Origin of the sequence: Helcococcus ovis (assembly GCF_004524775.2) — a bacterium.
In the GTDB taxonomy this organism is placed as follows: Bacteria; Bacillota; Clostridia; order Tissierellales; family Peptoniphilaceae; genus Helcococcus; species Helcococcus ovis.
On record NZ_CP119081.1, the window covers coordinates 1,268,770 to 1,326,440 of the forward strand.

39 protein-coding genes, 1 pseudogene and 1 riboswitch (1 of these 41 running past the window's edge) are annotated in these 57,671 nt (G+C 28.4%); of the genes and pseudogenes, 16 read left to right on the forward strand and 24 right to left on the reverse strand.

Annotated features, from left to right (window positions below; genetic code table 11):
- The 5 genes from EQF90_RS05920 to EQF90_RS05940 all read right to left on the reverse strand — a co-directional run.
- Positions 1-2,844 carry the 5' portion of a beta-N-acetylglucosaminidase domain-containing protein gene (locus tag EQF90_RS05920; RefSeq protein ID WP_134711983.1) on the reverse strand. Its footprint begins 2,136 nt before the window's first position, so only the first 2,844 of its 4,980 coding nucleotides appear in the window; it begins with the start codon at positions 2,842-2,844; its stop codon lies off the left edge, out of view.
- Positions 2,837-6,691 (reverse strand): glycoside hydrolase family 2 TIM barrel-domain containing protein, encoded by a 3,855-nt coding sequence (locus EQF90_RS05925; protein ID WP_134711984.1) that lies wholly within the window; start codon positions 6,689-6,691, stop codon positions 2,837-2,839. Before EQF90_RS05925 ends, EQF90_RS05920 begins: the two co-directional genes overlap by 8 nt.
- A gap of 205 nt (positions 6,692-6,896) precedes the next feature.
- A complete protein-coding gene (locus EQF90_RS05930; RefSeq protein WP_134711985.1) occupies positions 6,897-7,463 on the reverse strand; it encodes a redoxin domain-containing protein in 567 nt (188 codons plus the stop codon).
- Positions 7,464-7,659: 196 nt separating this feature from the next.
- Positions 7,660-7,872, reverse strand: coding sequence for a hypothetical protein (locus tag EQF90_RS05935; protein ID WP_134711986.1), 213 nt, complete (start codon positions 7,870-7,872; stop codon positions 7,660-7,662).
- 2,133 nt (positions 7,873-10,005) lie between these two features.
- On the reverse strand, positions 10,006-12,273 hold the full coding sequence (locus EQF90_RS05940; RefSeq protein ID WP_134711987.1) for an N-acetylmuramoyl-L-alanine amidase family protein: 2,268 nt from the start codon (positions 12,271-12,273) through the stop codon (positions 10,006-10,008).
- Positions 12,274-12,436: 163 nt separating this feature from the next.
- Here EQF90_RS05940 and EQF90_RS05945 point away from each other — a divergent pair, with 163 nt between their 5' ends.
- Positions 12,437-12,817, forward strand: a complete 381-nt coding sequence (locus EQF90_RS05945) for a DUF1622 domain-containing protein (RefSeq protein ID WP_245152902.1) — start codon at positions 12,437-12,439, stop codon at positions 12,815-12,817.
- A gap of 83 nt (positions 12,818-12,900) precedes the next feature.
- A complete protein-coding gene (locus tag EQF90_RS05950) occupies positions 12,901-13,707 on the forward strand; it encodes a PrsW family glutamic-type intramembrane protease (protein ID WP_134711988.1) in 807 nt (268 codons plus the stop codon).
- Positions 13,708-13,808: 101 nt separating this feature from the next.
- On the opposite strand, the gene EQF90_RS05955 is transcribed toward EQF90_RS05950, so the two are convergent.
- Entirely contained in the window at positions 13,809-18,986 is a 5,178-nt protein-coding gene (locus EQF90_RS05955; RefSeq protein ID WP_134711989.1) for a S8 family serine peptidase, read from the reverse strand.
- 3 nt (positions 18,987-18,989) lie between these two features.
- Positions 18,990-19,688, reverse strand: a complete 699-nt coding sequence (locus EQF90_RS05960) for a hypothetical protein (RefSeq protein ID WP_134711990.1) — start codon at positions 19,686-19,688, stop codon at positions 18,990-18,992.
- A gap of 226 nt (positions 19,689-19,914) precedes the next feature.
- On the opposite strand from EQF90_RS05960, the gene EQF90_RS05965 reads away from it, so the two are divergent.
- Complete coding sequence (locus tag EQF90_RS05965) at positions 19,915-21,129, forward strand: IS256 family transposase (protein WP_330167155.1); 1,215 nt, start codon at positions 19,915-19,917, stop codon at positions 21,127-21,129.
- A gap of 290 nt (positions 21,130-21,419) precedes the next feature.
- Here the strand turns inward: EQF90_RS05965 and EQF90_RS05970 are convergent, their stop codons facing one another.
- Complete coding sequence (locus EQF90_RS05970; protein ID WP_330167156.1) at positions 21,420-23,795, reverse strand: YSIRK-type signal peptide-containing protein; 2,376 nt, start codon at positions 23,793-23,795, stop codon at positions 21,420-21,422.
- Positions 23,796-23,948: 153 nt separating this feature from the next.
- The gene (locus EQF90_RS08380) at positions 23,949-24,038 is read right to left on the reverse strand and encodes a hypothetical protein (protein WP_209021437.1); all 90 of its coding nucleotides are present in this window, start codon (positions 24,036-24,038) and stop codon (positions 23,949-23,951) included.
- Between the two features lie 118 nt (positions 24,039-24,156).
- On the opposite strand from EQF90_RS08380, the pseudogene EQF90_RS05975 reads away from it, so the two are divergent.
- Positions 24,157-25,622 (forward strand): annotated as a pseudogene (locus EQF90_RS05975) (IS1634 family transposase); the annotation flags it as partial.
- A 222-nt stretch (positions 25,623-25,844) separates the two neighbouring features.
- Here EQF90_RS05975 and EQF90_RS05980 read toward each other — a convergent pair.
- The 3 genes from EQF90_RS05980 to EQF90_RS05990 form a co-directional block, all read right to left on the reverse strand.
- Positions 25,845-27,059, reverse strand: coding sequence for an IS256 family transposase (locus EQF90_RS05980; protein ID WP_330167155.1), 1,215 nt, complete (start codon positions 27,057-27,059; stop codon positions 25,845-25,847).
- Positions 27,060-27,160: 101 nt separating this feature from the next.
- Positions 27,161-29,242, reverse strand: coding sequence for a YSIRK-type signal peptide-containing protein (locus EQF90_RS05985; RefSeq protein WP_134712051.1), 2,082 nt, complete (start codon positions 29,240-29,242; stop codon positions 27,161-27,163).
- Positions 29,243-29,499: 257 nt separating this feature from the next.
- On the reverse strand, positions 29,500-30,726 hold the full coding sequence (locus EQF90_RS05990) for a diphosphate--fructose-6-phosphate 1-phosphotransferase (protein ID WP_134712052.1): 1,227 nt from the start codon (positions 30,724-30,726) through the stop codon (positions 29,500-29,502).
- Positions 30,727-30,902: 176 nt separating this feature from the next.
- On the opposite strand from EQF90_RS05990, the gene EQF90_RS05995 reads away from it, so the two are divergent.
- From EQF90_RS05995 to EQF90_RS06010, 4 genes are all read left to right on the forward strand, one after another.
- A complete protein-coding gene (locus EQF90_RS05995) occupies positions 30,903-31,544 on the forward strand; it encodes a deoxynucleoside kinase (RefSeq protein WP_134712053.1) in 642 nt (213 codons plus the stop codon).
- 33 nt (positions 31,545-31,577) lie between these two features.
- The gene (trhA, locus tag EQF90_RS06000; RefSeq protein WP_209021435.1) at positions 31,578-32,393 is read left to right on the forward strand and encodes a PAQR family membrane homeostasis protein TrhA; all 816 of its coding nucleotides are present in this window, start codon (positions 31,578-31,580) and stop codon (positions 32,391-32,393) included.
- Between the two features lie 65 nt (positions 32,394-32,458).
- Complete coding sequence (locus EQF90_RS06005) at positions 32,459-34,498, forward strand: hypothetical protein (RefSeq protein ID WP_134712054.1); 2,040 nt, start codon at positions 32,459-32,461, stop codon at positions 34,496-34,498.
- Between the two features lie 140 nt (positions 34,499-34,638).
- Positions 34,639-34,788 carry a hypothetical protein gene (locus EQF90_RS06010; RefSeq protein WP_209021436.1) on the forward strand — a complete coding sequence of 50 codons (150 nt, stop codon included), beginning with the start codon at positions 34,639-34,641 and terminating at the stop codon, positions 34,786-34,788.
- Between the two features lie 1,024 nt (positions 34,789-35,812).
- On the opposite strand, the gene EQF90_RS06015 is transcribed toward EQF90_RS06010, so the two are convergent.
- The 3 genes from EQF90_RS06015 to EQF90_RS06025 form a co-directional block, all read right to left on the reverse strand.
- The gene (locus tag EQF90_RS06015; RefSeq protein WP_134711820.1) at positions 35,813-36,088 is read right to left on the reverse strand and encodes a GNAT family N-acetyltransferase; all 276 of its coding nucleotides are present in this window, start codon (positions 36,086-36,088) and stop codon (positions 35,813-35,815) included.
- A gap of 149 nt (positions 36,089-36,237) precedes the next feature.
- Complete coding sequence (locus EQF90_RS06020) at positions 36,238-37,320, reverse strand: S66 family peptidase (RefSeq protein WP_134711821.1); 1,083 nt, start codon at positions 37,318-37,320, stop codon at positions 36,238-36,240.
- Positions 37,321-37,439: 119 nt separating this feature from the next.
- Positions 37,440-38,129: a CPBP family intramembrane glutamic endopeptidase gene (locus EQF90_RS06025; RefSeq protein ID WP_134711822.1), complete on the reverse strand. Its 690-nt coding sequence runs from the start codon at positions 38,127-38,129 to the stop codon at positions 37,440-37,442.
- Positions 38,130-38,330: 201 nt separating this feature from the next.
- Between EQF90_RS06025 and nrdI the strand changes: the two genes are divergently transcribed.
- The 3 genes from nrdI to nrdF are packed head-to-tail and all read left to right on the forward strand — an operon-like array spanning position 38,331 to position 41,851.
- Entirely contained in the window at positions 38,331-38,705 is a 375-nt protein-coding gene (gene nrdI, locus EQF90_RS06030; RefSeq protein WP_134711823.1) for a class Ib ribonucleoside-diphosphate reductase assembly flavoprotein NrdI, read from the forward strand.
- Complete coding sequence (gene nrdE / locus EQF90_RS06035; RefSeq protein ID WP_134711824.1) at positions 38,698-40,803, forward strand: class 1b ribonucleoside-diphosphate reductase subunit alpha; 2,106 nt, start codon at positions 38,698-38,700, stop codon at positions 40,801-40,803. The genes nrdI and nrdE overlap by 8 nt, the downstream gene beginning before the upstream one ends.
- A 10-nt stretch (positions 40,804-40,813) precedes the next feature.
- Positions 40,814-41,851 (forward strand): class 1b ribonucleoside-diphosphate reductase subunit beta, encoded by a 1,038-nt coding sequence (nrdF, locus tag EQF90_RS06040; protein ID WP_134711825.1) that lies wholly within the window; start codon positions 40,814-40,816, stop codon positions 41,849-41,851.
- 100 nt (positions 41,852-41,951) lie between these two features.
- Here nrdF and EQF90_RS06045 read toward each other — a convergent pair whose 3' ends face one another.
- Positions 41,952-42,125 (reverse strand): hypothetical protein, encoded by a 174-nt coding sequence (locus tag EQF90_RS06045; protein ID WP_167554154.1) that lies wholly within the window; start codon positions 42,123-42,125, stop codon positions 41,952-41,954.
- Positions 42,126-42,290: 165 nt separating this feature from the next.
- Here EQF90_RS06045 and EQF90_RS06050 point away from each other — a divergent pair, with 165 nt between their 5' ends.
- The 4 genes from EQF90_RS06050 to EQF90_RS06065 all read left to right on the forward strand — a co-directional run bounded on the left by EQF90_RS06050 (position 42,291) and on the right by EQF90_RS06065 (position 44,535).
- Positions 42,291-42,785 carry a DDE-type integrase/transposase/recombinase gene (locus tag EQF90_RS06050; RefSeq protein ID WP_134711826.1) on the forward strand — a complete coding sequence of 165 codons (495 nt, stop codon included), beginning with the start codon at positions 42,291-42,293 and terminating at the stop codon, positions 42,783-42,785.
- The gene (locus EQF90_RS06055) at positions 42,785-43,369 is read left to right on the forward strand and encodes a type IV toxin-antitoxin system AbiEi family antitoxin domain-containing protein (RefSeq protein WP_134711858.1); all 585 of its coding nucleotides are present in this window, start codon (positions 42,785-42,787) and stop codon (positions 43,367-43,369) included. The genes EQF90_RS06050 and EQF90_RS06055 overlap by 1 nt, the downstream gene beginning before the upstream one ends.
- A 1-nt stretch (position 43,370) precedes the next feature.
- Positions 43,371-44,210 (forward strand): nucleotidyl transferase AbiEii/AbiGii toxin family protein, encoded by an 840-nt coding sequence (locus EQF90_RS06060; protein ID WP_134711827.1) that lies wholly within the window; start codon positions 43,371-43,373, stop codon positions 44,208-44,210.
- 178 nt (positions 44,211-44,388) lie between these two features.
- Positions 44,389-44,535 carry a hypothetical protein gene (locus tag EQF90_RS06065; protein WP_167554155.1) on the forward strand — a complete coding sequence of 49 codons (147 nt, stop codon included), beginning with the start codon at positions 44,389-44,391 and terminating at the stop codon, positions 44,533-44,535.
- 214 nt (positions 44,536-44,749) lie between these two features.
- Here EQF90_RS06065 and EQF90_RS06070 read toward each other — a convergent pair whose 3' ends face one another.
- Positions 44,750-46,504, reverse strand: a complete 1,755-nt coding sequence (locus EQF90_RS06070; RefSeq protein WP_134711828.1) for a YSIRK-type signal peptide-containing protein — start codon at positions 46,502-46,504, stop codon at positions 44,750-44,752.
- Between the two features lie 344 nt (positions 46,505-46,848).
- On the opposite strand from EQF90_RS06070, the gene EQF90_RS06075 reads away from it, so the two are divergent.
- Positions 46,849-47,703: a DegV family protein gene (locus tag EQF90_RS06075; RefSeq protein WP_134711829.1), complete on the forward strand. Its 855-nt coding sequence runs from the start codon at positions 46,849-46,851 to the stop codon at positions 47,701-47,703.
- Between the two features lie 324 nt (positions 47,704-48,027).
- Here EQF90_RS06075 and EQF90_RS06080 read toward each other — a convergent pair whose 3' ends face one another.
- From EQF90_RS06080 to EQF90_RS06110, 7 genes are all read right to left on the reverse strand, one after another.
- A complete protein-coding gene (locus tag EQF90_RS06080; RefSeq protein WP_134711830.1) occupies positions 48,028-48,600 on the reverse strand; it encodes a xanthine phosphoribosyltransferase in 573 nt (190 codons plus the stop codon).
- Positions 48,601-48,602: 2 nt separating this feature from the next.
- A complete protein-coding gene (locus EQF90_RS06085) occupies positions 48,603-49,919 on the reverse strand; it encodes a uracil-xanthine permease family protein (RefSeq protein WP_134711831.1) in 1,317 nt (438 codons plus the stop codon).
- A 66-nt stretch (positions 49,920-49,985) separates the two neighbouring features.
- A riboswitch (purine riboswitch) is annotated at positions 49,986-50,083 on the reverse strand.
- A gap of 1,256 nt (positions 50,084-51,339) precedes the next feature.
- Positions 51,340-52,023 carry a YoaK family protein gene (locus EQF90_RS06090; protein WP_134711832.1) on the reverse strand — a complete coding sequence of 228 codons (684 nt, stop codon included), beginning with the start codon at positions 52,021-52,023 and terminating at the stop codon, positions 51,340-51,342.
- A 61-nt stretch (positions 52,024-52,084) separates the two neighbouring features.
- Positions 52,085-52,882 (reverse strand): formate/nitrite transporter family protein, encoded by a 798-nt coding sequence (locus tag EQF90_RS06095; protein ID WP_134711833.1) that lies wholly within the window; start codon positions 52,880-52,882, stop codon positions 52,085-52,087.
- Between the two features lie 139 nt (positions 52,883-53,021).
- Positions 53,022-54,146, reverse strand: coding sequence for a YSIRK-type signal peptide-containing protein (locus tag EQF90_RS06100; RefSeq protein WP_134711834.1), 1,125 nt, complete (start codon positions 54,144-54,146; stop codon positions 53,022-53,024).
- Positions 54,147-54,345: 199 nt separating this feature from the next.
- Positions 54,346-55,755, reverse strand: a complete 1,410-nt coding sequence (locus EQF90_RS06105) for an N-acetylmuramoyl-L-alanine amidase family protein (RefSeq protein ID WP_167604101.1) — start codon at positions 55,753-55,755, stop codon at positions 54,346-54,348.
- 67 nt (positions 55,756-55,822) lie between these two features.
- Positions 55,823-57,559 carry a YSIRK-type signal peptide-containing protein gene (locus tag EQF90_RS06110; RefSeq protein WP_330167157.1) on the reverse strand — a complete coding sequence of 579 codons (1,737 nt, stop codon included), beginning with the start codon at positions 57,557-57,559 and terminating at the stop codon, positions 55,823-55,825.
- Positions 57,560-57,671: the final 112 nt, after the last annotated feature.

Sequence of the window (57,671 nt, forward strand, 5' to 3'; positions counted from 1 at the left end):
TTCAAATGTTTCACCATTATCCTTACTTGTTGCAATTTGAATGTGTACAGGTTTTCCATGAAATTGATTTCTAACAAATACTTTGATATCTCCATTATCTAACTGTACAAGTTGTGATTCGCTGGTTTGATAAAAATAATTATATTCTTCTTTATCATTTAATATTTCATCTTCAATTTTTCTATTTTCATTAACTGATTGACTTCTATGCCATGTTTTACCGTCATCATCAGAATAAACTAAACACGTATTTTGTCTTGTATACTCATTTGTAAAATATGCAGGAAATATAATCCTACCAGATTTTAATGTTATTCCTCTTCCGGGTGCCACCCCCATAAATTTCATCCATGATTCTTTAACTTGCGGATTTAAATCAATAGGATATGACCATGTTTTTCCATCATCTTCAGAACAGGTCATCAAAATATGTGATGTTTGCTGTATAAATAATTCACTATTCATCAAAAATATATTTCCAACTTTTACACTACCCTTATATAAATCTCCGTTCTCATGAAATGGCTGAATTTCATCTTTTTTAACTGTAAATTCTGTTAGTTCTCCTTTAAGTGTATAAACTTTAGAATCTTTTACATAATATCTGTTTTCTTCTTTATCAAATAATTCTAGATATTTATTGCCTTCAACTTCTACATAACCGTTTCCGGATTCTCTAATCGAGAAAAATCCTTTTGATTGTGGAAATGCAGTTACAAATGCAAATATTTTACCGGAATTTGACTGCAATACAACCGGATCAATTGTAAATGCAGATTTATCCCCTATATCCAAATCTACAGGCCATGTTACATATGGTGGCATTTCTCCACCATCCTGATCTACAGGATCTATAATAACTAAATTTTTTGAAAATACTTTTTGTCCCTTTTCTTTTCTTCTTACCACAAGGTCTATATTTCCCCAATCATATTGGTGTTCATTTCTCTTATCCGCAAATGCAAGCAATGTACCTTCTTTAGTTTCCAACAACGCAGGAATTCTATATGATTTCGAATTATCTAAACCTCTATAAAATATTTTTTCTGCATGCGAAAGATTACTTCTTTTTGCAAAAATCTTATCCAAATACTCTTTTAATCTTGTGATAATAGGATTGATTCTAAGTGTTGATGTTTCTGATTTTTTCATAAATCTATTTGATTTAGGGTCAGCATCAATTGAATGATATGCGTATTTTTCATTATAATATCGTGCATTATCATACAATTTTAATCCAATTTCTTTTTGACCTTCTTCTAATGCACCAAACGAATCAATATAGTAAACACCTGATAATAACAATTCTCTAAACGCATCAAAATACGGTTTTACTTCTTTAATTAATTTTACTTCTTTTGATTTTGCAAAATATCTATCTACCGTTTTAACTAAAAACTCAAATTTAGGTTTTATTTTTCCTAATACATCTTTAACCTCTGAAACTAGAGCATTATCCATTGCCTTATTAAATTCAAATTGCAACTCTTTAAAATCTTCCGACTCTTCTAACTCTTGTATACCTTTTTCATTTTGATTTGCCATATGTGCTGCAATCGTCTTTAATTCTTCAAAGGCAAATTTATCTATATATTTAAATGAATCATTCCATGACTTTTCACAATCAAAAGATTTAATATTCCATGAATAATCAGAAACTGCAAAAATTGCCACTTTTGAAGCATTTGCTTCTTGCATTGGATTTGTTACAAGCCCAACTATATTGTCAACGTCTTTATAAAGCAATTCACCTTTACCCATGTATAATTTTCTATAATTTATATCAATGTCATTTACAGGCCAATTTAGCCAGAAAAATGGATCTCTTCTTTCTTTGCCTGTGCCTCCATGTGCTTCATCAATTTCTTTGGTTTTTAATTTGTCAACATCAGCTTTATTTACAGGTGAACATGTTTCTTTTCCTGTAAAGAAAATGTGTACATCTTCAGGAAATCCTTCTGTATACGCATTTAATTCTTGAGCATCCCATGCCCATGTCAATACGTATGAAGCAGGACAATACAAGAAGTCTTTTACATCTCCTTTTTCTTTTGACCAAGCTGATAATCTATTCATAACATCTACAACAACTGAATTAGGAAGCTTTCCAACATCATCACCCAATACTCCAAATTGTTTTACTCCTACTGAATATAATTGTTCAAATTTTTCAATAAGAATACTTACTGATTCTTCAAAATTTTCTTTGCTAATCGGATTTGATTCTTTCTTAAATGGAGAAATTGTATAAACAAATCTATTTTTATACTCATTTCCTAATTTTGCCATTTCTCCCAATAAATTTAATTCTTTTTCAGGATATAATTCATACCATTTTTCTCTATGATACGGATCATCTTTTGGAGCAAAAATGAATAAATTATTTTTAAATTTAGAGCCGAATCTTAATAATTCTTTTTTATTTTCCCATGACCATGGAATCCCATAAAACCCCTCAATTATCCCTCTGTACTTAATTGAAGCATAATCTGAAATTTTTAATTTATTTATATCATTTTTTGATTGTTCAAATATAGCTTCTAATGTTTGAATTCCATAGAATAAAGCATCGTTATCTTTAGCGATAATTTTAATTTCATTTGTAGAAATTTCTAATTGATATTCATCGTGATTTATTAAATTATCTGAAAATTCCAATATTATTAATTTATTTGCATTGTCAGATAAATTTATTTTCTTCGAACTTAAAAGTTTTTCAATTTTATTTTTATTAACTTCATCAACTTTTTCGTTTAATATTAAATTAAATTCAACATTTAAGCTAAGCTGTCCTTCAAAATATTCTATTTCTTGAGGAATAGGATATATTTCGTATTTAATCATTTTTTCTCCTTAAAATATATTTGTTTTCCATTAATTTATTTTCTGATTTAACTATATATGTTATATCATCATTTTCCGTAATTCCCGGTATTTTAGTAATTGCCGCATTATTTGTAGCTTCTACAATTATTTCCTTTATATCTTTAGAAATCTCATAAATTATCTTCTCTTTCTCAAATTGTAGGATTTTACCATCGACTAAAATTTTTAACTCATAATCATCCAATTCTTTTACTTCTTTACCATATGCTTTAATTTCTGTAATTCCAATCGCTTTATCATCTTGAGCAATCATTTTTACTCTTATAGCATGTGTAAGCACATCTTCAAATTCAAAAATCTTGAATTTTTCTCTTTCGCCAATAGTTTCAGTATAATTTGAAATTTCCCTCCAATTATTATCATCTGCCAGTTCATGTTCTAATGATTGAATATTTTGATAATCCTTAGGAAATGAAATTTTTTCAGGAACATAATATTCTAATTTATATTCTTTTGGTACGGACACTTCATTATCTTCAAAGAAAAACACTTCTACTTTATTAATTTGATGTTGTTCAAATTCTCCTGCAAGTCCAAATAATATCCCTGCCCAATCTTCACTTCTCTTTTCTTTAGAAATATTTGTCCATCTGTCAATATATGTGTCATCATATGAAACTATTTCATTATTTAATGCTTTTGTTGTTGATAATGTATAATCTAAATCTGATGTAAATGATGCGATTCCTGCCGGTATTTCCGAACCATTCCATGATCTGGCATAATTATAACTGGAAATTACACTAGCATCATTGTTTTCAACAAATCTAATATTTAATTTTGAAATAAAATCTGAATTTTCCAAAATTCCATGTAATAATAAATTATCTGTATTTTCTAAACTATTAAAATCTACTTCTTCATTTGTATTTTCATCAATCCACTTAATTACACGTAATTTTCTCATATCTCCGGAAGTATTATAAACTGTAGCATATTTTGGCAATCTTGGTTTTTTTGTCCCTTTTCTAAATGCAAAGCTAAAGTTTTCAACAGAAACAAAATCATTTACATTTATATTTGCAATTACATTTTCGCCACTTTGAGTTTTACCATTTACTTGATATTTACCTAGGTCTTTAATATTTGACAAATCTTCAAAATTCCACTCTACATTTTCATAACAATTAAATTTATTTTCTAATATAACTCTAACTTTTTCAGGTAAATGCAATTCTTGACCTTTTTGCATTGACAATACAATATCCTTAGTTTCTATAACTTTTCCATCAGCAATATTAAAAATTTTGCTTCCTAACTGTGAAATTTCATTTTCAATAAATGTTATATTTTTAGGATTTAATGATAATTCTATTTCTGCACTTTCAAGATTTTCAGATTTTGCTTTTAAAATAGCCATACCTTCTGATTTCATTTGAATTATTACCATACCGGAGCCACTAAATGCTTTTCTGATCCATCTACCATCATTTTGTGATTTATATCTTTCCTGAGATGCTGCATCTCCATTGTCAACACCTAATATTTCTGCATTGCCTGTTACTTCAAATTCAACTAAATTATTTGCATATGGTACAATATTTTCATTTTCGTCAATAATATCAAATCTCACATATACTAAATCGCATTTTTGTAAATTTTCATCTACTGATAATTTCACTTTTTTAGGTTTTTCAGATGTCATCACTTCATCTCTGGCAATTTCGTTTCCATATTCATCTTTTGCAATTGCTTCTAATTTCCCTTTTTCAAATGGAACAAGCCACTGTAAATATAAATCTCTTTTTGTTTCTCCTTCTAGATATTCAAATCCATAATCTGTAGTTTTTTTATTGAATTCTTTTTCTCCTAATGATTTTCCATTTAAGAAAAGCTCTATTTTTTCAATATTTGAATATACTCTTACCGGAATCAAATTATCATCTCTTTTAAGGTCCGTACCTTGTTTTTTTAATAGACATTTGTCTTCAAAATTCCAATGAGGAAAAATCTTAACTACTTTTTTATCATTTTTACTGAACCATTGAGATTGATAGAAATAATAGTCCATCTTTGGCAATCCTGCCGTATCAACAATGCCAAAAAATGATGATTTAACCGGTGCACCCAAATCTTCCTCATTGTGCCATGGTGTTGGCTCTCCTATATAATCAAATCCCGTCCATATAAATTGTCCCGCATAATATTTTCTATCTCTATCATGAATCCATGAATCAATAGCAGTTTTCCCCCATCCTACTCTGTCATTTCCGTAGTCTGACATTTGATACATTCTATCCGGTTTATTTGAATTTCCGGTAGCAATTGAATCTCTAATTTGCGGATTATAATATATTCCCCTACTTTTTACTGCGGATGATGTTTCCGCTCCATACAAAATCCAATCCGTATATCTTTCAAATAATTCATCAGAGCCATCTTCGTTATAATTTAATCCAACCGTATCAAGCATTCCTGCAATTTTAACATGATGGGCTTCTTCATTTCTATTCCATATCAAAGAATTTTCTCCGATTGTAACGTATCTACTTTCATCAATTTCTTTTATCCATTTAATTAAGTTTCGAGCTTGACTAACACCATAAGGTTGCTCAGTTTCAAAAATTTCATTTCCAATCGACCACATTATAATCGACGGACTGTTAATATCTCTTCTAACCATGTTTTTAATATCAAATTCCGCCCAAATTTCTCCATCATTTGCATCCGGATGTGTCGATAATTTATTAAAAAACCTATTGTAGTCATATTCTTTTTTTCTATTTCCAAACCATGTATCAAAAGCTTCCTCTTGTACTAAAAATCCCATTTCATTACATAGTTTAATAAATTGTTCAGATTGCGGATTGTGAGAAGTACGTATCGCATTCACTCCCATATCTTTCATGATTTGAAGTTTTCTTCTATCTGCCTGCTCATACAATTCCGCTCCCAACGCTCCATTGTCATGATGCAAACAAACTCCATGAAACTTTAAATATTTCCCATTAAGTGAAAAACCATCTTCTCTTGTCCACGAATAGTATCTATAACCAAATCTTGTAAACTCCTCATCAATTAACTCTTCATTTATATAAATTTGAGTTTTTAGGTAATATAAATTAGGATTATCTATATCCCATAGTTTAGGTTTTTCAACTACCATAGTTTCATTAATCATTAATACTGACTTATTTCCTATTTTTTTTGAAACTTCTAAATTTTTAACCTCTTTTCCATTTGCATCAAATAGGTTAAATTTAATCTTTATATTTTCTTCATAATTTGAGGAATTAAATAGTTTTACTTCAATTTTTGTTTCAACGTTTTCTTGATTATATTTTAAATTTGGCGTTGAAATTACAATTCCATTATTTTTAATATATATTTTTTCTCTTAATATCAAATCTACATTTCTATAAATTCCCGAGCCTGAATACCATCTTGATGAAGGTTGCATATTTGTAACTTTTACAGCTATAGTATTTTCTCCATAATACAAATATTCTGTTAAATCATATGTAAATGTGTTATATCCAAATGGATAATTTCCAACTAAACTCCCATTTACATAAATATATGAGTCCATATAAACTCCGCCAAATTTTATGAAAATATTTTTATTTGCAAATGACTCATCAATATTTATTTTTTTTACATACCATGCAGTGCCGCCATCAAGTAATCCCCCTTCATTTCTTGATAATGACTTTTGGTTAAAATCTTTATATATGCTCCAATCATGTGGCAAGTCCACTTCCGTAAAATCAGAAATTTCTTTTTCTGTTAAATCTTCAATTTCTAATATATCACTTTCCTTAAATTTCCAATTTCGATTAATATTCAAGTATTTTTTATTTAGCATAATCCCTCCACTTAGTATAGACTATGTATTTTATTTAAGATATAAAAACATAAACTTTCTTTTTTATATTACCATAAAAATATATGAAAACCTATTCTGAATATTGAACATTTTTTATTCAAAATTAAAAATAATATCAAAAAAAAGAGCCGTTACAAAATAATGCTTTCATTATTTTGCAACAAGCTCTATTAAAATTTATTTATTAAATTTTACCTACTAAATCTTTTCCAGGTGTTAATGTATCATCTCCCGGATGCCATGCTGCCGGACATACTTTATCTCCATATGTTGCAACAAATTGAGCTGCTTCAACTTTTCTCACCAATTCGCTAGCATCTCTACCGATACCATCAGAGTGAATTTCATAAGCTACAATTTCATTTTCAGGATTAATTACAAATGAACCTCTTAATGATTGTCCGTCTTTTTCCTTTAACACTCCTAACATTCTTGATAAAACAAATGCTCTATCTGATAGCATTGGATATTGTACTCCCTTAACTGCTACTGACTCGTCTTTCCATGCTTTATGAACAAATTCGCTATCTGTTGAAACACTGTATACTTCAACTCCCAATGATTTTAATTTTTCATAATGGTTTTGTAAATCTTGTAATTCTGTTGGGCACACAAATGTAAAGTCTCCCGGATAGAAGAACAAAATTGACCATTTTCCTTCTAAATCTTTATCTGTAACTGTTGTAAAATCTTCGTTCGCATATGCTGGAACTTCAAATTCTTCTAATTTTTTTCCTATTAAATTTTCCATAAATTGTCCCCTTTCATCAATTTATTTTTAGTAGGAGTAGACTCCTACATATACATGTTACTATAAAAAAACATTTATTACAATTAAAATATTTTTATAACAAATTTATTAATTAAAATTCAAAGTAAATACACTAGTAATTACTTATTTTTTTCTATTTCTAGAATTTCAGAAGCCAAATGGTTACCATTAGCCTTTACCCTAACTTGATATTTATCCCATCTCGTGTTGTTATTTTTGCCAATATTTCTTTAATTTTTCTACTACTTATTGTTTCAAGAATAACAACTTCAAAATATGCGAATCCAAACAGTTTTGTTAGAGCATCTTCAAATTGAAAGTTAAATATATTCCAATCTCGATTCATCTTTTGCCACAATACCACTGTTTTTATAACTGTGTAAAACATATTATTCTCGCAGATTATTAAAATAAGAATATTTTCTATATACCTTCTTCTAAAAAAACTTATCTATTATCAAAAAAAATGATTTACAACTATATTAATTATTAGAGTTTTCAATGTATAATCCCACATACATCTACATTCATTTACCGGCTGTATATAGTAAATTCCAAAAATGCATTTTACTTCTTACATAACATAATTTCAATTCTAAAGATACCCCTAATTTATCCATAAAGTAGTAAAATTCTTTTTTTATAACCACCACGAACTGCTTTATCTTATAATATGATTTTTACTTAATACTCTTTACTCTTCATCAAAGTTAACTAGACTTTTACTCTTAACTATTGAACCTGAAAAAATTTCAGACGATCAACTAACAATTTTATCAAATGAAATTGCATTACAAATTGAAAATGAATTAGAATACCTAAAATATTGTTTTATACAATTTCCCCCTTATAATAAACCTTCCTTGAATCACATTTTCATTTTATTTATCTGGATAATATCTCCTATTACCCATCCACTTTTCATATCTCCTTTTTTTAGATCAAGATAATACCCTTTATCTTTTTCTTTCAATCAGTATTTTTTATTTGATCATTATATTTATAATATCACTTACCATTTTGTTGTATCCAAAATTCTTTAGAAACAGCTATATCATTCATATTTAATGTTGTAAATGTTTCAAAAGCAATTAACATTATAGTTAAATATATTTTTTGAATTTACAGCTACTGGCGGAGGCGGAATTTCATTTATATCAAATATTCCTTCGATTTACAGGTAATGGCAGGGCGGTGCTCATGTATAACAAAATTTTCTTTCATTTACAGGTATTGCCTGTGCCGCAATTTCATGTATCTCAAATATTCTTTCGATTTACAGGTAATGTTAGTTCGGCTGCCCTCGACAATTCATGTACTGCAATTATTTTTCAATATTACAGGTAATGGCTGAGGCGGAATTTCATTTATATCAAATATTCCTTCGATTTACAGGTAATGTTAGTCCGGATGCCCTCGACAATTCATGTACTGCAATTATTTTTCAATATTACAGGTAATGGCGGAGCCGCAATTTCATGTATCTCAAATATTTCCTCGATTTACAGGTAATGGCAGGGCGGTGCTCATGTATAACAAAATTTTCTTTCATTTACAGGTATTGCCTGTGCCGCAATTTCATGTATCTCAAATATTCCTTCGATTTACAGGTAATGTGAGCTCGGCTACCCTCGACAATTCATGTACTGCAATTATTTTTCAATATTACAGGTAATGGCGGAGGCGAAATTTCATGTATCTCAAATATTTCTTCGATTTACAGGTAATGGCAGGGCGGTGCTCATGTATAACAAAATTTTCTTTCATTTACAGGTATTGCCTGTGCCGCAATTTCATGTATCTCAAATATTTCCTCGATTTACAAGTAATGCGAGCTCGGCTACCCTCGACAATTCATGTACTGCAATTATTTTTCAATATTACAGGTAATGGCGGAGGCGAAATTTCATGTATCTCAAATATTCTTTCGATTTACAGGTAATGGCAGGGCGGTTCTCATGTATAACAAAATTTTCTTTCATTTACAGGTATTGCCTGTGCCGCAATTTCATGTATCTCAAATATTTCCTCGATTTACAGGTAATGTGAGCTCGGCTACCCTCGACAATTCATGTACTGCAATTATTTTTCAATATTACAGGTAATGGCGGAGCCGAAATTTCATGTATCTCAAATATTTCTTCGATTTACAGGTAATGGCAGGGCGGTGCTCATGTATAACAAAATTTTCTTTCATTTACAGGTATTGCCTGTGCCGAAATTTCATGTATCTCAAATATTTCTTCGATTTACAGGTAATGGCAGGGCGGTGCTCATGTATAACAAAATTTTCTTTCATTTACAGGTATTGCCTGTGCCGCAATTTCATGTATCTCAAATATTTCTTCGATTTACAGGTAATGCGAGCTCGGCTTCCCTCGACAATTCATGTAAAATATATTTAAATTTATTTACTAAACTATATATTAAATCTCCATAATATAATTATGAATTTTAAAATAAAAATTATCCATCTATACAATAAATCAAATATTGCTTAAATGGATAATCAAAATTTAAATTACTTTGTTTTATCCCACTTTCCAAAATTATCTACATGATATTTTCCAATCCACTCGGATTTCACCATCTTTCCATCACTTTTTAAATAATAATTTCCTTGCCATTTATTTTTTGCATATTTTCCGTCATTCAATAAATAATAGTAAGAATCATAATCCTTGTCAAATATCCACTCGGATTTCGCCATCTTTCCATCACTTTTTAAATAATAATTTCCTTGCCATTTATTTTTTGCATATTTTCCGTCATTCAATAAATAATAGTAAGAATCATAATCTTTATCAAATATCCACTCAGATTTTGCCATTTTTCCATTATTTTTCAAATAATAATTTCCTTGCCATTTATTTTTTGCATATTTTCCGTCATTCAATAAATAATAGTAAGAATCATAATCTTTATCAAATATCCACTCAGATTTTGCCATTTTTCCATTATTTTTCAAATAATAATTTCCTTGCCATTTATTTTTTGCATATTTTCCGTCATTCAATAAATAATAGTAAGAATCATACTCTTTATCAAATATCCACTCGGATTTCGCCATCTTTCCATCACTTTTTAAATAATAATTTCCTCGCCATTTATTTTTTAACTTTTTACCGTAATTATCTATATAATAGTAATCTCCATTTTTATAAATCCACTTGTTTTTTAATAATTTATCTTCATTTTCAGAGTTAAAATCTTTATTCAAATTACCCTTTTCTATATTTTCTTTATTTCCTTGATATGGCATTTTAGTATTTTCCTTAAATACTTCAGGCAAATGAACTTTTAGTTTCTCGCATTCAATTCTAAAATAGTCTTTTGTGTAATTTAAGGCATTTACAAGTTTCTTATAATGATCCAATTCAACTTTACCGTTTTTTTGATTTTTTAATAATTTTTCATAATATGATTTAGGTGTAAGTAATACCTTCGATGCTAAATCATGTTTTTTAAACCATTCTTCATTTTCGATTTTAATTACTTCTTCATATTCTGCAACTAATTTATCTACATGTTCTTTACTATACCATGTTAAATCATTTGCCGGTATCCTTGATCTTAAGGCTGCGTCTTTATTTAATAATAAAATGTCCTTAGAGTTATAATTAATAATCCAATCTTCAAATTCTTTATTTACATGCATAAACTTATTTTCATAATATTCCGTTTTATTATTAGAATCAACTACCGCATATAGGTCTTCATCATCAGAAAACATATCTCTCGTATAACTTGGAAGTGAGCCTATTGAAGCTGTTAAATCAAGAACATGCCATTTTTTATTATAAAAAGCTCTTGTAGTGGCATGAGCTTCTCCATTATAGTTTCTACCTTCTATAACATAAGCGGGTATACCCATTAAATTCAATCCTCTTGCTGCAAAAGTAGAGAATCCTAAACACATCGCCTTGTGTCTTTCTGTAACAGAAAAAAGATCAGAAGCGGAATAATATAATAATCTATCATCATTATAATATGCTTCTCTATCATAAACAGTACTTTTACCTGCTTGAAGTATAAATCTTATTATTTTTTCTCTATCGTCTATACCCTCTTCATTGGAACCTGCTTCGAGAATTATCTTCTTTATAGCTTCATCATTTTGCTTTATTCTATCCAAATTCAAATTAATATTTTTAAGATATTGCTCTTTATTATTTATATTTAAATCAAAGGCAAATTTATTATCAATATTCAAATTTCTGGTATATATATTAACACCGTTTATTCCAATGTGTTTTATACCCCTTCCCATAGAAAGTCCAGCAGCATTTAATCTAACTTCTATAAAATCTTTATCTTTAATAGGAAAGGTTGTATGTATAACTATATCTTTAAATTCTGATATATTTTTTAATCTTTCATCCATTATTTTATTATATTCATCTATATTTTTTACAAGCCTATCTTCTTTTTTCATTATAAACAAAGCCATGCCGTGAATTGCTTTTCCATTTAGTTTAACAAATTTATATTTGTCCTCTAAAATGCTTGAAATCTGATCTTTCGGCAAATTTTCTTTATATATAACTGAGGCATTTCCCAATATATACACATTTACATTTTCAAAATTTGAAGATTTCATCTCACTTTGTACATCTTCTATAAATTTATTTTTATCATTATCTTCTATCACAATTGATTCCTGATTACTAATTCTTTGCAAACTTTCTGCATATACAGGCCTATTAAGATTTACAAATCCTTGGTTAAATGGTGTAACCAGCCCAGCCATAAGGACTAATAACACTTTAGACTTATTTTTAATTTTCATAATTATACCTCTTTCAATTATTTCTAAAATCGTAGAACCTAATATATTTTACGAAAAAATTATAGCACAAAAATATTTCGTGAAAAACTTTTTAACAATAAAGTTATATGTTAAAATTAGTGTATTATATATTAGTTAGTGTATTATATATTAGGGGGAAAAAATGGAACAAATACTACATAATATTTTATCAACTGTTGCTCCAATTATAATTACAGCTTTAGAACTTATCGGAATCGCCATAATCGCATTTGGAAGTTTGGCGGCTCTTTATAATTTTGCAAAACACAAATTTGATTTAAGAGAAAATAGAACCAAGATAATCTTAGGCGAAGCTTTAGCTCTCGGACTTGAGTTTAAACTGGGTTCAGAAATTATAAAAACCGTCATAGTTAGAGATTTAAATGAATTGATTATATTAGGTATAATTGTAGTTTTAAGAGTTGTACTAACATTTGTAATTCATTGGGAAGTAAAACAAGCAAATCTTCCCCATGATTTTAAAAATGCAAATCCTATAAAAAAGTCTAATCATGCAATATAGAAAAGTCGCTATATCAAACATAATTTAAACATATTTTTTCAATATATTTATTTTATAATCATTATAAATATATTGGAGGATATATGATAAGAAAAATTTTATTGTTAATTATAAGTGTTTTGTCTTTTATTCGAATCAAAGAAGAATATTTAATATTTGATACTCTTATAAAATCAAATACTAATTTGTCTAGTTTTTTTCTAGCAATTTTAAGTTTTGGTATTTACATAGCACCACTGGCAATCATGTCATACATAGCTGCAAAAAAATATAAATTAAAATTTAGTTATTTCCTAATAAGTATTTTCTTTGGCTTTTTTGTAATTTCTCACTGGTCCGGAATTGCAAACATAAAATTTCATGATATACTTTCAGGAATAATAAAAAATAAACAGTTTATGGATACATGGGGGCCAAGTATTGTACCTGTAATTGTAGAAGAAGGTTTTAAGCTTACATTAGCATTAATTATAATATACATATTTAATATAAAAGATATATTTAATATTTTACTTGTTGGTATCGGTGTCGGATTAGGCTATCAATTTTCAGAAGACTATGCATATATATTGGGAGCAATGATCGAGGGTAAAAATATTTTTTCAGAAGTACTTTCAAGATTTAGTTCAGCATTTGCCGGTCACTGGATATTTAATGCATTTTTAACTACAGGTGTAGGTTATTTAATTTTTTATAAAGAAAAAAGAAAAGAATATCTATCATATTTTTGGATAATATTGCCATTTTTACTTCACGCAATATGGAACAGCCCTTATGTAGAAAAATATCCAATGTTAATTTATATAATTATTCCAATAAGTTGGGCATTTTTATTTAAGCTTGTAAAAGATATTATAAATACTCAAAAAAACAATTATGGAAATATTTAAAAATAAAGAGCCGTTACTAAATAAAAAATTATTTAGTAACGGCTCTTTATTTTTTTAATTCCTTTTGATTTTTCACTTTTGGAATTGTCTTCTTCTACTTTTTAATGTTCGTGATCATGGTCATGATCATCTTTATGGTCGCCATCTGTTATTTCATCAAATCTGGTTGCTTTCTTTTGATTAAATTTCATTTCTTTTAATTCTTTATTAAGCAGTTCTTCCTGAGCAGTGGCATCATCTTTTTTTAATTTAAGGTCTTTTGATTTAACAATATTACTTTCTTGATTTTTATTTTCTTCTTCAAATGTTCTGAAAATAAAAATTGATTTTTGTGTAGTATAATTTGCTAAGTCTTTGGCAAATAATTTAATTTCGTTTTGACCCGGTTTTAATTTAAATGTATATTCTTTTTCAATTTTAACTCCAGGCTTGTCAAAGGTTAAAGTAGTTTTATCTACCTTATCAAGTAGAGAGTCATTATGATAAAGACTAAGTTTTAATGAATTATCTTCTGAAACTACCTTTATAGTTACTTCGTCGCTTTCAAGGTTTCTACTAATTACTTGATATGAAAGGTTTGGTGTAAGATTATCAAATAATACTCTTCTAACTATGCTTGATTCTAAATTTTTAGTAGTTACAGCTTTTACTTGTATATTAGTATTAAATCTGTCAACTTCTATAGCGGATTCAAATCTATAACCGGACCCATTATAAAGATTTTTATTACCGTTTGAATATAGTATTTGTTCATCTTTCTTTAATTTGTCCTTAGTTATAATTGCAGGTTTTCCGATTTCATTTCCATCATTGTCAAGTTTACTAATGATAACTAATTCTACACTATCATCAGAATTTACATAACCTACAAAGCCTTTTATGAATATATGATTATCTTCTATAGTTTTTGCGTTACTTATCACATCTAGTAATCTTTGAGTTTCAAGAAATACAGCAGGATATTTTTTCTTTGAATTGTCATTATTTATCAATTGAGTATCATCATCAAAATGACGATGTCCATGTCCATTGATATTTGGAGATACTGATGGTATATCTTCATATTTATCTCCGTATTCAAATTTAATTTCTCCATCTGATTTAAGATTTAGGCTTAATTGGATAGAATATTCAGAAATAGAGTATTTATCTATAAGTTTACCACTCTCAACATCAAAACTAAAACTTGTTCTTTCCAATTTATTTTCTTCATTTCCCTGCTTCAATATAACCTTATTGATTTTCTTAGTTTGATCTTTACTTTTATCAAATATCATCTCAACATAAACTGTACCGGCAGTTACATCACTAGAAACTCCACTGTCTTTATTTGTAATTTCTTTATTATTGATTTTTATCTTACTAAACCTAGATAAATCTGAATTTTCAAAACTCAATTTTACTTTTTTATTTGAGTTATATTCAGGAATTTTCCCTTCTTTTACAAATGTATAAATATCTAGCTTTAAATCACTACTTTGTATTGTAAATTCGATAGTTTTTTTATTTCTATCAAATGCAATTTTATAATTTTCTGCATATTTTCCATTAACACTACCTTCTCTAATAACCTCTTCAATATTTTTTCCTTGTTTAATTTTTAATGTATCTAAATGTTTGTTACTATCATTAAATACAATTTTTACTTTTAATTCTTTTTCTAAAGAGCTGTATATAGGGCTATTTACTTCTTTATCTCCTATATATAACTTAGCATTTGGTTTTATATGATTTTCATAATTTAGAAAGTTAAGTGTATTGTAACTACTATTTTCTCCGGTTTCTTTTATTGATTCTACTGAATTTCCCAGATAGTCATTAACAAGTAATTTAACATGAGTCCTATCGGCATAAAATGGAACTTCAAAGTGCAATTCTTTTGCAGTTGAACCATTTCTATAAACTTTAATTATAGAGTCAACATCAGGTTTATCGCTAACTTTTTCAAGTGGTATCTTTATCTTATTTCCATCTTCGATTTTTAATAAGTTTTCTCCACTATTTAAGTCTTTTTCATAGTCAACTATTTCTATACTTATATTTTTACCGTATTTTACAGTTTTTAGATTTTTGTCGCCTATAAACCCTTCTGCTAGTTTCTTTATATTTTCAATAGTAAAGCTTGAAAATAAATTATTTTTATTTTCTTTATTTTTCTTATTTTTACCCGGTGCTTGATTTAATTTATCTAAATCCAATCCACTCTTTTTATCTATATTTTCAACCTTATTAGAGTATTTTAGGGACATAATTGAAACTTTTCCTATACCTGACTCATTGTCTTTAGCGGAGAATTTTAATGTCTTCATTCTATCTTTGTTATGAATATTTTCAATAACAAAATATTTTATCATTTCCGGTTTTAAATTATCGATTACTATTGGATATTGGTAAACTTGAGTGTTTGTTTTTCCATATTGTTTATTATTTAATTTTGCCTTAATTTGATATAAATATTTTTTACCTGCTTGTGCTTCTTTTCCATCTATTTTACCATCCCAAATAGAATCAATCATAGGGATAAAGCTATTTTTGATTTTTAATCTGCTTAACTTTCTTACATCATAGGTTTTACCTAAAACTCTTAAAACCTCTTTTGTATCAGCGTCTAAAATAGAAAATTCTATTTCTTCCATATTTCTTAAAGGAGCTATTCTTGCAATTACATCCTTAAAATATTCACTATTTGGAGATAAATAAACTGTATTATCTATTATAGGTAATGGTCCCCCATTTGATGTTAAAAATGCGGACGAATTGATATTATTTTTCTCGTTAACAACAAATTGAGCTTTTTCCTTTTCTTTTTGATATTCAGGAATTGCAAAAGCATCTATAGCTCTTTGATTAGACCAATCTCCATAAAATCCTAAAAATGGTATAACCAAATTTTCTTTATCACTGTCAACTTTTATAAATCCTTCTAAAAAGTTATTTTCTTCTAAATTAGAATCACTATAATCCGCTACAAAACTTACTTTTTTAGTACTGTTTGCAGGTATTGTTTCACTTAATTTTTTTTCTGAATTACTGCTATTTAATTTCTCAGGTTTTTGTGTTCTGCTTCCATCTGATATTGGTTCATAAATAGCACTATGTGAAATTGTAACATTTTTTTCAGAATTGGAAAAGTTTTGAATTTCCAATTCTACATTAAAGCTTTTTTTATCAATTTGTCTTAATTCAAGTTTACCATCAGCTACTTTATCATTTTCTCCTGTAGCTTTAACAGTTAATTGTGTACTAATTGCTTTCTCTAAATTTATTTTACCGGCTCCCTGTTGTCTTACAAAATAATAATTGTTTTTTTCGTCAGATATAGGAGTAGCGGTATTCATAAGTAAAAGCTTTATAAAATCAGGATCGTTCGGCATATCATTTCTGGTTTTTAAATATTGTTTAACTATAGCAGAAGCACCGGCTACTTGAGGAGCCGCCATTGATGTACCGCTCATATTTTTATATGCTTCATCCTCAGCAAGTGAATAGATATTTCCACCTACAGCTGTAATTTCGGGTTTTATCCTTAAATCAGGTGTTGGCCCCCATGATGAAAAGCTTGAAACTTTTCCTTTATTTTCATTATCAATTTCTGAAGGTTGAGTTTTAATTATCAAATTAAACGGAAGTTTTTTAGCCTCATTTTGATTCTTAGTGCTAATTAAATCTTTATAAGTTTCTTGTTTTATAATACCGACTGTAAGATTTCCCGCTTTCCCTGTCAGCGTTATCCTTCCACCCAGATAATCTGTTTGTTTTTCAGTTTTATACATTATAATTGCTTTTGGGGATTTTCCCGCAATATTTTCTAAAACTTGGTTAAATGTTTTAGCCTCTTCCGAACCGGGATATTCGACAAGTGCTATTTTATCTTTTATTCGATTATCATTTAAATCTTTACCTTTTTTTAAATCTACTATATCTGATGATATCTCTCTGTTATAATCTTTTGAAGCTACAGCTAAATTGATTATTGCTTCTTTACTTAAATTTCTATTTCTTCCGTTATTTAAATCAAACCATTGTATCTTATAAACATATTTTTTGTCATTTTCCATAGATGCTACAGCAAAAGAGTTTTCATCAACAGCAGGGTTTGCAATTTCAGAAGTATCATAAACCGACTCTAAAGGTTTAATTCCAACACCATAAAATCCGTCAGTAATAGTGCCGTCATTTCCGGATGCTACGGATATTAAAATCCCTGCATCTTTTGCTTTTTTCATCATTTCAGCTTCAGGATAATATTTTTTATCTACATAGCTAAATCCTGCCGCAGTCCCCAAACTCATATTAATTACGTCAGCTTTCAATTTTATCGCATCATCTAATGCCTTTAACCATATATCCGTAAAGGTGGTAGGATATTGTATATCATCCGAAAAAACTTTCAATGATAATATTTGAGCATTTGGAGCCACCCCATATTTGTTATTTTTAGTATCATTTGCCCCTATTATCCCTGACACATGCATTCCGTGCATTGCACCATAGGAATCAAATAAATTTTTGTTGTTATCATAATAGTTATATCCATAAGGAATTTTTTCAGAATAAAAACTACCCTTTAAATTTTTTTCATTTATTATTTTTTTTATATCTTCTTCTTTAAATCTTGCTTGACTCTTAGCATTTTCATCAAGTTTTAATGCACTATGATTGTAATCAATACCCGTATCGATTACAGCAACTACAGTCCCCTCACCTTTATATTTAACACTATCCCAAACTTGATTTGCTCCAATTATTTGTTGTGCATTTTTTAATAAAGGTCTATTGAATTCTTGAGAAATGTAAACTTTTTTTACATTAGAATTTTTTTCAATCTTACTAATATCATTTCCCTTTACCTTAAATGACACACCATTCATAACAGTATCGTAATTTAAAACTTTATCTTTAATATCTACGTTTTTTTTCAACTCATTTATCAAATTATTTTGAGAATCTTTTATCTTCTCCTTATTTTCTTTTATTTTCGTTTCAGAAATATCTGCAAGATTTTTATGCATTTTATTAGCATAATCTAAAATTGAATCTTCTTTAAGCTCGACTATAACCCTTACATCACCGCTATTAAATTTTTCCCTCTGTGCCTTTAACTTATCAATCTCTTGTTTTGTATCATTATATTCGGTTAAATTTTTTTCGGTATTTTTTTCTGTACTTTTTACTATAGCATCACTTTTATTACTTTGAGCATAAATTTTTGGCAAATTTACAGATGAAAGTAACAAAGAAAATGCCAATAAAAACGACAATATTCTTCTTTTTTTCATATTCTATTTTACCCTAACCTTCACTTTTATAATTACTTTTCCATAATCATGTCCATTAATTTCCAAATCATCTTTAATCTTTGCGATTACTTCATAGTCTCCAGTTTTACCGCTTTTAACATCTTCAAGACTATCTCCGGACCACTCCAACTCGTGTAATTTATTTTCAAACTCTCCAGTATTTGCAAGTCCCACAAGACTCTTTTTAGGCAATTCAACCTTATTTTTATCAAAAACTAAATACTTATCTTTTCTCAAATTTGAATTTAACAATATATACTTATCAGATGGTTCTACATTTATATTTTTTTCTTCCGAATTAGGTGATTTTTGTTTTCTTTGTTCAGAATTTTCATCGGAATTAACATCGGAATGTTCACTATGATTTTCTTCTATTACATCTCGAGGTATAGAAACATCATTATCTCTAACTAAATCATCGTCATTATATTGCTCAATATCACTATTTTTTACTGAATCTTTTTTAGCAATGTCTTTTTTTTCTTTTTTCAATTTACCCTTTTTATTATCAACCTTAATTTTCTTATTATCATTATCAATTACCACTTTTTTATTTTCCTTAATATTTTTATCTTCACTTTTTGATTCAAAATTGCTTAAAGCCACTCTAAAAATATAGTAAGAAAATATTAAAAATATCAGTATAAATGATATAAATAAAATTTTTTTCTTTTTCTCCATACCGCCTCCGTTAATTGAGAATAATTCTCATTACTATTATTATACAAATATCAAATATATATTTCAAGTAAAATATACTAAAATTCACACTCTAATTTATAATATTCCAATCACAACGAATATTTAATTAGACATAAAAAAATTGTTGCAAAGAGACTGTAATAAATTTTGTGTATGAAAATCTTTCTGATTAAGGTAATATAAACTTAATCAGGAGGATTTTTTTATGGGAAGAAAAAGACCAGAAACAGCAAAAAGTAGATTAGCAAAACAATTAATAGAGTCATATGATATAAAAACTGCTCAAGATATACAAGAAGCATTAAAAGACTTGCTAGGAGAAACGATAGAAAGCATGTTAAAAGCAGAACTTGATGAGCATTTGGATTATGAATATGGACAAACACCACTTTCAATAAATACAAGAAATGGAAGTAGTAAAAAAACAGTTAAATCTAGCATTGGAGAACTAGAAATAAATATACCAAGAGATAGAGATGCAAGTTTTGAGCCACAAATATTGAAAAAATACGATAAAGATATTTCAAATGTTGAAGCACAAATAATATCAATGTATTCTAAAGGTATGACAACAAGAGATATTTCATCACACATTAAAGATATATATGGTTTTGGAGTATCAGCAGGACTTGTAAGCAGCATTACAAATAAAATATTACCAACTATTGATGAGTGGCAAAATAGACCTTTAGATAAGGTTTATCCTTTTGTATTCATAGATGCAATACACTATCATGTAAGAGAAAATGGTCTAATAGTAAAAAAAGCTGTATACATAGCTTTAGGATATAACATAAATGGTTTTAAGGAAATATTAGGAATGTGGATTGGAGAAAATGAAACATCTAAATATTGGCTAATGGTTCTAAATCAAATGAAAGATAGAGGTTTGGAAGATATTTTAATAATATCAAGTGATAATTTACCAGGAATAAGTCAAGCAATAGAAGCAGTATTTCCAAAAACAGAAATACAAAAATGTATAATTCATCAAATAAGAAATTCAACAAAATTTGTATCATATAAAGATTTAAAAGACTTAATGAAAGACTTAAAAATGGTATACCAAGCAAAAAATGAGAAAACAGCATTACAAAATTTGGAAAACTTTGAAGAAAAATGGGCAAAGAAATATCCCGGATGTGTAAAAAGTTGGAAGAATAATTGGGCTGAACTTTCAACATATTTTAAGTATCCAAAAGATATAAGAAGATTAATATATACAACAAACTCAATAGAAAATTTTAATAGACAGTTAAGAGAAGTAACTAAAAATAAAGCAATATTTACAAATGATTATGCACTAGCTAAAAGTCTGTATTTAGCAATGGTAGATGCATCAAATAAATGGACAAGTAGAATGAATCAATGGGATTTAATAATATCTCAATTATCTATTTATTTTGAAGGTAGAATTTAATTTTCTTTGTTGAAGAATAAACAAAACCAAAGGCAAAGTCAAGGGTTCGCTTCGCCGAAAATTCGCCCTCGACTGTGTCTTTGGTTTTGTATACCTAAAATTAGGAAAATTAAATTTGATAAATTTAAAATTTTATGTAACAATCAAATTGAAAAATAAAATATCTGATCAGAATTAATTTTTCAAAAATATCAATATATCTTAATCAGTAATAGACTGATACACAAAATTATTTACATAACCGTTGCAAAACAACTTAATAGTCATTTCGCAACAAATTATTTTATATATTATTCATCTTTTTTTCTTGTTGCAACTAATGCTGCTCCTGCTGCTAATGCAGTCACTACACTTGTCACCACACCTAAATCTCCTGTTTCAGGATTTTGGTTATTTTCAGATGGTTTTTGTTGTGGTTGTGGTTTTTCTACTTGTGGTTGTTCCACTTCTGGTTTTTCTACTTGTGGCTTGTCATCTGAAACCTTATCTTCAACAACTGTTAATGTTGTCTTTAAGATTGCTGAATAGTATTTATCTGTTTCTTTTGATACCACTTCTATCACATATTTTCCTAATGGCAATTTTTCCAAGTAGGAATTTTTCAATGTAACCATTGTGCTTCCATCTTTTACTTCGTAATTTGAAGGATCTAATACTTTTCCACCAACTCTAACTTCTACAAATGATGAAATTTCCGCATCTGTCTTGATTACAATGTCTTTCATTGAACCTTTTACATATTTTACTGATTCTTCAGTTAATAGATGTGGGTTTACCTTTGTAATTGGTTTAATTGGTTTAATTGGTGTTGCAGGTGTTAATGGTGTCCATGGCACACTTGGTTTTTCAGGTTGTATTGGTTTTATTCTATCTAATTGAGATTTTCTACCATCCAAATCTTCTTTCTTCCAAGCATCTGATAGACCTTCTAAATCTTTATTTATCTTAGCTCTCTTTTCTTTTTCCTTTGCTTCTTTTAGTAATCTTTCTCTTTCTTTTAATTTTCTATCTTCTAATCTTTTAGCTTCTGCTACTATTTTATCTACATCTTCCTTATTTGAAGCTTCATCTATTAATTTCTTTGCTAAATTCTTTGAGTGTTCTGTTATTGTTTTTAATCCATCTATCTCTTTTTTAGCTTTTTCTTTCATTTTTCTATTTTCTAAAATTTTAGCTTCTGCTACTATTTTATCTACATCTTCTTTATTTGAAGCTTCGTCTATTAATTTCTTTGCTAAATTCTTTGAGTGTTCTGTTATTGTTTTTAATCCATCTATCTCTTTTTTAGCTTTTTCTTTATATTCAATGATTTCTAGTTGACGTGCTCTTTCTGTTTCATCTTCTTTATTCCATGCTTCAGAAAAATTATTTGTTCCTAACTCAATCTTACTTGCTACATCTATTAATTTTTCATTTAAATCAGGATACTTTCCACTTGTTAAATCATAAGCATCATTGAAATTGGATTGTGTTGGTTTTCGTGCATAATCTTTCACAGCCTTAGCCGCTGTATTTTTTTCATTCGCTAACTCTAAAGCAACATTAGCAGAATCAACTCCATTTGCTGTTTTTACATTATTTATATAAAAAGACTTATCACTTTCACTTATGTATTTTAAATCACTAATTTTTTCAGCTATTTTCTTCTTATCTGAATTTCTTTCTATAGCATTGTCTAGCAAAACCTTCATGCCTTTTATAGCTTCTTCTTGTGTACTTTTTATTATCTCTTTTCTTAGCAACTCCCTGTAATGATTCATATCATCATCACTTAGATATTCTAATTTCTCTAATCCTATTATTAAATCAACTTCTGTTTCATACTTCTTAAGTTCTTCTAAGTTTTGAGCCCTTTTTATTCTTAAATTTAGTCTATCAATATCTTCTATGTTTTTCATTTTATTTACTTCAGACTTTAATTTATTTATAGCTTCATTTTCTTTTTCCATTTTAGATATTAACAACGGAGTTTCTCTAACAAGTGAATCCACTTCAATATTTCTGAAATCTTTATCATTAATTAATTCTTTTATTTTCGCAGTTTTTGCTTCTAAAATATTTTCAGATTTACTAAAATAATTTCCATCTTTGTCTAATAAAACTTTTGAAGCATTATCAAAAATAGATTTTAAAATTCTAGCATTTTTAGCATTTTTTGAAATAATTGAGCTTAATATATTTTTAATAATACCTTTTTTTAAAAAATTTTCATTTCTACTATTAAACAAAACTTGTTCAATTATTTTTTTTTCCTCAGATTTAGTTAAATATATAGTATTATCAAAAAATGCATTTATTAAATCATGAGGAGGAGTACTTAATGCAGTTTTATGTATACTATCAAATACTACATCAATCAAATCATCCAAATTTTTAGCACTATTAATTCTACTATAAATTCCATCAATCACTGAACTAAATCTCGCATCATCAATTTTATCAATTTTACTCTTTATATTCTCTTTAATCTTATTAAGCTCTTCTCTAGTTAATCCATCCTCTGAATTTTCCTCAGCAGCATACACTACCCCCCCCCTAGAAAAATCAGCACCATAGATGTTCGATACGCCAAGTATAGTAAATGCCCCTACTACAACAGACACTACTCCTATGGATAATTTTCTTATAGAATATCTTATTATTCTATTTTTATTTTGTCCTTTCATATTTACTTCTCCTCCAAATTTTATTTGTTAATTATAATTATAATAAATATTAACAATATTTCAAGCATTTTTTGTAAAAAAATGATATTTTGATGAATAAAATTTACATCTGTTAAAAATTTCTTAATTATGACAAAAATAACATCTAAATATTTATAAATCAAAAAGCTCTGTTGGGTCTATTTTAAATTGCAACATATTGGAAGTTAATCTTCCGTTATCTCCTCCCCGGGAGTTTGACAGTTAAATATTAAAAAATCTTTTGTAGACATTGAAATGTCTATATATTTCGTCAAATTTTTTTAAAATAATTATAGTATTGTTTAGTATTGTATCATATAATGTTACATAGGAGGATTTTATGAGACTTAATATTATGAAATCAAAAAATGCTGAACAACTGTATATCATTAAATCCATCAGAAAAGATGGTAAATCTACAACTCGAATTATGAAAAAACTTGGCACTATGCTTCTCTTTTACCAAAATTTGGTAATGATAGAGATAGTCTAATTGCTTGGGCTAAAAATGAAGATAAGATTCTTACTGAATTAGAAGATGAAGGAAAAGTTTCTTTTGATGTTTCTTTTAATGAATTAAACCAAATAGAAATTGGTAAAAAGAAAAATTTTAATATTGGATATCTTTTTGTAAATTTTTTGTATCATCAACTTAGTCTTGATAAAATTTGCGAAGATATTTCTAAGAAACATAAAATTGAATACAACTTATCAGATGTACTTAATATGTTAATCTCAACACGTATTATTGCACCATCTTCTAAATTATCTTCATATGATTATGCTTTTAATTTTTTAGAACAACCTTCTTTTGAATTACAGCATGTTTACAGAAGCCTAGATATTCTTTCAAAGCATTCTGATGAAATTCAATCATTAGTTTATGCTAACAGTGATAATTTAATAGATAGAAACAAAGAAGTTCTTTATTATGACTGTACAAACTATTTTTTTGAAATTGAACAACCACGTGGATGTGCACAATATGGAAAAAGTAAAGAACATAGACCAAACCCAATTGTACAAATGGGATTATTTTTAGATGGAAATGGTCTACCTCTGTGCTTTTCAATATTTGATGGTAACAAAAATGAACAGCCAAGTCTTAAACCTTTAGAAAAGAAAATATTAAAAGATTTTGGATTATCTAAGTTTATTGTATGCACAGACGCTGGACTTGGAAGTTATGAAAACAGAAAATTTAATTCAAAGCTAGAGAGATCATTTATTGTTACTCAATCATTAAAAACCGTAAAGGATCATATTCAAAAGTGGGCTTTAGATCCCAATGGATGGAAAATATCCGGTTCTAAAAAAACGTACAACATTGACAATATTAATGGAAAAGAATTTGAAGAAACAATATTTTTTAAAGAAAGATGGATAAATGAAAAAGGACTTGAACAACGTCTAATCGTCTCATATTCAATTAAACAAAGAAATTATCAACAATACATTAGACAAAAACAAATTGATAGAGCAAAAAAGATAATTTATACTCCAAGTAAGCTAAAAGAAAGAAATCAAAATTCTCCCAAAAGATTCATAGATGAAACAAGTGTAACAAATGATGGAGAAATTTGTGATAAAAAAATTCTAAACTTAAATGAAGAAAAGATAAGAAAAGAAGAAAAATTTGATGGATTTTATGCTATCTGCACAAATTTAGAAAAAGATATTAACGAGATTATTCACATTAACAAAATGAGATGGCAGATTGAGTCTTGTTTTAGAATTATGAAGTCAGAATTTAAAACTAGACCTGTCTATTTAAGAAATGAAGATGGTTATGTAAATAATTTTGTGTATCAGTCTATTACTGATTAAGATATATTGATATTTTTGAAAAATTAATTCTGATCAGATATTTTATTTTTCAATTTGATTGTTACATAAAATTTTAAATTTATCAAATTTAATTTTCCTAATTTTAGGTATACAAAACCAAAGACACAGTCGAGGGCGAATTTTCGGCGAAGCGAACCCTTGACTTTGCCTTTGGTTTTGTTTATTCTTCAACAAAGAAAATTAAATTCTACCTTCAAAATAAATAGATAATTGAGATATTATTAAATCCCATTGATTCATTCTACTTGTCCATTTATTTGATGCATCTACCATTGCTAAATACAGACTTTTAGCTAGTGCATAATCATTTGTAAATATTGCTTTATTTTTAGTTACTTCTCTTAACTGTCTATTAAAATTTTCTATTGAGTTTGTTGTATATATTAATCTTCTTATATCTTTTGGATACTTAAAATATGTTGAAAGTTCAGCCCAATTATTCTTCCAACTTTTTACACATCCGGGATATTTCTTTGCCCATTTTTCTTCAAAGTTTTCCAAATTTTGTAATGCTGTTTTCTCATTTTTTGCTTGGTATACCATTTTTAAGTCTTTCATTAAGTCTTTTAAATCTTTATATGATACAAATTTTGTTGAATTTCTTATTTGATGAATTATACATTTTTGTATTTCTGTTTTTGGAAATACTGCTTCTATTGCTTGACTTATTCCTGGTAAATTATCACTTGATATTATTAAAATATCTTCCAAACCTCTATCTTTCATTTGATTTAGAACCATTAGCCAATATTTAGATGTTTCATTTTCTCCAATCCACATTCCTAATATTTCCTTAAAACCATTTATGTTATATCCTAAAGCTATGTATACAGCTTTTTTTACTATTAGACCATTTTCTCTTACATGATAGTGTATTGCATCTATGAATACAAAAGGATAAACCTTATCTAAAGGTCTATTTTGCCACTCATCAATAGTTGGTAATATTTTATTTGTAATGCTGCTTACAAGTCCTGCTGATACTCCAAAACCATATATATCTTTAATGTGTGATGAAATATCTCTTGTTGTCATACCTTTAGAATACATTGATATTATTTGTGCTTCAACATTTGAAATATCTTTATCGTATTTTTTCAATATTTGTGGCTCAAAACTTGCATCTCTATCTCTTGGTATATTTATTTCTAGTTCTCCAATGCTAGATTTAACTGTTTTTTTACTACTTCCATTTCTTGTATTTATTGAAAGTGGTGTTTGTCCATATTCATAATCCAAATGCTCATCAAGTTCTGCTTTTAACATGCTTTCTATCGTTTCTCCTAGCAAGTCTTTTAATGCTTCTTGTATATCTTGAGCAGTTTTTATATCATATGACTCTATTAATTGTTTTGCTAATCTACTTTTTGCTGTTTCTGGTCTTTTTCTTCCCATAAAAAAATCCTCCTGATTAAGTTTATATTACCTTAATCAGAAAGATTTTCATACACAAAATTTATTACAGTCTCCCATTTCGCAACAAATTATTTTATATATTATTCATCTTTTTTTCTTGTTGCAACCAATGCTGCTCCTGCTGCTAATGCAGTCACTACACTTGTCACTACACCTAAATCTCCTGTTTCAGGATTTTGGTTATTTTCAGATGGTTTTTGTTGTGGTTTTTCCTCTTCTGGTTTTTCTACTTGTGGTTTTTCCACTTCTGGTTTTTCTACTTGTGGCTTGTCATCTGAAATCTTATCTTCAACAACTGTTAATGTTGTCTTTAAGATTGCTGAATAGTATTTATCTGTTTCTTTTGATACCACTTCTATCACATATTTTCCTAATGGCAATTTTTCCAAGTAGGAATTTTTCAATGTAACCATTGTGCTTCCATCTTTTAGTTCATAATTTGAAGGATCTAATACTTTTCCACCAACTCTAACTTCTACAAATGATGAAATTTCCGCATCTGTCTTGATTACAATGTTTTTCATTGAACCTTTTTCATATTTTACTGATTCTTCAGTTAATAGATGTGGTTTTATCTTTGTAATTGGATTAATTGGATTAATTGGATTAATTGGTTTAATTGGTGTTGAAGGTGTTAATGGTGTCCATGGCACACTTGGTTTTTCAGGTTTTACCGGTTTTATTCTATCTAATTGAGATTTTCTACCATCCAAATCTTCTTTCTTCCAAGCATCTGATAGACCTTCTAAAGCTTTCTTTATTTTTGCTTTCTTTTCTTTTTCTATTTCAGAAATTAATTTTGAAGTTTCTTTTATAAGAGAATCTACCTTACCATTCCTAAAATCTTTTTCTTCAATTATTTTTTTTATTTTTATCAATTTATCTTTTAATTTTTTTACAGAATCACTAATATGATTCTTATTTGTATCTAATAAAACTTTTAAGGATTTATTTAAAATATTTTTTAATTCTCTACTATTTTGAGCTCCTTTTGAAATAATATTGTTTAAATTACGTTTAATCGGTTCTAATAAAACCTTATCTCTACTATTGTTTAAAATATCTGTACTTAATTGAGATTCTTCAGATTTATTTAAGTACAATGTATTATTAAATATTGACTTTATTAAGTCTATCGGATATATACTATCTGCGGTTTCATATATATTATCAAACACAACATTAATTAATTCATCTAAATTTTTAGCCGCATTAATTCCATCAATTAAATGACCAAATCTTTCAAATTTAATTTTACCTATTTTACTCTTTAAATTCTCTTTAACTTTATTAAATTCCTCATCAGTTAATCCATACTTATTTAACTCATCTTCTTTTAATTCACCACTTATATTACCATTTTTAGACTCTTCACCTGGGTTTTCTGCTTGAGGTTTGTCTGTTTCTTCTGTTTTAGAATCATCTTCCGGGCTATCTGCTTGAGGTTTATCTCCTTGAGGTTCGTCACCTTGAGGTTTATCTTCATCTTTTTCTTTTTCTTTTTCTCTTTCTCTTTCTTTTTCTCTTTCTTTTTCCCTTTCTCTTTCTTTTTCTCTTTCTCTTTCTTTTTCCCTTTCTCTTTCTTTTTCCCTTTCTCTTTCTTTTTCTTTATCTTTCTTAATTTTTTCTTTTTCCTGTTCAGGAGATAAGGTCTTTTCAATCTTTGTATTAAAATCCGTTAATAAAAGTTTGCTATCACTTTTACTTAGATATAAAATTTTCTCATCTAATCTAGAATCTGTTATTTTAATCTTAAATTTATAATTTCCATCTAAAAATTTTTTTTCAAATGTATCAGATAATATAATTTTTCTATTATCAACACTATTTTTAAAATTTACAACATTTATGTTATCAAATTCTTCATTATAAAATATTAATTCAAATTTAGTTATTTGAGATACTTCTCTTATATTTTTCTTAAAACCTTCTAAAATCAAATATACTCTATTATCAACAACACTAATAATGGTTTTATTATATTTATCTACTAATGATTCACTAGATTCAGCATACACTACCCCCAGCCTAGAAAAATCAGCATCATGGCTGTTAGATGAAATACCTAATATAGTAAATGCTCCTACTACACATGAGACAACTCCTATAGATAATTTTCTTATAGAATATCTTAATATTCTATTTTTATTTTGTCCTTTCATATTTACTTATCCTCCAATCTTATTTATCAATCATAATTATAATAAATATTTACAATATTTCAAGCTTTTTTTTAATGATATTTTGATTAATAAAATTTACATCTGTTAAAAATTTCTTAATTATAACCAAAATGACATATAAATATTTATAAACAAAAAGATCTGTTGGGCATATGAACTGACCTCCTCCAAGTTGTATTTTTTAGGTCCAACTTTTTGGGGTAACCTTACTATTTTAAATTGCAACATATTGGAAGTTAATCTTCCATATTAATTATCTCCCCCAGTGATATATATTGTAATATACCATCTTCATAATCTTGAATAACTTCACCTTTAATCAGCGGTAAAGCATATTCAATAATTTTTCTTTCAAGTGTTTCTTGAGTTTCAAACCATTCTTTAGGAACTTTTTTTTCTTTATTTGCAATTATTTCGGATTCAATATATTCATATTTTGGCTTATATGTATCAGACTCCTCCCTTATAATTACAGGTACCATATTAGTAGTTGATTTAGCAATCTCTAGTGATTTATATCCTAAATTGAAAGCTTCTTCTGAGTCAGTCTTACTAATTAAGTGATTTACTCTTTGAACAATACTCAATTCTACAGCTTTTGTTTTAATATCAAGTTGCTGATAGATATATTCTGAAAGTCTTCTTGACATACCTGAAATAATCGGATGGTTAAATCCCTCATCATATGTTCGTTCAATTTCTCTCTTAAAGTTATTTTTTGCATCAACAAAGCCTTCTGATATTACTATTATCAAATTATCTTCTTTTTCATGAGATTTTTTGATATCTTCAATTATTTGTTCTTTGTTTATCTTCATTTCTGATAAATAAACCAAGTTTACAATTTTTCTACGTCTATTATAATTTGCTAACAGAGAACTGGCAGCTAACCAACCGGCATTTCTTCCCATTATTTCAACTATTGTAACAGTTTTTTTCTTGTAAATGTCTACGTCTTTTCTAATATCAACGATTGTATTTACAATAAATTTTGCAGCTGATCCAAATCCGGGTGAATGATCCATTAACATTAAGTCATTATCAATTGTTTTGGGCGAACCACATATATTAATCCAATTTATCCCTTTATATTGCATGTATTTATTCAATTTCAAAACTGTATCCATTGAATCATTACCACCAATATATACAAAAATAGAGATGTCATATTTTTTTAATTGCTCAAAAATTTTAACATAAATTTCATCTTCCATATTATCAGGAAGTCTAAATCTACATGAACCTAATATTGAAGAAGGTCTTTTTTTTAGTCTTTCTTTTCCATTCGCATTTTCAAATTTTTCTTTATTAAATTCAACTATATCACTAGTTAATAATCCCTCTATACCATTTTTGCAGCCGAAAATTCTAAAATCATTATCAAATGCAGCTTGAATCACTCCTGACAATGAAGAATTAATAACACTTGTAGGTCCCCCGGACTGTCCAACTAAACAATTCATCTTAACTCCTTAAATTTTTAATTATTATTTATTTTATCACATAATGTAATAATTTGTAGAATAAAGTTTCATTATACAATATATAGTATATTACAATTTTATTTACCAACTTATAGTTGAAATTAATTAATATTAGATATATAATCTTAACATTAATAAAGATTAAAGAGGTTATTATGGGAGGAGACAAATACGTGATAGTTTTAGCTGGAATGATTGGAGCCGGAAAAACAACATATACCAGATATATTTCTGAGCATTTTGGTAGTGAGGCATTTTATGAAAGTGTTTCTGATAATCCAATTTTACAAAAATTTTACCATGATAAAGAAAGATGGGGTTTTGCTCTTCAAGTTCATTTCTTAAACACAAGATTTAAGAGTATTAAAGAAGCATTATTACACAAAAATAATGTGCTTGACAGATCAATTTATGAAGATTCTCTGTTTACACAAATTAACTACGAGCAAGGAAATATTACAGAGGAAGAGATGAATATTTACAATTCACTACTTGAAAACATGATGGAAGAAATTGACGGCATGCCAAAAAAATCTCCGGATCTTCTAATATACTTAAGAGGTTCATTTGATAAACATATGCAACATATCAAAAAAAGAGGTAGAGATTACGAACAAGAAGATAAACAGGTAGAATATTTTAAGCTTCTGCACAGCAGATATGATAAGTGGTTTAGCAAATATGACAAGAGTCCTACACTTGTATTTTCAATTGATGAATTGAGCATCGAAAATCCTGAAGATAGAAAATATATTTTAGAAACAATTGAAACAAAATTAGAAGAAATAAGAGGATAGTTTTATCTCCAATAAAGATAAAATAAATCATATATGAGAAGTAATGAAGACGAGCTTTTAGAACAATACAATAAAACAAGAGAAGATTTAGAAAAAAACAAACTTAAAATTAAGCAAATCAAAGAACAAACTAAATTTACCAAAGAAGAATATTTAAATATTATAAAAAAAATAGAAAAATCCGATGTTTCAAATAATTCAGAATTATGCAGGATTAAACTATACCATTACAATAAAAAAATAAATATTTTAACAGAAATATTTAACGCAATCACTCATGGTATTGGTGTTTTCATAGGTGTAGTTATTTTATTTTTACTATTAATAAAATCAAAAACATCTATTGATTATATCGCTTATAGTATATATGCCTCTTCATTCATACTACTTTTTTTAGCTTCGACTTTATATCACAGCTTAAGTTTCACAAAAGCAAAAAAAGTATTTAGAATAATTGACCACTCATCAATATTTTTACTTATAGCAGGTACTTATACACCTTATTTATTAATTAGTTTATATAACAAAAACGGATTACTGTATTTCATAATAATATGGGCTATAGCCATAATTGGAATCAGCATAAAAGCAGTCATGTTTGATAAATCAAAAAAATTAGGATTAATTTTATATATCGCTATGGGCTGGATAAGTTTATTGATGATTAATGACTTACTTAAATCTATTGACATAATGGGTATAATTTTGCTTGCATTAGGAGGACTAACCTATACTTTCGGAGTCTACTTTTACAAGAAAAAAGATATGCTATTTTCTCATGTAATTTGGCATCTATTTGTACTCGGCGGAGCAATATTGATGTTTATGTCCATATGTTTTTTTATTTGATAAATTAATAAAAAATGTTATAATAACGCTGTAAATTAATTACATTAATAAGGAGTTAATAATTTATGAAAAAATCAAAAATAATTTTTTTACTTGCTGCAAGCATTATACTATCATCAAATCCGATAATCGGTACAGGATTTAAAAAGGTATATGCAAACCAAACTATAAACAATAAATATTTTGTTGAAGTTATCAAAGATAAATTTGACGATTTTTTAAAAAATGTAAAAGAAGAAGCAAAAAATCAAAATATAAATGAGGTATTTATCCATAAATTAGGAAGCGACACTTTACACAAAAGTAGTGCTGTAAATATAAATGAAATCAACAACGCTCAAGACCTATTTAAGGGAGATAATGAAAATACAAGTAATGAAAAATATGTATTTGTAAAGATAAATGGAAAATTTATCACAGAAAATAAAAGAATTGTTATAATGAATGAAAATGATATTGTAGTTACTACAAAATCTGAATATGAAAATAAGTTGAAAGAAAGAAAAAATGATTTAAACAACTTTTCATATAAAAACGGTAAAATACACTCTTTAGAAAAAATAGAAGATGATAAATTCTTTTTCACTCTATTAGATGCTCACGGGATTTGGATGGGAAAAGAAATAAAAGAAACTAATTTAAATGATATCAAAATATACACTAAAGATTTAAAAATCGAAAATAAGTTAACCGTATATAATGGATTTGGATCTATAATAGAGGAAGGATTTAATCATAATCTAACTTTTGATAATTTCAAAAAAAATGATGAAGATATAAAAAAAATGATCGAATCTGCAAAAATAACAAAAGATGACGAGGATCGTGAAAAAATCAAAAAATTTGCAATAGAGATGGGAAAAATCAATTACGATTTTAGTACTTTATACAGCGATCAATACTCATCAAAATATAATTCCGCATCTGATTTATTTGCAGTAACAAGAAAAAAATCTGCTATGTGTATGGCTTTTGGAACAACAGCTTCAAGAGCATTTAATCTTATGGGGATTCCGGCATATGTAGCAACTGCAAAAGTTGAGAGTGGAGGACTTCATATTGTAACAAGAGCTTTCTATGATGGAAAATGGCATACTGTAGATTTAACAAGCAGTAAAAGGGATATAGATATATCAGGTTATTCTGAATATATGTTTTATCGTAGCGAGGATAAATATCAAGAAGTTGATAAAGATTATTCGCCAAAAGAATCATTAGCACATACCTATCTTTTAGCTAACTCACAAGTTATTATTTATAAAAAATATGAAGAATGGGCTCAAAAACAAAAAATTAAAGATTTAGTAGCCGTTAATACAGACGCAATTTATGATTATGCACAAAAAGATTTGACCGCTATGGAAAGAGACCCTGAAAATAAAGTTAAAGAGAGATTAGAAAAAAGAAGAATCGAAAAAGAAAAAGAAGAAGAAAGAAGAAAAATACAAGAAGAAAAAGATAGAAAAGCATGGGCGGAATGGGAATTAGAGAAAGAGCAAAATAAAAAACGTCAACAAGAAGAATTAAGAAAATTACAAGAAAAATTTGAAGAAGAAGAAAGATTAAAAAAACAACCTCAAACACTAAAACAGCCCGCAAAAGATAATAAAATCAAATTAAAAAATAATGATAAAAAAGATATAAAAAATATTAATAAAGGTTGGAATAAGATTAATAACAAATGGTTTTATAGAAATAATCTTAATAAATTAGCTAAATCTGAATGGGTTTATGATAAAGAATATTCAGCTTGGTACTACCTTTTAGATAACGGCGAAATGGCCACCTCTAAATGGATTAAACATGCCGACTCTAAATGGTACTACCTTTTAGATAATGGCGAAATGGCTACCTCTAAATGGATTAAACATACCGACTCTAAATGGTACTACCTTTTAGATAATGGCGAAATGGCCACCTCTAAATGGATTAAACATACTGACTCAAAATGGTACTACCTTTTAGATAATGGCGAAATGGCCACCTCTAAATGGATTAAACATACCAACTCTAAATGGTACTACCTTTTAGATAACGGCGAAATGGCCACCTCTAAATGGATTGATGGATGGTATGTAAATGCTGACGGTGTATGGGTAGAGTAAAAATTATTAGATTATAAAACATATTGAGGGATTAAAAATATAGTTTTTAGTCCCTTTTTAATGCACATAATATAAAATGTAGATTTTATCTATTATTAAAAAAAATTATGTTTTAACAATTATATAGTATAAGAGATTAAATGAAAGAGTCATTATTTATAGAAAAAATTACCTATAACTGCAATAAAAAAATTGATTTAATTGAAAAAAGTATTGCAAGATACGCTTTAAGATCTATATTTGCAGGAGCTGCCCTTCTTTTTTTACCTGTAAATTGCAAAAATATATGAGATACATGAAATTGCGGGGCAAGCATTACCTGTAATATTAAAAAATAATTGCAGTACATGAATTGCTCAGGGCTGCTGAGCTCACATTACCTGTAAATTGTAAAAATATATGAGATACATGAAATTGTGCGGGTGGCATTACCTGTAATATTAAAAAATATTTGCAGTACATGAATTTCCAAGTGTTGCGGATCTCAGATTACCTGTAAATTGCAAAAATATATGAGATACATGAAATTGTGAGGATGGCATTACCTGTAATATTAAAAAATAATAGCAGTACATGAATTTCCGAGTGTTGCGGATCTCAGATTACCTGTAAATTGCAAAAATATATGAGATACATGAAATTGTGAGGATGGCATTACCTGTAATATTAAAAAATAATTGCAGTACATGAATTGCCGAGGGCTGCCGAGCTCACATTACCTGTAAATTGCAAAAATATTTGATATACATGAATTTGTAGGACAGGCATTACCTGTAATATTAAAAAATAATTGCAGTACATGAATTGCCGAGGGCTGCCGAGCTCACATTACCTGTAAATTGCAAAAATATTTGATATACATGAATTTGTAGGACAGGCATTACCTGTAATATTAAAAAATAATTGCAGTACATGAATTGCCGAGGGCTGCCGAGCTCACATTACCTGTAAATTGCAAAAATATATGAGATACATGAAATTGCGGGACAGGCATTACCTGTAATATTGAAAAATAATGGAATTGCCGTTTTCGGCAATTCCGTCTGCTTTTTGAAGCATTGTCGACGAACTTAATCCTAGTTTTACGGACAAATTCGCTATATTCCCATTAACAATCTGCCCCATTACCATATGCAGTAATTTATCCACTTCCAAATGATGCATATACCCCACCAAACACACTATTCCGCCAAACCATCCTATTTTCCCCAACTATACTATTCTCACCGCCAGTCTTTAACTACTGTTTATATTAAAAAATCCTTAGATTTATCCAACTTCTGATAGTTCGAATAAAATCTAAGGATTTGTCTTTTATGCTAATAAATCTCTATACTCTTCTTTTTTATCAAATTCTGTTTTCACAAAAGAACATATAGGATGTATCTTCACTCCTTCTTTTCTTGCATTTTCAACAAGGCATTCGACTAATTTTGAACCGATCCCTCTTCCCCCATATTCTTTTTCGACTGCTGTGTGATTTGCAATCCATTGGCCATTTAATTGATTATATGTGCAGACACCCACCAGTTTATCTGCATCATATGCTGCTGATCTGTTCTTATCTTTTTCAAATACTATCTTAATCATAAATGCACCTCTTTTCTGTTTTTTTATATTCATCTTATACCCAAAAAGTTTAAATATATTCATAACTAATATTTATTTAGAATGGCTTTCACATATGTGTATTGATTTAAGTTAAATTCATTATTAACTAAAAATACATTAATATATGATTATTTTTGAAAAATGGATTCTATGACTTTTAATTTTTTATTGTCAAAATCAATCTCTATTTCACAGCCTAAAGGAATTATACATCTAGGATATGAATGTCCGAAGTTTACATTGTATAAGACTGGTGTATCTAGATTTGAAAATACCTTATTATATATTTCCTTGTACTCCTCATAATATGTTTCATCAACGGGTTTTCCAACTATAACAGCTTTAAGTGCTTGTAAAATCCCTCTGTTTTTAAATTCATTAAGAATGTTTTCTAATTTTTCCGGATGCATTTTTTCACCACTTGTTTCTATAAACAGAACTTTTTCTTTCCATTCTTCAAGCGTAGGTAAAACTGCATATTTTTCAACTACTTGTGAAACTCCTCTTCCTATAAAGTCTAACAGAGCATCTCCAATTGTGTCTAAACAACCACCATATAATTTGCCGGTTACTTTACCTTTAGAGTTATTTAAGACTTCAAATCCATGTGTTTCTTGTCTTCTTGGTCTTTCAACTTCTAATTGATCCGGTCCGTAGCTATCTCGATCCAGATACCAAATGTCAGCACTTTCTATTTCGAATCCGTCATTTTCTTCAAAATATAAATCAAAATATTTTCTTGTATAAGGTAAAATATCATCTTCCAACTCTGCAATGTCTACTAAGTATGCAGGCCCATAAAATGTATTTAAGCCTAATTTTTGAAACATTAAATGATTCATAGTCGTATCGGAGAAACCTGTAAATAGTTTGGGTTTTTCCTTTACTAATCTAATAAATTCTTCATCTTCTAATAAAAACTCATATGTCCTATATGTGTCAAGTCCACCTATAGCAGTCATAATGGCTTTAATGGAGTCATCCTTAAATGCAGCCTTTAAGTCTTCAGCTCTAGCTTGTGGATTTTCATCCAAATATTTTATTCCCTTTTTAGAATTTGGCATATAAACAACTTCCAAACCATATTGCTCTTCCAATCTTTTTTTAGCCAAATCTCTTTGATGCTTTGTAAACTCTTCACCTAAAATTCCTAATGATAGACTTACAATAGCAATTTTATCGCCTCTTTTTAATTTTTTCGGTTTAATCATTATAATTTATCAGAATTATATTAAATTCTACACTCCTTCTCTAATTAAATTTTTATTTTTAACTATTTAAATCACATTATAATTTGTAATAATAAAAATAAATTAAACATTTATACACGCTATTTTTTTATTCGCTTAAATAAAACAAATGTAATTATAATTTCCACTAAAACAAATATTAAAAATAATATTTGCACAATTAGATGCTGTTTACTTATACCACTTAAAAGCACATAATCCCAAGTCGCATGATAAATTACAATCAATAATATATTTTTAGTGTATTTATAAACTGTTGCAAAAAATAATCCTGCAACAAAAGTGGAAATTAATTGTGATAAAACTTGATTAAATGCAAGTCCTCCCAATATATTAACTGCATGCAATAATGAAAAAGCTGATGCTGATATTATCAAGGCTTTTGTAAACCCTTTTTCTTTATGTAAATTAGTAAACAGAACTCCCCTATATATAAGTTCTTCACTTATGCCTACAAGTATAGCTCCAATCAAAGGTACAAAAAATGAAGTTGAAAAACTAAATTTTTTATAAATTGTAAAAATACCTATAGATAGCAACGCAGCAAATAGACCATTAACAATAATACAATTTGACTTGTCGGTATCAATATCTACTCTATATTTATTATAAATTATTAAAGAAAATATAGTCAAAACAGATAAAAATGGCAATATCATCTTGATAAAGTTTGGATTACTATATTCTACATGATAAATATGTTTTGATACGAAAATACCAAGTGCCATGATAAATGTATAAATTAATAATATTTTATAAACTTTTTTCATAATTTTATATTAAGGTAATCCTTAACCCTCCTTCTTTTATATTGAATTATACCATATTTTCACCATTTAAGCATATTAAATTATCCTGCTATATAAACTATATATCGTGTTTAAATATAAAAATAGTACTATATATTGTATTTAAATCTTGAAATATAACTTTATATAGTATATAATCAGAAATAAATATTTGGAGGATATATGTATATAATAGTAGATTCAATCACCGGCAATTCAATAAAATTCGCAATTAAAACAGGATACACATACATGAAAGTCAAGGATAGAAAAAATATAAAAGAAGGAGATAAGTTTTTACTAATTACAAGATGTCAAAATTTTGGTGAAATTCCGATGAATACACAACTTCTTTTAGATAAATATCACGATCAGTGCATAGGTGTTGCAGTTTCAGGTAATAGAAATTGGGGAAAACATTTTGGTATATCCGGAGATTTAATCGAAAAGCAATACAATATTAAATGTATATTAAAATTTGAAGGTACAGGTTATCCTCACGAAGTTGAAATTGTAAAAAAATTTATTGAACAATATGAAAGGGAGCATAATGATTAACGAAAATACAAATATTTCACCATGGATATTACTTAATAATCAAGTAATTGATGGTGAAGGAAATATAAAAGATTTAAGTAAAGATAAGGAAGCGGCACGTTCTTATTTTTTAAATGAGGTAAACAAAAAAACAAGGTTTTTTCACTCTTTGGAAGAAAAAATTGAATATCTTACAGAAAATGAATATATTGAAAAAGAATTTTTAGAAAAATATTCAATGGAAGAAATTAAGCAAGTTTTTGAATATGCCTATGCTAAAAAATTTAGATTTCCAACGTATATGGGGGCATTTAAATTCTATAATGACTACGCATTAAAATCAAAAGATCACGCAGAGATTTTAGAAAGATATGAAGATAGACTTTCATTTATAGCACTTTATCATGCAGATGGAAATATTGAAAAGGCAATGGAATTGATTAAAAGATTAATCGCACAAGATTTTACCCCTGCAACACCTACATTGTTAAACACAGCTAAAAAGCATAGAGGCGAATTTGTTTCTTGTTTTTTATTGGAAATAAATGATTCTCTAAACGATATAGCAAGAGGTTCTGAATTTGCAATGCAGCTTTCAAAAATTGGTGGAGGAGTTTCTCTGCATCTATCAAATCTAAGAGCAAAGGGTGAAACTATAAAAGGTCACCCAAATGCTGCAAAGGGTGTAGTAGGAGTAGCAAAATTGCTTGATAATGCTTTTAGATATGCTGACCAAATGGGACAAAGACAAGGTGCCGGTGCCGCATATTTAAATATATTTCATGCGGATATTGAAGATTTTATCTATACAAAAAAACTTAATGCTGATGATGATATAAGGCTTAAAACTCTTTCACTGGGAGTTGTGATACCTGATAAATTTTTGGAACTTGCTAAAGAAGATAAGGATATGTATCTATTTTATCCAAAAACTGTTTATGATGAATATAAAATACCGTTTGGAGACTTAGCAATTCACATTGATAAATATTATGATGAAATGGTAGAAAATCCAAGAATCAGAAAGAAAAAAGCAAACCCAAGAAAATTACTTGAAATGATTGCTCAAGTGCAAGGCGAATCAGGATATCCATATATAATGTATGTTGATAATGTAAATAATTCAAATCCACTAAATAGAGATGTAAAATTCTCTAATTTATGTACAGAAATATTACAGCCATCAGTAGTTTCAACATATGCCGACTATGATAAGAGAGATTTAGACGAAATCGGTCAAGATATCTCATGTAATTTAGCAAGTGGGCATATGGCAAATATGATGAACAATAAATCAATAAAAGAAACAGTATTTGCTGCTATGGATATTATGAATTCAGTAAGTGAAAAAACTAATTTATCATATATTCCAAGTATTGCAAAAGGAAATAATTTAATGAGGTCTGTTGGATTCGGTATCATGGGGCATCATGGATATATAGCTGAAAAGAAAATATACTTTGGCTCAAAAGAGGACTTAGAGCTAATAGATGTATTCTTTAATATTGTAAATTACTGGTCGTTAGTTCATTCTATGAATAAGGCAAAAGAAACCGGGTTAAAATTTGATAAATTTGAAGAAAGCGACTATGCTTCAGGAAAATACTTTGAAAACAGAGGTGAAATTTTACCAAATACAGAAAAAGTAAAAGAATTATTTGAAGGCATTTACATTCCTACTGATGAAGATTGGAAAAATCTAAAAGAAGATGTAATGAAATATGGACTATACAATTCTAACAGACTTGCAGTAGCTCCAAACGGAAGCTCCGGATATGTAATGAGTGCAACTCCTTCTATTACACCGATAAAGCAGTTAATTGAAGAAAGAACTTACGGAAATTCTAAATCCTACTTCCCGGCTCCTGCATTGGATAAGTCATTACACTACTATACAACGGCTTATGAAATGAATAAATACAAGATAATAGATGTGATTGCAACAGCTCAAAAGCATGTAGATCAGGGAATATCGTTTGAATTGTGCATAACAAGTGATTTGACAACAAGAGATTTACAAAGATTTTACCTATATGCTCATTATCAAGGAATTAAGACACTTTATTACACAAGAACTCAAAAGCTTAAAGTAACTGAATGCGAAGCTTGTTCAATTTAAGGAGATAATTATGACACATATTTACACAGGTGCAAACTGGAATAACAACGACGACGAATTTACACAATTATTTTATCAACAAAATTTATCACAATTTTGGAGACCTGAAGATATTTCTCTACAGTCCGACTTAAATGTATGGAATACTCTTCCGGAACATGTAAAAAAAGCTTATGTTAGAAATTTACAGGTTTTGACGTTTTTAGACACTTACCAAGGTGATATAGGGATGCCTGTAGTTTCACGTTCTTTAGATGATGACCAACATCAAAGAAAAGCGATAATAAACTTCATGGCAGCTATGGAAAATGCTGTGCATGCAAAGTCATATTCCAATATTTTTATGACATATCTAAACGGTAGTGAAATAGACGAGTTATTCAAATGGGGTGAAAATAACAAAGAATTACAAGCATTTCTAAATTTAATCGTAGGACAATATAAAGATCTTGACAAATTAACTTATGAAAAAAATTACGGATTTAAAAAAGTAGACCCGTTAAAGTTTAAGATTGCTCAATATAAAGCCTGCGTTGCATCAACATTTTTAGAAACATACTTGTTCTATTCTGGCTTCTACTATCCACTATACTTCTACGGACAAGGCAAACTAATGCAAGCCGGAGAAATTATAAACCTAATTTTAAGAGATGAATCCATACATGGAGTTTATATCGGGAAAATAGCAATAGAACTTTATAGAGAATTTGACGAAAAATTACAAAAAAAATTACACTCTTGGGCAATGGATTTAATGAGTAAACTATATGGTCATCAATTAACGCTAATCGAAAGTATATATGACGAAGTGGGTTTATCTCATGACGTTAAGGTATTTGTTAGATACAATGCAAATAAAGCACTGATGAATATAGGTTTTGACCCATATTTTGAATATGAAGAGGTAAATCCGGTTATATTAAATGGTCTAAATACTGAAACAAAAACTATGGACAATTTCTCAATGAAGGGCAATGGATATCAAAAAATGGTTACCGAATCAATAAAAAATGAAGATTTTGAATTTAAAAAACCTAAAATTAAATAAAAAATATCCCCCCCCGAATTAAGGTGACCTCCTTCAAGTTGGCCCTAAAACCAACTTGAAGGAGGTCACCTTAATTCGGGGGGGGTATTATAGTCTTTATTTATTTATTTAAGCTTTTAATTATATTTTTATTTATTTTTTTAGTAAACTCATCAAAATCAGAATTTATCTTCTGAGTTTTATTAAAAATATCCTGAAACATTTCTCTTAATTCCTCTATTTTATAAATATTTCTTAAATGCTCATTAATCATGGTAACATCAACTTCAAACAATTACACCATCTACTTTTGAGTTAGCCAAAATGTCTCATCACTATAAACTACATCAACAGAAACATTCCTATCATCTTCTTGATATAAAATAATTTTGTCTTTTTCCATGTTTTTCTCCTTATTATTTATTGGAGCTGTCAAAGATATTATACCATAAAAGAACATATGTTTGTAATAAATGTTTTTTATCAACCTAAACAAGCCTCCAACTTCCGCCATGATGCTGGAACAGATTCCCCTTTTTCTAACATAACCTTGCAATTAAAGCCCTTTTTAACAAGATCTTTTGAATTAATACAAGGGGTTCCAAAAACAATTTTATCAGATAATATGAAAACAATTATGGATGAACCAAGAACTAAGGATTCTGATGGAAAAATTAATAATAAATTTAATCAATTCTTAAATGATTTTAATATAAGCTTAAAACCATGTATGGCTAGAAGGCCACAAACTAAAGGTAAATTAGAAAATAAGTTAGAACAACGAATAAAACATTACACAGGATATAGATTATTAATAATTGACGAAATGGGCTATTTACCGCTAAATGATGGTCGGTGTGGTCTTAGGACTGCACCGACTTTTTTTGCAGCCTTTATTTACAAATACTCTTTAATATTGTATAATAAAAGCGTAAATGTAGGAGGTGATGTATGATGAATATTTTGGATGAATATTTAAAAGAAAAAGGATTCATTACAAATAAAGAAGCTGAAAAGCTCGGCATTAAGAGATATAAGCTTGCTGAACTTGTTCATAAAGGGAAACTTGAGCGAGTAAAAAATGGAGTATACAAGAAAAAAGATGATATAGACGATGAACTTGTACTAATATCATATAATAATGAAAAAGTTATATTTTCGTTTCACACTGCCTTGTTTTTGTTAGGACTTAGTGATAGAATTCCAAATTCTTTTCATATTAGTGTACCTCAAGGCTATAATGTCGGTCATATAAAAAAACGAATGAATAATATTAAGGTACATTATATAAAAAAAGAAAACTTTGATATTGGTATTATAACCGTAAAGACAGCATTTGGAAATGAAGTAAAATGCTATGATATGGAAAGAAGCATTTGTGATATTGTTTCCAAAAGAAATGTCATGGACAAACAAATATTTGTAGATGCGATCACCGGATACTTTAACAGTAAGGAAAAAAATATGAGAAATCTTATTAAATATAGCCGGATATTAGGAGTTGAAGATGAAATAAGAAAATATATGGAGGTATTATAAAATGATTAGTCCAGAGAGCTTGAAAGGCAAAGTAAAAAACATCTCAAAAAGTAAAAGATTAAGTTCACAGGAAGTTTTGCAGATGTTTTTCTTTGAAAGATTTTTAGAAAGATTATCTCATTCCAAATATAAATTTAATTTTGTGATTAAGGGTGGATTGCTAATCTCATCAATGATTGGCATAGATAACAGGACGACAATGGATATGGATACGACTGTGAAAGGAGTTGTCTTAAAAGAAGATGTCATTAAAAATATAATTTTAGAAATTTTGGGCATAGAAGTTGGTGATGGAATACAGTTTGAGGTTACTGATATTACTCATATTCGTGAAGAAGATGAGTATGAAAATTTCAGAGTACATCTAACTGCCATATTTGGAAAAATAAGAAATGCTATGAAAATTGATATTACAACAGGAGATGTAATTACACCAAAAGAAATCGAATATGTATATCCCTGCATGTTTAGGGAAGAAGGGCTTAAAGTTCTTGCATATCCTATTGAAACGATACTTGCAGAAAAATATGAGAGTGTTATAAAAAGAAATATATCTACAACAAGAATGAGAGATTTTTATGATTTATATAGCTTATATCGTTTAAGAAAAGAGGAAATTGATTTTGGGGTTCTTAAACAGGCTATTCTATCAACGGCAGGAAAAAGAAATAGTATGTCTTTTATTCAAGAGGCAAATGAAATCATAAATGATATTAAGGGAGATAGTTACTTAAAAAAATTGTGGGAGGTCTATTTGAAAGATAATCCATATATAAAAGAACTTGATTTCTTCGATACGGTAGAAGTGGTCAAGATAATAGCTGAAAAAATAGAAATTTAGGAGATAGAGAAATCATCTCTCCATCTCCTTACCCATGTAAATTCCATAATTTTTGGTATATTGTAAAGTTCGTCCATAGTAGATTTTGAAGAAGAATACTCTTGGAGACTGTAATAAATTTTGTGTATGAAAATCTTTCTGATTAAGGTGATATAAACTTAATCAGGAGGATTTTTTTATGGGAAGAAAAAGACCAGAAACAGCAAAAAGTAGATTAGCAAAACAATTAATAGAGTCATATGATATAAAAACTGCTCAAGATATACAAGAGGCATTAAAATACTTGCAGGAGAATGGTTTGATATTAACCATCCAAAAATTATAGCAAGTCTATCATTAGAAATTTCTGAAGAAACGCCTATTTTCTCTATACGGTAGTGAGCTTGTCCTGAAATTGAATAATCTGAGCAAAGCTAGTTTATAGCATCACAAATAGTTTTTCCCCAACTATCATTTGAGCCACCATAATCAACCAATTTATTACAGTCTCAAAAAGAAAATAAAAAATTCCGACTTATAAATCGGAATTTTTTTATTTATTATTCATCTTTTTTTCTTGTTGCAACTAATGCTGCTCCTGCTGCTAATGCAGTCACTACACTTGTTATTACACCTAAATCTCCTGTTTCAGGATTTTGTTTATTTTCAGATGGTTTTTGTTGTGGTTGTGGTTTTACTTCCGGCTTATTATTTGAATCTTTATTTTCAACAACTGTTAATGTTGTCTTTAAGATTGAAGAATAATATTTATCTGTTTCTTTTGATACCACTTCTACTACATATTTTCCTAATGGCAATGTTTCCAAGTAGGAATTTTTCAATGTAACCATTGTGCTTCCATCTTTCACTTCGTAATTTGAAGGATCTAATACTTTTCCACCAACTCTAACTTCTACAAATGATGAAATTTCTGCATCTGTCTTGATTACTACATCTTTCATCGAACCTTTTACATATTTTACTGATTCTTCAGTTAATAGATGTGGTTTTATCTTTGTATTGCCAGGTTTTTGTTGTCTTATTTTATCTAATTGAGATTTTCTACCTTCCAAATCTTCTTTCTTCCAAGCATCCGATAGACCTTCTAAATCTTTATTTATTTTAGCTCTCTTTTCTTTTTCTTTAGCTTCTTTTAGCAGTCTTTCTCTTTCTGCTTGTCTGTGTGCTTTTTCTCTTTCTTTAGCTTCTTTTAGCAGTCTTTCTCTTTCTGCTTGTCTATGTGCTTTTTCTCTTTCTTTAGCTTCTTTTAGCAGTCTTTGTCTATTTTGTTCTCTTTCGCCTTTTTTGTCTGTTTTAGTCCAAGCATCTGATAGACCTGAAAGTTCTTCGTTGATACGTTTCTTTTCTGATTCATTTTTTTCTTTTGCAATATCTAATGCAATATCTAAACTGTCATCAGTATCTGAATCTATAAGTACAACCTTATAATCATCTTTTTGTTTTTTGCTTAAATATTTTAAGGATTTGATTTTATCAAAAGCTTCCTTATTTTTATTGTTTCTTTCTTCTGCAATTTCAGAAACTACTTTGTTGCTTTCCGCATTATCATCAGTAAGTACTGCTTTATAGTCATTTTTCTTTCTTTCACTCAAATATTCCAACTTATCAATTTTATTGTTTACTTGATACTTTGTGTTATTTGCTTCAACTATATTATGCATTTCTGATTCAGCTTTTTCTACTTTTTCAGCTATTTTTTTTAACTCTTCATGCTTTTTCTTTATTTCTCCAGCATCATGACTATTTCTTATATCTCTTTGTTTAGCTTCTACTTCTCTTTCTAAATCCTTTAGCTTTTCTGTTAATTTAGATACTACGTCAAAATATTCAGCTCCAAATCTTGAACTCATCTTATATGAATCTCTTACTTGTTCAACGTAATCTCTTAATTCTTCTAATTTTTCTTCTACTTTTTTTGATAATTCATTTCTTTGAGTGTTTTCTTTTTTAGCTTCTTCAGATATTTTATTTATTTCTTCTTGTAATTTGTCTAATTCTTTTAATTTTAATTCTCTAATTTTACCAATATAATTATTTTGTTCTTCTCTAGACAATTCTTTTAATTTTCTAACTTCTTGAATAGCTTTCAATTTTTTCCATGTAACTTTGGGAGCTTGATCTGGTTCATTCCAAATATCCTGAGCATAAGCTACTGCACCATTAGAAAAATCAGCACCATAGATGTTTGATACGCCAAGTATAGTAAATGCACCTACTACAACGGATACTACTCCTATGGATAATTTTCTTATAGAATATCTTAATATTCTATTTTGATTATTTTTTCCTTTCATATTTTCTCCTCCTCAATATTTTCTGCAATTCAAATGTATATAATCTTTACGTGTTTAATTATTATATACAACTGTATAATTATTATATATACCAAACAGAATAATTTTTCAATACTATTGAGTTTTTATGTATGTAAAAATCTAATTTTATTAATAATTTTTAATAAATGAAAAATAATCAATTTTTTTACTTATTTTGCTTGAGTTTATTTTTATGAAATAGTATATATTTTTCTATTTAATAACATATATTTTTAATTAAGTTTATAATGCACATTAAATCCTCACAATTGATTTATATAATACAATGCATTATAATATTTATAATGATACAAGGAGGATTAATGAAAAAGATAATTTTAAGTGCTGATTCGACATGTGATTTATCGTCTGATTTGTTAGAAAAATATAAGATTCATACATTGCCATTATACATTAATTTGGATGATAAAGAATATAAAGATATGATAAATATCACACCTGATTTTATATATGATTATTATGACAAAAACAAAATTTTACCTAAAACTGCTGCTCCAAGCATTGGTGACTATCTAGGTCACTTTGAACAATGGAATAATGGAGACTATGATATTATTCACGTAAGCATAGGCTCAGGTATATCAGCTTCATATCAAAACGCAACTTTAGCAGCAAATGAGTTGGATAATGTATATGTAATTGATTCAAAGTCTCTTTCAACCGGTTCCGGTGCTTTATTGGTTGAGGCATATGAAATGATTAATGAAGGAAAGTCGACCGATGAAATAGTTGAAAGATTGAAGGAATTGAGAGAAAAATTAGATGTAAGTTTTATTATTGATTCTCTAACATATTTAAGAGAAGGCGGTAGATTAACTGCTTTACAAGCTTTCGGTGCTAACTTACTAAATATTAAGCCAAGCATATTTGTTTCATCACAAAAAAATGGACAAATGGATGTGGGAAATAAATACAGAGGAAATATAAATAAGGTATTTATAAAATTTTTCAAGGACAAACTCGAAGATAATGATGAAATTGATTTAAGACGCATATATCTTACACATTCCGGAGCAGATGAAGCCGATATCGAATTAGCTAAAAATACTATTTCATCTCTTAAAAATTTTGAAGAAATAATTGTAAACAAAGCAAGTTGTACAATATCTTCACATTGTGGTAGAAATACCTTTGGAATAATTTTCTTAAAGAAATAGATTGCCGAGCTATTGACATTAATAATATAAGTAAGATGAAGAGCTGTGAAGGTTCTGACAGGTAAGTAAAATAAAATACTAACAGATAAAAGCAAAGAGAGAGAAAATTAAATTTCTCTCTCTTTTTGTAAAATCTTAAAGTTCAATTGAGTAAAAAATAATAGGTATTTATTTATTATCTCATTTTTTAAAATCTTATTTTTTGCGATACCAACTATACCGATTTATATCATATAATCTTGATAAACCCTCTATTATTGTTAATTATAATATAAAAAGAACTGCTACAAAATATTTCGCAACAGCTCCTTCAATATATATTTACTATCTCTCAAAAACTACATTTCCATCTTTGAATTCTTTTATCATTGCTTGACTATAAACTTCATACCCCTTTTCTCTATATAGTCTACCACCTTCTTGAAATGATTTTTCTATAGCTATTCCAATTCCCTCAATCTTTGCTCCTGATTGATTACATAAATCTATTAATCCACCTAATGCTTTTCCGTTTGCCAAAAAGTCATCTATTATCAAAACATTGTCATCTTGTGTCAAATATTTTTTTTCAACTCTTATCTCATATTCTCTATCTTTTGTAAATGAGTAAACTGTACTTTTCCAAGCGTCATCAACTAATGTTTTTGAAGCTATTTTTTTAGCAAATACCATTGGTACCTTGAAAAAGAATGCTGTTGTAAGTGCTATTCCTATTCCTGAAACCTCAAGAGTCAAAACTTTTGTAATTTTTTTATCTTTAAACTTTTCGTAAAAATCTTTTCCCATCTTCATAAATAAATTTGGATCTACTTGATGATTTAAAAAACTATCAACTTTTAAGATATTTCCTGATAAAACTCTTCCGTGTTTTACAATCATTTCTTCTAACAATTTCATTATTATGCCTTCTTTCTGTCCTTTAATATAATATTTAATATAAGTGCGACAAGTGTACCTGTTGAAATACCTGACGATAAAATCATTTTCAACGCTTCAGGTAGTCCATTTAGAATTTCCGGTTTTACTGTTACGCCGATTCCCAGTGCGAATGCTACTGAAATTATAAGCAGTTCTCTATCACCAAGTTTTATCGCAGATAATGTCTTTACCCCTTGGGCTGCGACAAGGCCAAACATTATTATACCTACTCCTCCTAAAACAGGCTGTGGCATTACTGAAATTAATGCACTTAATTTTGGAAATACACCTAATAATGTTAATATGACACCTGCAATAATCATAACATATCTACTTGCAACTTTTGTCAACGTGATTAATCCGACATTTTGCGAAAATGACGTATTTGGACCTGCTCCAAACAATCCTGAAATCATTGAACCTATACCATCTGCTAAAACCCCATTTGCAACCCTGTCACTTGAAAGTTTTACTTTTGAAGCTTCCCCTATTGCCATCATAATACCTGTGGTTCCAATCGTCGAAACAACAAATGCCGGCACAAATGATAATGTTGATGATAAGTCAAATTTTATTCCGTTTCCTAAAATATTTGGAATTGCTACCCATGATGCATCTGCAACCGGCTTTAGGTCTACCATACCTAATGGTAGGCAAATCAAATAACCAAATACCATTCCTATAAACACTGCTGCCGATGACCAAATTCCTTTTCCATAGTGATTTAAGAATATTGTAAATAGCATAATTACAAATGCTACTCCCAGATTTTGTAATGAACCATAATTTGAAGCTCCCACTCCACCTGCTGCCCAATCAACACTAACCGGCAATAATGTTATACCGATAAGCGATACAACTGTCCCGGTAATCAATGGTGGGAAAAATTTGATAATTTTCTTTATAAATCTACTTAAAATAATTTCAACAAATGAACCTGTAATTGTAGCTCCTATAATTCCCGCTATGCCAAATTTAGCTCCAACACTTATAGACGGATTTACAAATGTAAAGTCTGTACCCATCATGCCCGGCACTCTTGACCCAATTTTCCATACACCTTTTGATTGCAAAATAGTCGTCAATCCTGATGCAAATATTGTCGCTGATACCATAACCGAAGTTGTAGCAACATCAAATTTTAATGCTGAACAAACAACTAATGGCACAGCAATTATCCCCGCAAAAGCTGCTAAAATATGTTGCAATGCAAGTATAATACTTACTCCCACAGGTGGCTTAGAATCGATAGAATAAATCAACTCATCTTCATTCTTACTATTAAATTGTTCTTTCATATAATTCCTCCAAAAAATATTTAAAAACAAAAAAGACTTTCTCACGTTTTGAGTTAGAAAATCTTTAAAATGTCAATCCTAACCCATAGACTATAATTTTTGGTTATAGGTAGATACGCCCCACCATATTAAGGGCTTATATGAGTTTAATATTCTTTTTTGTAATTATTTCTAATATGATAACATAGTAACTTTATCATTTCAATATTTTTAACTACTTTTTATAAATTTAATTCTTGAACTGTCAAACATATGTGACAAGAAAGCAATCCAACAATATCTTAAAAAGGTCAAAATCGAAACCCACAAACAATGCACATTTATATAACAGAGCACAACACAATTTTAATATTATAGCTCTTTTTATCAATTTATTACATCTTTATTTTGGATTATAGTATGTTTAAGATAAAAATGTATTATTTACAACCGTTTCAAATTTAATAATTTAGTTACAAGAATCGACGAATAAAACCCAACTGACAAATTACAAATTACAAAAGAACATTTGAAAAATACTATTTAATGATTTTAGATGAACTAGGATATACCTCATTTGATAAAGTTGGTTATGAAATACTATTTAATTTACTATCATCAAGAAATAATAAATGCTAAATAATGTTAACAACTAATTTAACATTGTAATTAACAACTAATTTAACATTGTAAAGATGGGAGGAAGTATTTAAGGTTCCTATGCTTACAAGTGCAATAATTGATAGATTAGCCTATAGATCACATATTATGGATATGTCCGCAATTTCATGTATTTCAAATATTTTTGCAATTTACAGGTAATGCCATCCTCACAATTTCATGTATCTCATATATTTTTGCAATTTACAGGTAATGTGAGATCGGCTGCCCTTGACAATTCATGTACTGCGATTATTTTTCAATATTACAGGTAATGACACCCTCACAATTTCATGTATCTCATATATTTTTGCAATTTACAGGTAATGTGAGATCGGCTGCCCTCTGCAATTCATGTACTGCTATTATTTTTCAATATTACAGGTAATGCCTGTCCCATAAATTCATGTATCTCATATATTTTTAAAATTTACAGGTAATCTGATATCGGCTGCCCTTGACAATTCATGTACTGCGATTATTTTTTAATATTACAGGTAATGACACCCTCACAATTTCATGTATCTCATATATTTTTGCAATTTACAGGTAATCTGAGCTCGGCAACACTCGGCAATTCATGTACTGCGATTATTTTTTAATATTACAGGTAATGACACCCCCACAATTTCATGTATCTCATATATTTTTACAATTTACAGGTAATCTGAGCCCGGCAACCCTCACAATTTCATCTATCTCATATATTTTTGCAATTTACAGGTAATCTGAGCTCGGTAACACCCCCCACACACAATTTCATGTATCTCAAAGCTTCTCATTATTCGTTTATTTCGACGTTCCTTAGATATAGGAAAAAGGCTCCGCACAATATGTACAATAAACCGAAGATTATATATTCATACTCTAAAAATTCGGTTATATAGTATCCTAAAAATCCTCCGAGTATAAATGCACATATGGATTTTATATAAAATAGCATATATCTTAATTGTCTTTTATTTCCTTTTATATATTGACCAAAAGAAAATCCGGCGTCAGTTATATATCCTGTAATATGACTTGTCCTTACAGTTACACCTTTATAACTAATAAATAAGCCATTTTGTAATCCCATCCAAAATGTTATCAGGTACAATGCTCTAAATCCTATATTGATATATTGTAAAAAAATCAATACTATTCCTCCTGAAATGAGAATCCATGCATATCTCTTCTTTGGAAGTTTTATTTTTCTATGAAAAATAATGCCTGAAATAGTTGCTCCTAAAAAAAAGAATACTATCAAGACAATAAATCTATAAACGGGGATGTTTCCCTGAAAGTTACTAAGTGCAATCCAGCTGCCATTTCCTGTGTGATGTGTAACTGTTGCACCAAAAGTCTTTATAGCATATACATTCATAATTCCTGAAAGTAATGTAATCCAATATATCCAAAGTTTGAATTTTGTATGTGATTTACTGATTATTTCTCTTTCTAAAGTTGTTTGTTCTTTTTTCATAAATACTCCAAATAAAAAAGTTAGATTATAGAACCTAACTCTATTTATTTTATTAAATTAATTAATCTTTGTAAACTACATCTTTGTTATTTAACCATGCGTACCCGAATCCTAAGATTAATCCTCCTCCAACAAGATTTCCTAGAAATGCAAATGTCCACTGCCTAATTACATTTACAATGTTTAATCCTATTACATTTTTACCATATTGTGAAAAACCTACTAGTGAGAATGATCCAAAGTTTGCAATTACGTGGTCTAATCCTAGATATACAAACATAAATATTGCTGATAAAATAATGCCTACTTTTGCATTTTCATCTTTTACAAGCATGAATGCAATAATTGCAATATTTACAAATACATTTGCCAATATACCGCCACTCATAATTTCCGAACTACTATGTGCTAGTTTACACTCAACGATTTTAACAAGCATACTTGTATCTTTTAGCGAATGTAAAACAGATGTGTTGCTTACCAATATCCCAATCGCAGCTGCTCCAACTAAATTAAAAAATGTGCAAACTAGTAAAATCTTTACCGCCTTACTAAATTTTATTTTTCTCAAATATGTACCTGCTGTTAAATACATCATGTTTGATGTCGCTAATTCTGCATTTAAAAATAATATGTAAATAAGTCCCCAAGAAAATAAAAATGCATACATAAATTTTCCAAGGTTTGGGTGAATTGTATTTAAATAATCAGCTGCAACTACGCCGGCTAGAGTTGTCATAGCAAGAGCAGCTCCTGCAAATATAGATCTTAAAGCGTATCTTGCAATACTTTTTTCAATCAAATCAATTTTTTTATTGCAGTTATAGGTAATTTTTTCTATAAATAATGACTCTTTCATTTAATCTCCTATACTATATAATAGCTAAAACATAATTTTTTTAATAATAGATAAAATCTACATTTTATATTATGTGCATTAAAAAGGGACTAAAAACTATATTTTTAATCCCTCAATATGTTTTATAATCTAATAATTTCTACTCTACCCATACACCGTCAGCATTTACATACCAACCATTAATTGTTGTTGATTTAGCCATTTTACCGTCTGATAATAAGTAGTACCAGTTATTATCTGTATGTTTTACCCATCTATTTTTTGCCATCTTTCCATTTTCTAATAGATAGTACCAGTTTCCATCTTTGTACTCTACCCATTTATTTACAGCCATATCGCCATCTTCATTTAAATAGTACCATGATGAATAGTCTTCATCATATAACCAATCTGATTTTGCCATCTTTCCATTTCCTAATAGGTAATACCATTTGTTATTTTTGTATTTTACCCATTTATTTGCAGCCATATCGCCTTTTTCATTTAAATAGTACCATGATGAATATTCTTCGTCGTATAACCAATATGATTTTGCCATTTTACCATTTCCTAATAGATAATACCAATCATTATTTTTGTATTTTACCCATTTATTTACAGCCATATCGCCATCTTCATTTAAATAGTACCATGATGAATATTCTTCGTCATATATCCAATCTGATTTTACTAGTTCACCCTTATCATTTGTAAAATACCATTTATTATCAGCTTTCTTTTCCCAACCTTTTTTAATTTTAGGTTTTGCTTGTTCTTGTTGTTTTTTTCTTTCTTCTTCTTTTTGAAGTCTTTTTATTTCTGCTTCTTTTTCTTTTTTTCTTGATTCTTCTAATAGTTCTTTTCTCTTCTTTTCCCTTTTAGCTTTTTCTTCTGCTTTTTTCTCTTTTTTTCTTGATTCTTCTAATAACTCTTTTTTCTTCTTTTCTATTTCTGCTATTTTTTCTTTTCTTCTTGATTCTTCTAGTAATTCTTTTTTCTTCTTTTCTATTTCTGCTATTTTTTCTTTTTTTCTAGTTTTTTCTAATAACTCTTTCAATTTGTTATGATCTTTTCTTTTTGGTTTCTCTAATTTTTTATTAGTTTCTTCTTTTTTAGGCTCTTCCTTCTTTACTTCTTGTTTTGTTTCTTCCCCAGCAAATGAAACACTTTGTGCTCCAACAGCCCCAAAGAAAATTGAAAATGCTAAAATTCCTGAGCACAATCCTGCACTTAATTTTCTCATACCATATTTAGGCTTTTTTTCGATATTATTTCTTTTAAACATATCTAATCCTCCAAAAATATTAATTTATATCTAAACATACAATGCTTATATGCTTACTTACTAAGTATACTAAATATTTTTTTATTATGTCAAATATTATATTTATTTTAATCAAATTTTTATATAAAGGCCAACTAAAAATTACATATAGCAAAAAAAGGATAAACTTGATTGTCTATCCTTTTAATGTATTTAGTTTTTATCTATTTTTCCAAATACCATTAGCATCTACATACCAACCATTAATTGTTGTTGATTTGGCCATTTTACCATCTCCTAATAAATAGTACCAGTTATTATCTGTATGTTGTATCCATTTATCTTTAGCCATATCTCCGCCATTGTTGAAGTAATACCATGATACATATTTTTTGTCATATACCCACTCTGATTTTGCCATCTTTCCATTTTCCAATAGGTAATACCAGCTATTTGTGTGTTTTACCCATTCTGAAACTGCCATTTTACCATTACCTAATAGATAATACCAATTGTTGTCAGTATGTTTTACCCATTTTGAAACTGCCATCTTTCCATTTTCCAATAGATAATACCAGCTACCATCTGAATATTGCACCCATTTATTACTTGTCATTTCGCCGTATTCATTTAAGTAATACCATGATGAATATCCTTCGTCGTATATCCAAGAAGATCTAACAAATTTTACACCGTCATTTGTGTAATACCATTTTTCAGATACTTTGTTCCAACCTTTTTTATATTTTTGATTTTGGTTATTTCTTCTATCTCTAGCTGTTTCGTCTTCTCTTCTTTCTCTTTCTTTTCTTCTTCTTATTTCTTCTTCTGTTTCTTCTTCAATATCTTCTCTCTTTGGTTCTTCTTTCTTAGGTGAATCTTTTTTAGGAGTTTCTGTTTTTGGTTTTTCTTCTTTAGGAGTTTCTGTTTTTGGTTTTTCTTCTTTAGGAGTTTCTGCTTTTGGTTTTTCTTCTTTCTTTTCACTTTCTACCGGTTTATTAAAATCAGATTTATTAAATGTAGCTACTACATATTCAGGTCCGGTTATTTTAATTGATGAAATATTTTTAATTTTATCAATTCCGGATAAACTTAATGTTTTTGTCTCAGGTTTATATTCTACATTGATAGCGTTTTGAGGTTCATTATTAAACTTTATAACTTCTTTTAGAGTTGTATCATATTTACCATTACGCTTTATTTTATTATCTTTTATTTCAAATTTATCGTTAGTTGCTCCCTTAAATTCTCCATTATTATCATTATAAGTAATATATACTTCAATTGTCCTTCCACTTAAATTTGTAACTTCTATAGCTTTATTGACAATTTTAGCATGAATTTTAAAAGATTCTAAATATTCCCTATGCTCTTTATCACTCCTAATTATAGCTCTCTCATAGGGTTTCTTCATCAATTCTCTTTCCATTAAGTTTTCTTTTAATTTTTCTCTAGGGATAGTAGTTAATTTTACATTTTGTGATTTATCTTTTCCATTTACTAAAGCAGCCTCTGAAATCCCAATAGAATTAAAAAATACACCTATAGCTAACATTCCTGAGCAAATTCCTAATCCTAAGCTTCTTATTCCGGATTTTGAATTTTTTCTATTTTTTCTTTCATTTATCATAGTATAACCTCTCAATTTTTAAAACAAATCTTTATAATTAAATTGTTATTATAAAATATCTGTGATTTTATTTTTCCCATATACCTTTTGAGTTAACATACCAACCGTTTATACGTGTAGATTTAGCCATTTTACCGTTTCCTAATAAATAGTACCAGTTATTATCTGTATGTTGTATCCATTTATTTGCAGCCATATCTCCACTATTGTTGAAATAGTACCATGATACATATTCTTTGTCATATACCCATTCTGATTTTGCCATTTTACCATTTCCTAATAAATAGTACCAACTATTATTTGTATGTTGTATCCATTTATTTGCAGCCATATCTCCGCCATTGTTGAAATAGTACCATGATGAATATGTCTTGTCATATACCCATTCTGATTTTGCCATTTTACCATTTCCTAATAAATAGTACCAATTATTATCTGTGTATTGTATCCACTCATTTGCTACCATATATCCATTACTATTTAGGTAATACCATGATTTATATTTTAAATCATATATCCACTTTGAAATGACCTTATTACCTTTTTCATCTCTGTAAGTCCATTTATTACCTATTTCTTCCCAACCTGTTTTAATTTCTTGTTTTGGTTGTTCTTTCTTTGGCTCTTCTTTCTTTGGTAAGTCCTTCTTTGGCTCTTCTTTCTTTGGTAAGTCCTTCTTTGGCTCTTCTTTCTTTGGTAAGTCCTTCTTTGGCTCTTCTTTCTTTGGTAAGTCCTTCTTTGGCTCTTCTTTCTTTGGTAAGTCCTTCTTTGGTTCTTCTTTCTTTGGTAAGTCCTTCTTTGGCTCTTCTTTCTTTGGCAAGTCCTTCTTTGGCTCTTCTTTCTTTGGTGTGTCTTTCTTTGGTTCTTCTTTCTTTGGTAAGTCCTTCTTTGGTTCTTCTTTCTTTGGTAAGTCCTTCTTTGGTTCTTCTTTTTTTGGTAAATCCTTCTTTGGTTCTTCTTTCTTTGGTAAGTCCTTCTTTGGTTCTTCTTTCTTTGGTAAGTCCTTCTTTGGCTCTTCTTTCTTTGGCTCTTCTTTCTTTGGCTCTTCTTTCTTTGGCTCTTCTTTCTTTGGCTCTTCTTTCTTTGGTAAGTCCTTCTTTGGTTCTTCTTTCTTTGGTAAGTCCTTCTTTGGCTCTTCTTTCTTTGGTAAGTCCTTCTTTGGCTCTTCTTTCTTTGGTAAGTCCTTCTTTGGTTCTTCTTTCTTTGGCTTTTCTTCTTTTGGATTTGTTGGTGCCGGTTCTTTTGGTGTCTTTGGTGATAATTCTATATTTTTAAATAATTTTGGATAAAAATTTTCAATAGCTCCACCTGGTAATAATAAAGTAATCTTTTCTAATCCCTTTGATTTATCAGTATTTAATACTAACGTTTTAAACTCTTTAGTATATTTTAATTTTATTTTATCATTTGTCTTTTTATTATATACAATTTCGGACATTTTAAAATTACCATTTCGCCCTACTATTTTTCCATCTTTTATTTCAATACTTCCTAAATTTGAAACATCTCCTCTTTCATTTTTATAGTCTATAATATATTCTACAATATGTCCTTCTTCTAAATTAGATACAACAATTACCTTACCGTAATTTTCAGCTTTAACTTTTGCATCTCCTAGAGAATTATTAGATATTGCACCCCCCGCTAACGAATCACTTGCATAAACTGTATTTTGAGAGTTTGATGTCCTTAAAACTTCCCCATTCATAAACAATCCGAAACCTAATACAACTGAGCATAATCCTAAACTCAATTTTCTCATACCGTATTTAGGTTTCTTTTCTATTTTATTTCCTTTAATCATAAAACAATCCTCCATATGATTATAAATTTTTATTTTTTATAAATTTACCATACCCTAGATATAGTAAAAACATAATAAAAAAATTAATTATTTTTTACAATTATTTTACAAA

Bases quoted from the DNA above. Each gene is read 5' to 3' on its own strand.
- EQF90_RS05925 (WP_134711984.1), bottom strand. From the start codon at position 6,691: ATGCTAAATAAAAAATACTTGAATATTAATCGAAATTGGAAATTTAAG.
- EQF90_RS05930 (WP_134711985.1), bottom strand. From the start codon at position 7,463: ATGGAAAATTTAATAGGAAAAAAATTAGAAGAATTTGAAGTTCCAGCA.
- EQF90_RS05935 (WP_134711986.1), bottom strand. From the start codon at position 7,872: ATGTTTTACACAGTTATAAAAACAGTGGTATTGTGGCAAAAGATGAAT.
- EQF90_RS05940 (WP_134711987.1), bottom strand. From the start codon at position 12,273: ATGAAAATTAAAAATAAGTCTAAAGTGTTATTAGTCCTTATGGCTGGG.
- EQF90_RS05945 (WP_245152902.1), top strand. From the start codon at position 12,437: ATGGAACAAATACTACATAATATTTTATCAACTGTTGCTCCAATTATA.
- EQF90_RS05950 (WP_134711988.1), top strand. From the start codon at position 12,901: ATGATAAGAAAAATTTTATTGTTAATTATAAGTGTTTTGTCTTTTATT.
- EQF90_RS05955 (WP_134711989.1), bottom strand. From the start codon at position 18,986: ATGAAAAAAAGAAGAATATTGTCGTTTTTATTGGCATTTTCTTTGTTA.
- EQF90_RS05960 (WP_134711990.1), bottom strand. From the start codon at position 19,688: ATGGAGAAAAAGAAAAAAATTTTATTTATATCATTTATACTGATATTT.
- EQF90_RS05965 (WP_330167155.1), top strand. From the start codon at position 19,915: ATGGGAAGAAAAAGACCAGAAACAGCAAAAAGTAGATTAGCAAAACAA.
- EQF90_RS05970 (WP_330167156.1), bottom strand. From the start codon at position 23,795: ATGAAAGGACAAAATAAAAATAGAATAATAAGATATTCTATAAGAAAA.
- EQF90_RS05980 (WP_330167155.1), bottom strand. From the start codon at position 27,059: ATGGGAAGAAAAAGACCAGAAACAGCAAAAAGTAGATTAGCAAAACAA.
- EQF90_RS05985 (WP_134712051.1), bottom strand. From the start codon at position 29,242: ATGAAAGGACAAAATAAAAATAGAATATTAAGATATTCTATAAGAAAA.
- EQF90_RS05990 (WP_134712052.1), bottom strand. From the start codon at position 30,726: ATGAATTGTTTAGTTGGACAGTCCGGGGGACCTACAAGTGTTATTAAT.
- EQF90_RS05995 (WP_134712053.1), top strand. From the start codon at position 30,903: ATGGGAGGAGACAAATACGTGATAGTTTTAGCTGGAATGATTGGAGCC.
- trhA (WP_209021435.1), top strand. From the start codon at position 31,578: ATGAGAAGTAATGAAGACGAGCTTTTAGAACAATACAATAAAACAAGA.
- EQF90_RS06005 (WP_134712054.1), top strand. From the start codon at position 32,459: ATGAAAAAATCAAAAATAATTTTTTTACTTGCTGCAAGCATTATACTA.
- EQF90_RS06010 (WP_209021436.1), top strand. From the start codon at position 34,639: ATGAAAGAGTCATTATTTATAGAAAAAATTACCTATAACTGCAATAAA.
- EQF90_RS06015 (WP_134711820.1), bottom strand. From the start codon at position 36,088: ATGATTAAGATAGTATTTGAAAAAGATAAGAACAGATCAGCAGCATAT.
- EQF90_RS06020 (WP_134711821.1), bottom strand. From the start codon at position 37,320: ATGATTAAACCGAAAAAATTAAAAAGAGGCGATAAAATTGCTATTGTA.
- EQF90_RS06025 (WP_134711822.1), bottom strand. From the start codon at position 38,129: ATGAAAAAAGTTTATAAAATATTATTAATTTATACATTTATCATGGCA.
- nrdI (WP_134711823.1), top strand. From the start codon at position 38,331: ATGTATATAATAGTAGATTCAATCACCGGCAATTCAATAAAATTCGCA.
- nrdE (WP_134711824.1), top strand. From the start codon at position 38,698: ATGATTAACGAAAATACAAATATTTCACCATGGATATTACTTAATAAT.
- nrdF (WP_134711825.1), top strand. From the start codon at position 40,814: ATGACACATATTTACACAGGTGCAAACTGGAATAACAACGACGACGAA.
- EQF90_RS06050 (WP_134711826.1), top strand. From the start codon at position 42,291: ATGTTTGTAATAAATGTTTTTTATCAACCTAAACAAGCCTCCAACTTC.
- EQF90_RS06055 (WP_134711858.1), top strand. From the start codon at position 42,785: ATGAATATTTTGGATGAATATTTAAAAGAAAAAGGATTCATTACAAAT.
- EQF90_RS06060 (WP_134711827.1), top strand. From the start codon at position 43,371: ATGATTAGTCCAGAGAGCTTGAAAGGCAAAGTAAAAAACATCTCAAAA.
- EQF90_RS06065 (WP_167554155.1), top strand. From the start codon at position 44,389: ATGGGAAGAAAAAGACCAGAAACAGCAAAAAGTAGATTAGCAAAACAA.
- EQF90_RS06070 (WP_134711828.1), bottom strand. From the start codon at position 46,504: ATGAAAGGAAAAAATAATCAAAATAGAATATTAAGATATTCTATAAGA.
- EQF90_RS06075 (WP_134711829.1), top strand. From the start codon at position 46,849: ATGAAAAAGATAATTTTAAGTGCTGATTCGACATGTGATTTATCGTCT.
- EQF90_RS06080 (WP_134711830.1), bottom strand. From the start codon at position 48,600: ATGAAATTGTTAGAAGAAATGATTGTAAAACACGGAAGAGTTTTATCA.
- EQF90_RS06085 (WP_134711831.1), bottom strand. From the start codon at position 49,919: ATGAAAGAACAATTTAATAGTAAGAATGAAGATGAGTTGATTTATTCT.
- EQF90_RS06090 (WP_134711832.1), bottom strand. From the start codon at position 52,023: ATGAAAAAAGAACAAACAACTTTAGAAAGAGAAATAATCAGTAAATCA.
- EQF90_RS06095 (WP_134711833.1), bottom strand. From the start codon at position 52,882: ATGAAAGAGTCATTATTTATAGAAAAAATTACCTATAACTGCAATAAA.
- EQF90_RS06100 (WP_134711834.1), bottom strand. From the start codon at position 54,146: ATGTTTAAAAGAAATAATATCGAAAAAAAGCCTAAATATGGTATGAGA.
- EQF90_RS06105 (WP_167604101.1), bottom strand. From the start codon at position 55,755: ATGATAAATGAAAGAAAAAATAGAAAAAATTCAAAATCCGGAATAAGA.
- EQF90_RS06110 (WP_330167157.1), bottom strand. From the start codon at position 57,559: ATGATTAAAGGAAATAAAATAGAAAAGAAACCTAAATACGGTATGAGA.